The sequence below is a fragment of the Curtobacterium phoenicis genome (assembly GCF_047238015.1).
Lineage (GTDB): Bacteria > Actinomycetota > Actinomycetes > Actinomycetales > Microbacteriaceae > Curtobacterium.
This window is the reverse complement of the sequence record NZ_JBDFLZ010000002.1, coordinates 3,530,560-3,587,426: the sequence shown is the minus strand read 5'-3', so window position 1 is coordinate 3,587,426 and position 56,867 is coordinate 3,530,560. Positions and strand designations below refer to the sequence as shown.

The following is a 56,867-nucleotide window of genomic DNA, read 5'->3' as shown; positions in this document are numbered from 1 at the left end:
GAGGGGTGTCGGGGCGCGGCGGGGACAGCGGCCGGCGGATGCCGTCGCTGTGGTGGGTGCCTCCGGCCGGGAGGCTCGTGGTGCGTTACCGGGTGGGTTCCGGCAGGGCTGCGGTCACCTTGCGCAGGAGCTCGTGCAGGGTGGCGCGTTCATCGGGGGTCAGTGGTGCGAGGATCTCGTCGTCGAGGGCGTACATGGCGTCCTCGAACCCGGCGATGAGGGCGGCGCCCGCCTCGGTGGCGTGGACCCGTTTGGTGCGGGCGTTGTCGGCGTCCGGGCGACGTTCGACGAGCCCGCGCCGTTCGAGCCCCTGCAGGAGACTCGAGACGCTGGCGGCGCTCGTCCGGGTGGCCTCGGCGAGCTCACGCTGGATTGCGCCGGGGGACCGCTGCAGGTACCCGAGCACGAACGACTGCTCCTGGGTGAGGTCGCGGTCGCGCACCCACTCCTCGGCGGCCTTGCGCTGCGCCCACCCGATCCAGCGCATGAGCTGGAGCGGGGTGTCGAACTGCGGAGCCTGCTGCGTCATGATCAGGACTCTAACTGTTCGACATCTAACTGTCAACGCACGCGTGGCAGCCCCCGAACGGGGGTATCGCCATGACGCGGGCGGCGCCTTGTAGGTTGTACAGGGAACGCGGACCAACCACCCGCGCTCAGTCCTCAGCACGACGGCGATGCCGTGCACACCCGAGGGGGATCAGGGATGAACCGGAACGACTCCGCGACCGCGTACACCGAGCGGTCCTGCGTGAGCGCCGGCATCCCACCCCTCACCCACGGGGGTGACGCGATCCGCTGAAGCCCGTCCGCGCGCAGCTCGACGCGCACACGTGACTCCGGGGCCGCCCCACCAGCGGTCTCGTCGGATTCCCGGACCAACCACCCGGGGATGGATCAGCGGCGGAGGGATCCGCCGGAGGAAGAGGCACCATGCCATCCACAGCAACACGCTTCGCGCTGCGCGCGGGCGCCACGGCCACCGTGGCCGCGGTCATCATCGGCGGTGCGGCGCTCCCCGCGAACGCGGCCGCCACCGACGTCACCCAGGCGGAGGGTCGCCTGCTCGCGGGCAGCGGCACCGTCGACCTCGACACGATCGCGGCGCTCGCCGGGTCGTACGGCGCGACCGCTCCCGGCGGCGCGGCCGACGGCGGGTCGAACCCCCTCGACCTCAGCGTCCTGGACTCCATCGGCGTGAACGCGCCGAACGGCATCCGGCTCCTCGGGACCAACGGCCTCGTCGACGTGGGCGTCGCGGGGCAGTACTCGTCGACCTCCACGACCTCGGCCGTCGCTGCGGCCGGAGCGGTCACGGGCGACGGGGCGATCCAGGTTGGCGCGCCCGGCAGCGACGGCGCGAGCATCGACCTGACGCCGCTGCTCGACGGACTCGACGTCGACGGCCTCATCAGCGAGGCATCCGTCGACCTCGGGGCACTCTCCGCCCGGGCCGAGGCGACTCGTACCTTCGCCGGCTCGGACGTCAGCACCGACTACCAGGTGGCCAGCGCGGACGTGTCCGTCGTGAGCCCGGCGGTCGCCGACCTCGCGGGCGCCCTCACCACGAGCCTCGACACCGCGAGCGACACCGTGAACACCGCCCTCGGCGCCGGCGGCATCAGCGAGACCCTCTCGGACTCGGTGCTGACACCCGTCACCGACGTGCTCAACGGCGATGACAACCCGATCGACCTCGGGGGAGTGGCCTCGGTGACCGCGGACCCCGCCACCGTGACCGTTGACGTCGACCTCGCCCAGGCGGTCGCCGCCGTCACCGACGCGCCGATCACCTCCGGAGCGGTCACGATCGACCTCTCCTCCGGCACGATCACGATCGACCTCGACGACCTCTACACGCTCAACGACCAGCAGCCGAACACCCGCCTGCTCGCGAGCGCGACCATCAACGAGCAGATCGAGGCGGACATCGCCGACATCCTGCGGGTCCGGGTCCCGGCCCTCCTCGGTGCGGCGATCACCGACGCGCTCGACGCCACCGCCGTGGGGGTCGACGTCGACGCTGCGGTGAGCGTGCTCACCGTGCCGGTCGCCGGACTCGACATCAGCGTCGACACCACCCTCGGCCAGCTGCTCGGCGACACGGCCGGCACGCCGGACGTAAACGTCGCCGGGTCGGGGGCGCTCGCCGTCCTCGGCGCCGCACTCGAGACCACACTCGAGACGACGGTGAGTGCGGCGATCGTCCCCGCGCTGACGACCGCGGTCGGCGGCATCGTGACCGACGAGTTCCTCGCAGACACCACGACCGCCCTCGTCGACACGCTCGAGGGGGTCGTCACGGCGCTCGACCCGCTGCTCGACACGGTGAACCAGCTCGTGTCGATCACCGTCAACTCGCAGACCGCCCCGGCCTTCAGCGACCCGGACGGCGACGCCACCGGTGCCACCACGGTCCGCGCCGTCCGCATCGAGCTGCTCCCCGCGGTCGACGCGGCGACGGTGGACATCGCGACGGCGACCGTGCAGGCCGACGCCTTCGCCGGCATCGCCATCACCGACCCGGAGGACGGCACCGAGGTGACCGTGCCGACCGAGGACGACACCACGGACGTGCCGGTCAGCGGCACCGCGGAGCCCGGTTCGGACGTCGACGTCACGCTCGACGGTGACGAGGACGGCACGCAGTCCACGGTCACCGACGAGGACGGTACCTGGACCGTGACGTTCCCGGACGTCGCCGTCGGTGACCACGAGGCCGTCGCGGTCGAGACCATCGGCACGCTCGTGAGCGACCCCGACTCGGTGACCTTCGCGGTGGCCGCGGCGCCGGTCGACCCGACCGACCCGACCGACCCGGGCACCCCGGGCACCCCGGGCACCCCGGGCACCCCGGGCACCCCGGGCACCCCGGGTGGCCCCGGCGGTGACGGAACCGGCGCCGGCCCGGGTGCCGGCGGTGGTGGGGGCTCGCTCGCCTACACCGGCGCCGAGCTCCTGCCGATCATGCTGATCGCCGGTCTGCTCCTCGCCGCGGGCGGCGGCACGCTCCTCGCACGACGCCTCCGCCGCACGGCCTAGGCGCGACCCGCGCGGGTGCCGGTCAGGGGTGACCGGCACCCGCGCCCTCCCGGGAGGCGGCGCGTTCGGGTCGCGGCCTCCCACGCCGGTGCGGTGGTGATCGGTCACCGCCGCACCGGCGTCACCCGTCCGACGGGCACTGCGCCCCGGTGCCACCGCACCGCGGCGGTCGCCCCGCGCGCCGCCGGCCCACCGATGAGGAGCACCGTGCACGACCACGACACCCACCCGCTCGACCGACACGTCGGGCCGCCCCACGTCGAACGCTTCCGGCTGACCCACGCGCCGTCCGAGACCCTCGCGGTCGTCTGCACGTGCGCGATCGGCGCCGACCACGACAACACCATCCGTCCGGACCGGACGACACCTGTCCGTTGAGGCCCGTGCGGGGGGATACTGGCACCGTGCGTGAACTCCAAGCCCAGATCGCGGCGGACCTCGACGTCCAGCCCACCATCGACCCGCAGCAGGAGATCGACCGCCGGGTCGGGTTCCTGCGCGACTACCTGCTGACCACCGGCGCGAAGGGGTACCTCCTCGCGATCAGCGGCGGACAGGACTCCACCCTCGCCGGCAAGCTCACGCAGCTCGCCGTCGAGTCCCTCCGCGCCGACGGCCACGACGCGTCCTTCACCACCGTGCGCATGCCGTACCGCGTGCAGGCCGACGAAGAGGACGCGCAGCTCGCGCTGCAGTTCATCGGTGCCGACCCCGGCATCACGGTGAACATCGAGCACGGCGTCGACGGGGTCGTCCAGGACACCCTGGCCTCCGGTGTCGAGCTGAGCGACTTCGTCAAGGGCAACGTGAAGGCCCGCATGCGCATGGTCGCCCAGTACGCCGTCGCCGGGCAGCGCGGACTCCTCGTCGTCGGGACCGACCACGCGGCCGAGGCCGTGACCGGGTTCTTCACGAAGTACGGTGACGGCGGCGTGGACCTCACCCCGCTGACCGGTCTGACGAAGAGCCAGGGACGGCAGGTCCTCGAGTTCCTCGGCGCCCCTGCGCGTCTGTACGAGAAGGCACCCACCGCGGACCTGCTCGACGACCTCCCGGGGCAGACCGACGAGGCGAACCTCGGGCTCACCTACGCGGAGATCGACGCGTACCTGCAGGGGCACGACGTCCCGGACGAGGTCGCCGAGGCAATCGAGGCGCGCTACCGCGCGACCGCGCACAAGCGCGCCGTCCCGGCGACGCCGTTCGACGACTGGTGGCGCGCGACCGTCGACGTGCGGTAGCCGCGACCACCTGACGGCCTGGCGCGCCCCGCTCAGCGGCAACGCGAAGCGTTGCGCGGGGCGCGCCGACCGAGCCTGCGAGGGAGGTCGGTGCGGGTCCGCACCGTGCCTCCGGTCAGTGGGCGGTGTGCGACGCGACCGACGGACCGGGCTGCAGCACCTCGTTCACGATCGCCTGGATGGCGAACTCGCTCGCCGCCGCGAGGTCCACCGCCTCCGGATCCAAGAGCCACTGCAGCTGCAGACCGTCCATCACGGCGAGGATCGCCGCCGCGGCGCGGTCCACCGCCACCGGGTCCTCCACGCCCTCGTCCGCGCAGAGTGCGCGGAACGCGCCCTCGACGTCGGCCCGCAGCGTGCGGTACCGGTGCTCGAAGTACGCGCGGGCCGGGTGGCCGTCCGTCACGGCCTCCGCCGACAGCACCGTGAAGACCTGGACGATCCCCGGGCGCTCGCTGTTCCGCAGCGCCGTCCCGACGAGGTGCATGAACAGCCCCGGGCCGGTCGGCATCTGCTGGTCGTCGAGGTGCGCGACGTCGTCCCGGTCGCGGAACCGGAGCACCTCGAGCAGCAGGTTCTGCTTCGAGCCGAAGTGGTGCAGCACACCGGCGTGCGTCATGCCCACCTGCTCGGCGATGTCGGCGAGGGTGCCGTTCGTCGAGCCCTTCGCGCCGAACGTCTCCGCTGCCGCGCGCAGGATGTCGCGGCGCTTCTGCTCGGTACCGGGGCGCGCACCGGTGCTGTTCGCAGCTGTCGTCATGGCGCCACTCTCTCGCTCGGTGCCTGGGACGGGAGCGTAACACCGGTGTGAATCGTTACTTGCTTTCTGGTCAGTAAGCGGGTTAGGTTCAGCCGCAGTCGCCTGGACGCCAGGCCACGGAAACAACGTCGTTCCCGGAGGAAGAAGCAATGAAGCTGACCAAACACCTGATCACGGCCACGGCCGTCGTGGCGCTCGGCGCCCTGGCGCTGACCGGCTGTGCGAGCAACGGGCAGGGCGGCGGGTCCGGCGGCTCGGCCGGCTCGTCGTTGACGATCGCGAAGCCGGACGGTTCCGCCGTCCTCGCGACGCAGATCAACAACCCCTTCATCAGCACCGGCTCGGGCATGTCGCTCGGGTACGACCGGATGATCTTCGAACCCCTCGCCATGGTGAACCCGGTGGGGAAGAACGAGACGACGCCGTGGCTCGCCTCGAAGGTCGAGTGGAACAAGGCCTACACCGAGCTCACGGTCACCCCGCGGTCCGGCGTGCGGTGGAGCGACGGCAAGCCCTTCACGGCCGACGACATCGTGTACACGTACAACCTCATCAAGGACAACCCCGCGCTCGACCTCGCCGGCATGAAGCTCACGAGCGTCGCGAAGGACGGCGGGAACGTCGTCCTGAAGTTCAGCGAGTCGAAGTTCGTCAAGCAGGGCGACGTCCTCCAGGTGAGCATCGTCCCCGAGCACGTGTGGAAGGACATCAAGGACCCGACGAAGGACGCCGTGAAGGACGCCGTCGGCACCGGTCCGTACACGATCTCGACCTTCTCGTCGCAGGGTGTCGTGCTCAAGGCCCGCTCCGACTACTGGGGCGGCAAGGTCCCCGTCGCCCAGCTCAAGTACCTCGAGTACAACGACAACACGGGCCTGCTCCGCGGCTTGCAGAACGGCGAGACCGACTGGGCGCAGATCTTCATCACCGACTTCCAGAAGAACTACGTCGACAAGGACCCGAAGCACAACGTGTTCTGGGGCGCCAACATCCTCAGCCCGGACATGATCACGGTGAACACCACGAAGGCGCCGTTCAACAACGTCGCGTTCCGCAAGGCCGTCAACATGGTCGTCGACCGCAAGGCACACGCGGAGAAGGCCCGCAGCAACGCCGGCCCCGAGCTCAAGAACGTCACGGGCATCCCGCAGCCGACCGGTGACCAGTACATCGCGGACCAGTACAAGGACAAGGAGTTCTCGATCGACGTCGACGGCGCGAAGAAGGTGCTGACCGACGCCGGCTACACCTGGAAGAGCGGCGCGTTGATGGACCCGTCCGGCAAGGCCGTGTCCTTCACGCTGCAGAACCCGCAGGGGTGGAACGACTACGTCACCGGCATCCAGCTCATCGCGACCCAGGTGAAGAAGACCCTCGGAGCCGACGTCAAGGTCTCGACCCCGGACGCCGACACGTGGACCTCGAACATCGCGACCGGCAACTTCGACGCCGCGCTGCACTGGACGGGCTCCGGGTCGAACCCGTGGCACATCTACGACGACACGATGAACGGCTCGTACCTCGAGCAGGAGAACAACGGCCAGGTCGCCGACAACTTCGGCCGCTACGACAACCCGGAGGCGACGAAGCTCCTCAAGGAGTACGCGAACGCCAGCGACGACGCGACCCGCACGAAGCTGCTCGACCAGATCCAGACGATCTTCGTCGACGAGGTGCCCGCGATCCCGATCGGGACGCACCCGCAGCTGGGTGAGTACAACACCCGCGAGTTCACGGGCTGGCCGAGCGAGGACGACCCGTACGCGACGGCCGACCCGACGACGCCGCAGGCGGTGCAGGTGCTCATGAACCTGAAGCCGGTCACGAAGTAGTCCATCCGAAGAACCCGGGGCGGCGCCGAGGCAGCGGTGCCGCCCCGCCTCCGAGAGGCAGCGGCGCCCCGCTCCGCCCTGTCCCGTTTCCGGCGAGGCAGCGCCGCCCCGCCCCGCCTCCGGCGAACACGAAAGCGACAAGCACATGTCAGGAACCCTCCTGTCCGTGCGCGACTTCTCCGTCGTGTACGACGTGGACCCACCCGTCCGGGCCGTCAAGAACGTCGACCTCGAGATCGGCCGCGGCGAGATCGTCGGGCTCGCCGGCGAGAGCGGCTGCGGCAAGACCACGCTGGCGTACGGCGTCCAACGGCTCCTCCGTCCGCCGGCCGTCATCACGAGCGGCTCCGTCACGTTCCACGACGCGGACGGCACCGACGTCGACCTCAACGCCCTCGACGCGGAAGCCATGCGCCGGTTCCGCTGGGACAAGATCTCGATGGTGTTCCAGGGCGCGATGAACGCCCTGAACCCGGTCGCGACGATCGGCTCGCAGCTCGAGGACGTCTTCGAGGTGCACCGACCGGACCTCAGCCGGACCGAGCGTCGGCGCGCCGTGGTCGAGCTGCTCGAGATCGTCAAGGTCGGAGGAGCACGACGGCGCTCCTACCCGCACGAACTCTCCGGCGGCATGCGCCAGCGCGTGATGATCGCGATGGCGCTCGCCCTCCGGCCGCAGCTCATGGTCATGGACGAACCGACGACCGCGCTCGACGTCCTCGTGCAGCGCGAGATCCTCGGGCAGATCTCGCAGCTCCGGCACGAGTTCGGCTTCTCGGTCGTGTTCATCACCCACGACCTGCCGCTCCTGCTCGAGATCAGCGACCGCATCGCGATCATGCGCGAGGGCGAGATCGTCGAGCTGGCGACGGCAGAACGCATCTGGAACGACCCACAGCACCCCTACACCCAGCGACTCCTCGCGTCGTTCCCGCGCCTCACCGGCGAGAAAGGGGTGGTCGCGCGATGACGACCCTCGAGTTCCGCTCTGTCACGAAGACCTACAACGTCCGTGGGGCCGGTCAGCTCCGGGCGCTCGACGCGGTGAGCTTCACGCTGTCGTCCGGCCAGACGCTCGGCCTCGTCGGGCAGTCCGGCAGCGGCAAGTCCACGATCGCCAAGATCCTGACGCAGCTCGAACGGCCGACGAGCGGCACCGTGCTCCTGGACGGTCAGCCCGTCCCGACGTTCGGGAAGGGCCTCCGGAAGTACCGGCAGCAGCTGCGGATGGTGTTCCAGGACCCCTTCGCCTCGCTGAACCCGTACCACTCCATCCGGCACCACGTGGAGCGCCCGCTCCGACTCGACCACGTCGTCCCGTCGCGCGAGGTGGACGCCGAGGTCCGACGGCTCCTCGAACGGGTCCGGCTCGACGCGGACGCCGTGATCGACCGCCGTCCGCACGAGCTCTCCGGCGGCCAGCGGCAGCGCGTCGCGATCGCCCGGGCACTGGCGTCCCGACCGTCGCTCCTCGTCGCCGACGAACCGGTCTCGATGCTCGACGTGTCCATCCGGCTCGGCGTGCTCGGCCTGCTCGCGGAACTGCAGCGCGAGGAGGGCCTCGGCGTGCTCTACATCACGCACGACCTGGCGACCGCGCGGCACTTCAGCGACGAGATCATGGTGCTCAACCAGGGTCGGGTCGTCGAGCAGGGCCCGGCCGACGACGTCATCCTCGACCCGAAGGACCCCTACACGCGCGAGCTGCGCGCTGCGTCCCCGGACCCCGAACTCCACTTCCGCAGGCTCGCGGAGCAGCACGCAGGAGGTGCGCGATGAGCACGACGGCCCAGCACACGACCGACCAGGACCCCGCGGGCCGAGCACCGGTCGACCCGACGCTCGTCGGCACCACCGCAGCGGCGACCGACGGGCAGGGGCGTCGCATCCCGTGGCGGTTCATCGGCGGCCGCGTGCTCTTCTACCTCTTCACGCTCTGGGCGGCCATCACGCTGAACTTCTTCCTGCCGCGCATGCTCAAGGGCGACGCGGTGCAGGCGTTCATGGCGAGGAGCCAGGGACAGATCACACCAGACGCCGAGAAGGCACTGCGGGCACTGTTCGGGCTCGACAAGACCGTGCCGCTCTGGCAGCAGTACGTGAACTACTGGGACATGCTCCTGCACGGCAACCTCGGCATCTCGATCTCGACCGGGCTCGCACCCGTCGGCGAGGCCATCGCCTCCGCACTGCCGTGGACGCTCGGCCTGGTCGGCGTCGCGACGATCATCTCGTTCCTCACCGGGACGGCCGTCGGCGCGGTCATCGGGTGGCGCCGCGGCAGCCGTCTCGACGCGCTCGTCCCGGTGACGACCTTCCTCGGGACCGTCCCGTACTTCTGGCTCGGCCTGATCTTCATCGCGGTGTTCTCGACCGCGCTCGGGTGGTTCCCCGCCGGTCACGCGTACGAGATCGGGGTGGAGCCCGGCTGGAACGGCGCGTTCATCGGCGAGGTGGTGTCGCACGCGGTCCTCCCGGTCGTCACGATCGTCATCGTCTCGCTCGGCGGGTGGGTCCTCGGGATGCGGAACATGATGCTGACCGTCCTCGACGAGGACTACATCACCGTCGCGCAGGCGAAGGGCATGCCGAACCGTCGCGTCCTCTGGGGGTACGCCGCGCGGAACGCCGTGCTCCCGCAGATCCAGAGCTTCGCGCTCGCGATCGGCTTCATCGTCGGCGGCACGCTCGTCATGGAGATGGTGTTCTCCTACCCGGGCATCGGACTGCTGCTGCTCAACGCCACGAACGCCAAGGACTACGCGCTCATGCAGGGGATCTTCCTCGTGCTGGTGCTCGCCGTCCTCGTCGCGAACGTCATCGCCGACGTCGCGTACGCCGTCCTCGATCCCCGCACCCGCCAGACGGAGTCCTGACCATGACCACCGAGAAGACGCCGATCCTGATCAACCCGGTCGGAGCCGGGGCACCGGAGACCGCTGCGGTCGTCACCGACGAGCCCTCCGGACGCACCGCGCGCGGAGGCGACCGTACCTTCTGGTCGCAACTCCGCGCCTCCATGGCGATGTTCAGCAACCCGAAGTCGGCCACCGGCCTCGTCATCCTCGGAGTGTTCGCGGTCGTCGCACTGTTCGCGCCGCTCATCGCGCCGGACGACCCGAACGCGCAGAACCTCGATGCGACCCTCCAGCCGCCGTCGTTCCAGCACCTGCTCGGGACCACGCACATCGGCCAGGACGTCTTCAGCCAGCTCGTCTACGGCACCCGCGGCGTGCTCGTCGTCGGGTTCCTCGCGACCGTCATGGCGACGGTGGTGGCGATCGCGGTCGGTGTCACCGCGGGCTACCTCCGCGGGTGGAAGAGCGAGTCGCTGTCGGCGCTGTCCAACGTGTTCCTCGTCATCCCCGGGCTGCCGCTGATGATCATCGTCGCGTCGCAGTTCCAGGACCCGCCGCTCTGGGTGGTCGCCGCGGTGCTCGGGTTCACCGGGTGGGCGTGGGGAGCCCGTGTGCTCCGCGCGCAGACGATGTCGCTCCGCAACCGCGACTTCATCCAGGCCGCACGGGCGAACGGCGAGCCGCTGCACCGCATCATCCTCGTCGAGATGCTGCCGAACCTCATGGCGATCATCGCGTCCAGCTTCGTCGGCACGATGACCGCGGCCGTCCTCGGGCTGACCACGCTCGCGTTCATCGGTGTCATCCCGGTGTCGAACCTCAACTGGGGCACGATCCTGTTCTGGGCGCAGCAGAACAACGCGTTCCCCGACTACTGGTGGTGGTACGTCCCGGCCGGGCTCTGCATCGCGCTCCTCGGCGTGGCGCTGTCGCTCATCAACTTCGGCATCGACGAGTACGTCAATCCGCGACTCCGCTCGGCGGGCGAGCGAGCGCGTGCGATGAAGAAGCGGGGGATGAACCCGACGGCTGCGGTCACGCAGGTGCGCACGGGTCCGAGCGCCCCGGACGACGCGGACGGATCGTGACGTCGGCGCGCTGACGCGGACCCGGCCGGGAGGCGCGGTGCAGGTCCGACCCGCACCGCGCCTCCCACCGTCGGTGCGGCCCGGTAGGGTGGAGTGAACAGAACAACACATGCGGAATCCCGGTTCGGCACCCGCCGGACGGCGGTTACCGTGAGGGGGAGACATGGAAGTCCTGTTCGCACTCGGCGCCGTTCCGCTGATCATCGTGGGCGTGGTCGTCCTCGCGGTGATCGTGCTCGTCTACGCCAAGCTCGTCTACCGCAACGCCGGCGCGGACGAAGCGCTCATCATCACCGGCAAGCGGTCGCGCAAGGTGAAGAACGCCGACGGCACCGAGACCGTCGAGTCCGGCATCAAGGTCGTCCTCGGTGCCGGCGTGCTCGTCCGACCGTTCTTCGAGCGCGTCGCGAAGCTGTCGCTGAGCTCGCGCGCGATCGACATCAACGTCAACGCGCAGGACTCTCGCGGCGTCACGATCGACGTCGAGGCGGTGGCGCTCGTCAAGGTCGGCGAGGCCGACGCGTCCATCCGGGCCGCCGCGCAGCGCTTCCTCGGCCAGGAGAAGAAGATCGACGACTTCGCGCGCGAGGTCCTGTCGGGTTCGCTCCGCGCCTCGATCGGCGCGACCGACGTGTCGACGATCATCCGCAACCGTGACCAGCTGACGGTGGCGGTCCTCGACGTCGCGAAGGACGCGCTGCACAGCCAGGGCCTCGACGTCGACTCGTTCGAGATCAAGGGCATCTCGGACCGCAACGAGTACATCAGCGACCTCGGCCGTGCCGAGCGCGCCCGTGTCCGGCTCGAGGCCGAGAACGCCGAGGCGCAGGCCGACCGCGAAGCACGTGAGGCCCGTGCCCGTGCGGACCAGGCGATCGCCGAGGCCGAGAACGCGCTCGCGATCCGCCGAGCCGCACTCCAGCTCGACTCCGACCGGGCGTCGGCCGAGGCTGCTGCCGCTGGTCCGCTCGCCCACGCCCGCGCCGCGCAGGGCGTCGTGGAGCAGGAGCAGCTGACGGCGCAGAAGCGTGCCGAACTCCGTCGCGCCGAGCTCGAGTCCGAGGTCACCGCCGTGGCCGAGGCGAACGCCCGCAAGACCCGGCTCGAGGCCGAAGCCGCTGCCGGCGCCCAGGTCGAGACGGCCCGCGCGCAGGCCGAGGCCCGACGCATCTCCGCCGAGGCCGTCGCGGCCGAGGCCCAGGCCGAGGCCGAGGCCCGCAAGCTCGCCGCCGACGCCTCGCGCGCCGAGGGTGAGGCAGCGGCCGACGCGATCCGCGCCAAGGGTCAGGCGGAGGCCGACGCCACGAAGGCGCAGGCCGACGCGCTCGCGCAGCACTCCGAGGCGGTCCTCCGCGTGAAGGCGATCGAGACGCTGCCGAGCATCGCGCGCGAACTCGCGGCACCCATGGGCAACATCGACAAGCTGACGGTGGTGTCGTCGGACGGAGCCGGGTCGCTCTCGAAGAGCGTCGTGAGCCAGTTCAGCGAGGTCGACGCACTCCTCGGGACGACCGCCGGCTTCACGCTGAGCGACATCGTGAAGAGCACGACGACCGGGCAGGCCGCTGCACGCGCCGTCGCCCGCGAGCAGGATTCGGTGGACGCCGACTAGCGGCGGCCGTCCGACGAGCGGGCGCGGTGGGGGTCAGCCCTCGCCGCGCCCGTCGTCCTCGTGGCGCTCGGTCTGCTGACGACCGGCGTCCTCACGCTCCTGCGACAGGCGCTGCTGCCACACGACGCTCCGTGCGGCACCGCCGAGGACGTCGTCGACGCTGCGGTCGGTCGAGGCCGCGAGCGCGCCGCTCAGCCCCGCGGTCAGGGTGCCACCTGCCGAGGCGAGCCGTTCGACGACCTCCTCCTGTCGCTCGGTGAGGGGCTCGTCCACGAGGTCGTCGACGGTGTCGCGGATGTTCTGTTCGCTGGCGTCGAGTGATGCATCGTCCCCCGCGTGCAGGGCGGCGGCCTCGCCGACGACGACGAGCCCGAGGCGCGCGGCGTCGTCCTCGGGACGGTGGTGTGCGTGCTCTTCGGTCATGGCATGGACGGTACGCTCCGCGGTCCGCCGAGCCTGGACGCCCCGTCCCCCTCGTGCTGGTCCTCCGTCGCCCGGAGCCGCGGCGGACTCGACGACCCGGCGGATGTGGTCGATGCTGCCGCTCCAGGGCGGTGGCCGCGCGTCAGTGCGTGCTCGCGGCCCAGCGGCGGAGCACCCAGCGCGCAGCGGCGACGCCCTCGCTCCGCTGGAAGTCGCGGATCGTCGGCATCGCTGGTGGCGCCGGCTGCGCGGCCTTCTCGAGGAACAGCCCCGCGAGCGCCGCGAGCACGGCGTCGACCGTCGACCCGACGAGTCCGGCGAAGACGGGGTGCGTGGCGAGGTGTCGATCGACGTCGTCGTGCTCACCGCGGACCAGGGTGTCGAGGAGGTACGTGAGCGGGTCGAGCCAGTGCGCCCCGACGGACGCCCAGGGCCAGTCGACGACCCAGACCCGGCCGTCGGCGTCCACCAGGAGGTTGTCGGCCCGGCAGTCGGCGTGCACGAGGTGGTCGCCGTCGACGAGCAGGTGCGCCCCGCGCGCCGCTGCAGCGAACCGGCCCGCTGCTGCCCTGACGTCGTCCGGGACCTCCTGGGCCAGCCCGTCGACGAGCATCCGGTCCCACGCGGCGAACTCGTCGCGGAGCTCGTCGGCCATCCGTGGGAGCGTGGCGAGCGTGCCGGTCGCACGGGGCAGGGTGTCGAGCGCGTCGAGGACCGCTGTGGTGTCGTGTCCGCGTCCGTCGGCCCCCGGGTGCCGGCCGTCGACGTCGTCGAGCACGAGCGCGATCCAGTCGTCGCCGTCGTGCGCCTCGTCGAACGCGGCGATCAGTCGCGGTGCCCGCACCTCGGTCGGGATCGCCGCCATGACCCGTGCCTCGCGCCGGTGCATGTCCGCGCTGTCGCCGTTGCGGGACCGGGCGACGCTCTTCACGAACGCGCGTCGGCCGTCCGCCGTGACGACTCGGTCGGCGCTCCCGGGCGACCATCCCGAGGACTGCGACCGCGCCTGGACGACCGGGCCACCGAGTGCCGCCTCGATCCGTGTCCGCAGCGTCGTCGGTACCTCGGTCCAGCTCGTCCGCCCCATCGGGCCACGGTACCTGAGAAGCCGTTCACCGAGCGTGCACGATGGCAAACATGCATTGCAAGCAAAGGTGCCGCTGATGTAAAGTTGCGCGGTCTGCAAGTTTGAGAGTTGGGAACCAGATGTCCACTGCCACCGCACCGGTCGAGGTGCAGCGCGGGCGATCATCGGCTCCGGCGGTCACGCCGGCGAAGCCGATCATGTCGCACCGGCAGATCCTCCTCGTCATCTACGGCCTGATGGCCGGCGTGTTCCTGTCGTCGCTCGACCAGACGATCGTCGGGACGGCGATCCGCACGATCGGTGACGACCTGCACGGCCTCGACCAGCAGGCCTGGGTCACGACCGCGTACCTCATCACGTCGACGATCACGACGCCGATCTACGGCAAGCTCTCCGACGTGTTCGGTCGCCGACCGCTCTACATCTTCGGCATCGCGGTGTTCATCCTCGGCTCGCTGCTCTCGACGCTCTCGACGTCGATGATCATGCTCGCGGCGTTCCGCGCGTTCCAGGGCATCGGTGCCGGTGCGCTCATGTCGCTGCCGCTCGCGATCATGGGCGACATCCTCGCGCCGCGCGAGCGCGCCAAGTACCAGGGGTACTTCCTCGCGGTCTTCGGCATCTCGTCCGTCATCGGCCCGCTCATCGGCGGCCTCTTCTCCGGCGCGGACGAGATCCTCTGGATCACCGGCTGGCGCTGGGTGTTCCTGGTCAACGTCCCGATCGGCGTCGGCGCGCTCATCATGGTGATCGCGTTCCTGCACCTCCCGAAGTTCGGTGACGCCAAGGCCAAGCCGCGCATCGACTGGTGGGGCGCCACCTCCGTCATCGTGACGCTCGTCCCGCTGCTCCTCGTCGCCGAGCAGGGCCGCACCTGGGGCTGGGGCTCCGCAGCCGCCATCGCCTGCTACGTGATCGGTGCGCTCGGGCTCGTGGCGTTCCTCGTGATCGAGTCGCTCATGCAGGACGACGCGATCATCCCGCTCAAGCTCTTCCGCTCCGGTGTCTTCTCGATGGCGACCGGTCTCGGGTTCCTCGTCGGGTTCGCGATGTTCGGCGCGATGCTGACCATCCCGCTCTACCTGCAGATCGTGACCGGCCTCACCCCGACCGAGTCCGGGTTCGCCACCCTCCCGATGATCGGCGGCCTGATGATCGCGTCGATCGCCTCCGGGCAGATCGTCGCCCGAACCGGCCGCTACCGGATCTTCCCGGTGATCGGCACCGCGCTCGTGTCCGTCGGGTACGTCGTGCTGACCTTCATGACGATCGACAAGCCGCTCTGGTTCCTCATGATCGGCATGTTCCTCATCGGGCTCGGCCTCGGCCAGCTCATGCAGAGCATCACCCTGGCGTCCCAGAACTCCGTGCAGCCGCGGGACATGGGAGTCGCGACCTCGTCGGCGACGTTCTTCCGGCAGATCGGTGGCACGCTCGGCACCGCGGTCCTGCTCTCCGTGCTGTTCTCGATCATGCCGACGAACATCCTCCACGCCACGGCGGACCGGTCGAACCTGTCCTCCGCGCTCGACGCCGCGTTGAACCCGACCGTCGCCTCCGCGAAGGCCAACCAGGGCGTGATGGACCAGATCTGGGACCCGATCGTCGAACCGGTGCAGAAGAACGTGCAGCAGCAGCTCGACAGCGCGGCGGCCGAGGCCAAGGGCGCCGCGGACGCGGCGGTCACGAAGCAGGTGACGGCCGCCGTGCAGCAGCAGGTCGCCGCCGGCGCCGTCCCCGCAGCCGCCGCGCAGCAGGTCATCGACCAGCAGGTCGCCGCCGCCACCCCCGCCGCCGAGCAGCAGGCCCTCGCCACCGTCGCCGATAAGGCGCACGCCAGCGTGCAGGACGGCACCGTCTCCGTCGACTGGTCGGACGCCGCACAGCGCTCCTCCTGGGTCGGCCAGCTCACCCCGAAGCTGTCGAGCACGATCGAGGACAAGGCGTCATCGAGCAGCTCGAGCAGCAGCTCGGAGACGAGCGACACGTCGTACCTCAACGGAGCCGACGAGGCCCTGACGCGTCCCTTCATGACCGGGTTCAACGCCTCGGCCGTGACCGTGTACTGGGTCGGCTTCGCGGTGATCCTGCTCGCGTTCGTCCTGAGCTGGTTCTTCAAGGCGCCGCCGCTCCGGAAGAGCTCGGCGCTCCAGGAACAGGCCGACGGCGAGCAGGCCGACGGCGAGCAGGCCGGCACGGCCGGCACGGCGGACGACCTCGAGGTCCAGGCCGTCCGTGCAGCCGACGCCATGGGTTCGCCCACGGCACCGACCACCGGGTCGATCAGTGTCCACCGCGACCGTTCGGACGCCTGACCCGACCGGAGCCGTCCGCACGACCGCGGACGGCTCCGGGCCGGACGCCGGCTCCTGCGGCCTCCGGGAGCGGAAGAAGCAGCAGACCCGCGCCGCGATCCACGGCGCCGCACTCGAGCTCGTGACCGAGCACGGGCTCGCAGGGGTCACCGTCGAGGAGATCTGTGCAGCGGCGGGGGTCTCGAGCCGCACGTTCTTCAACTACTTCTCGTCGAAGGGCGACGCCGCCCTCGGACTCGGACCGTCGACGGTCCCCGAGGACGCCCGTGCGGCGTTCCTCGTCGGGTCGGGCTCGCTCGTGGCGGACTGCTGCGACCTCGTCGCCCGGACGGTCACGCTCCCCGAGGACCGTCGCCGCATGAAGCAACTGGTGCAGGACCGCCCGGAGATGGTCCCGACGATGCTCCAGTGGATGTCCGACACCCGCGCCCGGGTCGTCGAGGTGGCTGCCGAACGAGCGGACGCGGACACCGCCCGGACGGCGGTCACGCTCGTCATGGCCGCGGTGATCGAGGCGACGCACCGCTACGCGGTGTCGTCGCGGACGGACCTCGCGGCGCGGCTGCGCGACGTGGTGGCGGAGATGGGGCGGCTCGCCGCGGACTGACCAGCGGCAGACGGACGGGAGGCACGGTGCGCGTCGGACGCGCACCGTGCCTCCCGTCTGCTGCCCGCGTCAGCGGGTGCGCGCTCCGCGGCCGGCGAAGCGGGTGTAGATGAACAGCACGATGATGGCGCCGATGATCGACCCGATGATGCCGGCGGGCTGGAAGAAGCCGTCCATCGGGTCGTGCTGGAAGATCAGGAAGCCGAGGAACCCGCCGACGAACGAGCCGACGATCCCGAGGACGATCGTCATGAGGATGCCGATGTTCTGCTTGCCGGGGATGACCAGGCGCGCGATCGCGCCGGCGATGAGTCCGATGATGATCAGGCTGACGATGAGACCGAGCACGGTGTGCCTCCTTGTGTGGGGGTCGGTCCGCCCGGCGGGCACCGGGTGCGACCAGCCCCAGAGACAACACCCCGTCCGCTCGGTGTCCTCCCAGGAAGCCGTCGAGCGGTCGGTCAGACCAGCCCGGAGGCCTCCAGCTCGCCCCGGAGCTCGGCGTCGGACGGCTCCACGAAGTGCTTGCCGTCCGGGAGCACCACGACCGGGATGTTCTTCCGGCCGCTGATCGCCTCGGCGCGGTCGGCGGCGGTCAGGTCGGCCTCGACGTCGACGTAGTCGTAGTCGATCCCGAGTCCGTCGAGCAGCGCCTTGGAGCGCCGGCAGTCGCGGCACCAGTCCGCGCCGAACATGGTCACCTTGTCGAAGGTCGTCTCAGCCATGCGGGGTACGACACCCGACGGCCGCCGTACATTCCCCGCGCACACCGGGACGCGCTGGGGTGGACGGGAGCACGATCGGTGCATGAGCCTCCCCGTCACCGCGGTCCACCCGCACCACCGCCACGGCTGGTGGTGGAAGACCCTGCTCGCCGGCTTCCTGCTGTGGGTCGTCACGATCGTCGTCACGGTCCTGACGCGGAACACGAACCTCGTGCCGACGATCATCCTGCTCGGCAGCTTCCTCGTCCCGTTCACGGTCGTGCTCTTCGTCATCGAGCGGGTCACCGGGACGATCAGCACCATGCAGCTCGTCACGGCGTTCTTCGTCGGCGGGATCCTCGGCGTGCTCGGCGCCTCCCTCCTCGAGGCGAACCTGCGGCAGGACGCGCTCCTGTACATCGCGGTCGGGTTCGTCGAGGAGTTCGTCAAGGGCGTGCTGCTCGTGGTCGTCGCCTGGCGGGTCCGGCCGAAGACCGCGCGGCAGGGTGCCCTCCTCGGCGCCACGGTGGGGGCGGGCTTCGCGGCGTTCGAGTCCGCCGGGTACGCCTTCAACGCCGCGATCACCGCGCGCGGCATCGACCTCGTGTCGCTGCTGCAGACCGAGGTCGTCCGGGCGATCCTGTCGCCCGTCGGGCACGTGCTCTGGACCGCGATCCTCGGCGCCGTGCTCTTCGGGGCGGCCCGCGGGGGCGTCCGGCTCCGCTGGTCGTGGTCGCTCCTGGTGGCGTACGTCGGGGTGTCGCTCCTGCACGGGCTGTGGGACAGCAACTCGACCATCGCGACGCTCCTCGCCTTCGTGTTCACCGGCACGCCGTTCTCCGCAGCGCGCGGGCCGTACGTGCCGGCCGACGTGGCGACGCTCTCGACCACGCTGTACATCGCGGGGCTCGCCGTCGTCACCGCGATCGGGGTGGCGGTCCTCGTGACCGTCCTCGTCCGGCACCGGCGGCTGGACCGAGCGCTGACCGCCGCGCTGACGGGCCGGGGCGACGTCGCCGGACCGGACCGTGCCGACGCAGCGCCGGCATGGCTGTCCGGAGCGGCGGCTGCCGGCACGACCGACTGGGACCAGATCCCGCCGCCGCACGCGCACTGACGCGCAGGCGCCCCGCCTGCGGACCGCCCGTCCTGACGGACGCCCGAGCGGCCCGGCCCGCCTGGCGCCCGTCCGGTCCGTGCTCCGCCCTGCCGTGGACACCGCCGCGATGCCCGCGCGCCCTACGATGTCCCCATGCCGCAGCGACCCGACCCCGCGCGGGCCGCCTGGGCCTCCGCAGCCGTCCGCCGGTTCGCATCCGCCACGAACCTCCTCGTCGCGGCGCGCCGGTTCCGGGTCGTCGGTGGCGACCCCGCCGACGTCGCGGCCCTCACCGCACTTTTGACCGGACTCGGCGCCCGGCCCGCCGGTGACCGGGAACCCGTCGACCAGCTCTGGTGCCTCGGCGACCCCGCCGAGACGACGCCCGCGATCGAACGCGAGGCCGACCGGCCCCGGGGCGCCGCCCTCGTCGTGGTCGACGCCGGCCGGCACCTCCCGGCGGTCGACGAGGACGCCTTCGGCCCGGTCGCACCCGTCCGTCCCGGCGTGCTCGGCGTCCCGGCACTGTCCGACGACGTCTTCCTCGTCTCGACCGGCCGCGACCCCGAGCCCGACCCCGCCGCCGAGGCCCGCGTCCGGTGGGCCCGCCGCTGGATGCCGGTGTCCCGGTCGACGGCGCGCGAGCTCGCGGACGGTGGACTGCTGCGCGGCACCCGGGTCGCCGTCGCCATGGTGCTCGAACCGAAGACCGCGGTCCTCGCGCTGCTCCTCCGCGACGCCGGCGCCGAGGTCGTCGTGTACGCCCACGCCGACGAGACCGACGACGCCGTGGCCGCGGTCCTCCGCGCCGCTGGGCTGCCCGTCTTCGCACACGCCGACGTGTCGCTCGCCGAGCAGAAGACGCTCGCGCTCGCGATGCTCGACACGGCACCACACATCGTCCTCGACGACGGCTCGCACGTCATCCGCCTGCTCCACCAGGAGCGACCGGACCTGCTCCCCGTGATGCTCGGCGCGGCCGAGGAGACCACGAGCGGGCTCCGCCCCCTGCGCACCATGGCCGAGCGCGGCACCCTGGGCATCCCCGTCGTCGCCGTCAACGACGCCCGGACCAAGACCTTCTTCGACAACCGCCACGGCACCGGGCAGTCGACGGTCTTCGCCACGCTGGACCTGGTCGACCGGCTCCCCGCGGACACGCACCGGGTCCGGCCCGGAGGCACGGCCGTCGTCGCCGGGTTCGGTCCCGTCGGCGAGGGGGTCGCGATGGTGCTCCGCGCGCTCGGCTTCGTCGTCGTGGTCGCCGAGACCGACCCGGTCCGAGCCCTGCAGGCCGCCTTCGCCGGGCACGTCGTCGCCCCGCTCGTCGACGCCGTCCGGGACGCCGACCTCGTCGTCAGCGCCACCGGTGTGCGCGATACGCTCTCGCTCGAGGTCCTCCGGGCGACGGCGGCGGGCGCGGTCGTCGCGGTCGCAGGCGGGGTGGAGCAGGAGGTCGCCGTCGAGGACGCCCTCGCGGCCGGCGCCGTCGCCACGACCGAGGCGGCCGACGCCGAACGGTTCGCGTTCCCGGACGGACACCACGTCGTCGTGCTCGACCGAGGCGGGTGCATCAACGTCACCGCCGCCGAGGGCAACCCCGTCGAGATCATGGACCTCTCCTTCGCCGCCCAGCTCGGTGCGGTCCGGATGCTCCTCGAACGCGGGGACGAGCTCGACCGCTCCGTGGTGCCCATCGACCCCGCGGTCGACGAGGCGACCGCCCGCGCGGCGCTCGCCGCGTTCGGGGCGCGACTCGAGCCTCCCGGCCGGATCGGCGAGCACCCGGCGGACCGCGAGCCCGACGTCCGGACGCACCGCTTCGGGGACCCGTCGTGAGCGTCGTCGTCCACTCCGCGCGGGTGGTCGTCCCGATGACCGCGCCGCCGATCGCGGACGGGGCGGTCGCCGTCCAGGGCGACCGGATCCTGCACGTCGGCGACCGCTCGTGGGTCGTCGACCAACTCACCGCGAGCGGCGCGCCGTTCACCGAGCGTCGGTGGCGGGGCGCCCTCCTGCCCGGCCTCGTCAACGCCCACACCCACCTGCAGTACACCGGCATGGCGGGTGTCGGCCGCGGTCAGTACGACGGGTTCGAGGACTGGGCGGCCGCGTTCAACGTCGAGTACGCGGAGCCGCACGACTGGCGGGACGAGGCCGCCGACGGTGCGCGCGCATCGCTCCTCGCCGGGGTCACGAGCGTCGCGGACGTGGTCACCGACATCGAGGCAGCGACCGCCCTCGAGGACGCTGGGCTCGGTGGCATCGCCTTCTGGGAGGTGATGGACTGGGAGAACGCGGCGTGGCAGGAGCACGGTCGCGACCAGGTGCTCGCCGAACTCGCCCGGATCCCCACCACCCCGGGCGCCGGTCTGTCGCCGCACGCGCCCTACTCGCTCGACGTCGGCCCGCTGCTCGAGCTCCCCGACATCGTCCGGCAGCGCGGACTCCGCCTGCACCTGCACCTCGGCGAGGCAGCGTTCGAGGGTGAGCGGACCGCGATCGAACCGGTCCCGGGGCTCGACGGCGTCGTCGGCGTCGGACACGGCGCGGACTGGCACCTCGCGAACGTGCCGTCCTTCCGTGCGATGCGGGCCCTCGGGTTCGGCGCGAGCGCGACCTCGTTCGTCGACCGGCTCGGCGTGCTCGGTCCGGACTGCCACGTCGCGCACGGGGTCTACATGACCACCGCCGACCGGGCGCTGCTCCGGGCACGGGGCACGGCCGTCGCGCTCTGTCCCCGGTCGAACGCGGTCATCGGGCTCGACCCGCCGCCCGTCGCCGACTACCTGCGCGAGGGCAGTCCGATCGCGATCGGCACCGACTCGCTGTCCTCGTCGCCGTCCCTCGACCCGATGGCCGACGTCACCGCGCTGCACCGGATCGCCCGCGCCCAGGGGTACCGCGGGCACGACCTGCACGAGCGGCTGCTCGCCGCGGCGACCCTCGGCGGCGCACACGCGATGGGGCTCGCCGTCGGCCCGGACCGGATCGGGCACCTCGCCGTCGGCGCCCGAGCGGACCTCGCGGTGTTCGACGTCGACGCCCGCACCGTGCCGGACGCGCTCGCCGAGCTCGTGGAGGACGGCGCCGGCCGTGCCGTCGCCACGGTGATACGGGGTGTGGTGCGTGCGGTCGACGGCGCACTCGTCGGGCACGCCGCTCCGCCGGCCAGCTCGTCGCCCACCCGCCCGTCACCGCGTGACCCGTCGCCCACCCACCAGGAGGAACCCGCATGACCGAGACCGCACCCCGCCCCGGCACGGCCGCCCGCCGCACCGTCTCGGGCGAGCTCATCGAGTGGCTCGACGTCCCGAAGCGCGCCGTCGCCCTCGGCATGGAGCCCCACCCGGAGGGCGGTTGGTACGTCCGGACGTGGACCTCGCCCGCGACCGTCGAGACCCCGGCGGGGGAACGCCCGGCAGCGACGCTCATCCACTTCCTGCTCCCGCCCGGAGAGGCCTCGGCGTGGCACCGCGTCGCGAACGACGAGATCTGGATGTGGCACGGCCCGGACACCGTGGACCTGCAGCTCGGCGGCGACGGCGACGAACCGGTGCCCGGTGCGACGATCACCCTCGGGCCCGACGCCGGGCGCGACCGGGTGAACGACGCACAGGCCTTCGTCCGCGGCGGTGTGTGGCAGCGGACGCTCCCGCAGGACGGCGAGGTGCTGCTGAGCTGTCTCGTGTCGCCGGGCTTCTCGTTCGACGACTTCAGCCTGGCCGAGGAGCAGTAGGCCGCGCCCGCGGCCAGCATTGCCGGTGGCGGGCACCGGACGCCGTTGTCCGCCACCCGCCACCGGAGCAACGTGCTGCGGGACCGATCATGCACGAAGGATGCGCCGGAATTGTCGTCGTGATCATTTCGTGAACATCGATTGCGGCTTTCGCGCCGATCGCTGTTCCGTGTCCTCGGGACTGGACTGCATCGTTCGAGCGGCTGACCGTGACGGCGAGCAACGCTCCGGGTCGCGTTGGTGTACCAGTTCCGCGTACCATCTGATCGCCCCCACCCCACCGAGCGAAGGCCCGCCCGTGACCCGTTCCCTCCGCCTCACCCTCGCCGTCGCGACCGCTGCCGTCGCCGCCCTCGCACTGAGCGCGTGCTCGGCCGGCAGCAGCAACGCCGCGGGCACCGTCACGGACGGCAAGCTCACGATCGCGACCGGGCAGCCGGCGTACTCGCCGTGGGTCGAGGACAACAAGCCGAGCTCGGGGAAGGGCTTCGAGGCCGCGGTCGCCTACGCCGTCGCGAAGGAGATGGGCTACGCGAAGTCCGACGTCGTCTGGAAGCGCAGCACCTTCGACAGCGCGATCGCTCCGGGCCCGAAGGACTGGGACCTCAACATCCAGCAGTTCTCGATCGACGCCAAGCGCAAGAAGGCCGTCGACATGTCCACCGCCTACTACACGACGACCCAGGCGGTCGTGACGACGAAGTCCTCGAAGGCCGCGGGTGACACCACGATCAGCGCGCTGAAGCGGGACGCGATCGGTGTCGCGACCGGGTCGACGAGCATCCAGAGCGTGAAGGACGTCCTCGGCGTCACCCCGCAGGTGTTCAACTCGAACGACGACGCGGTGCTCGCGCTGAAGTCCGGTCAGATCGACGCGATCGTCACGGACCTGCCGACGGCGTTCTACATGGCCGGCGCGCAGCTCGACGGCAAGGGCACGGTCTCGGCACAGTTCCCCGACGACGGCGCCGGCGACCAGTTCGGCTTCGTCCTGCCGAAGGGGTCCGAGCTCACGAGCAAGGTCGACAAGGCCCTCGCCGCGCTCGAGGAGGACGGCACGCTGCAGAGCCTGCAGACGAAGTGGCTCTCCTCGGAGACCGGCACCCCGGTCCTGAAGTAGCGCGCGTGACCGTGCCAGCAGGCGCCGGCACCCCGGTCGCCGCCCCCGCGCCGAGCCAGGTGGAGCTCGAGCGTCGGTTGTACCGTCGGCAGCGCGGACGCCGGTCGATCGCGGTGTCCGTCGTGTCGACCCTCGTGGTCGTCGCGGTCGTGTACTTCGGCGTCGTGAACACCCCCGGGTGGGCCGCCGTCCAGCAGTCGTTCTTCGACCTGCAGACAGCCGTCGACTCCTTCCCCGCGATCCTCGCCGGCCTCTGGCTGAACATCCGGATCCTGTTCTTCAGCGCGATCGGCGTCGCGGTGTTCGGCACGCTGCTCGCCGTCGTGCGGGGCCTCCGCAGCCCGGTGTTCTTCCCGCTGCGGATGCTCGCCACCGGGTACACCGACCTGTTCCGTGGGCTGCCCCTCATCATCGTGCTCTACCTCGTCGGGTACGGGATCCCGGGGCTCGGGGTCTTCCCGCGCCTGCCCGCCGAGTTCTGGGGCACGATCGCGATCGTCCTCACGTACTCGTCCTACATCGCCGAGGTCCTCCGCGCCGGCATGGAGGCGGTGCACCCCTCACAGCGCCTCGCCGCCCGGTCGCTCGGCCTCTCGCACGCGAAGACGCTCCGGCTCGTCGTGCTGCCGCAGGCGATCCGCAAGGTCACCCCGGCGCTCATGAACGACTTCGTGTCGATGCAGAAGGACGTCGGCCTGGTGTCGATCCTCGGCGCCGTCGACGCGGTGCGCTCGGCGCAGATCGCGCAGGCGGAGAGCTACAACTTCACGCCGTACTTCGTCGCCGGCCTGCTGTTCGTGGTGATCAGCCTGCCGCTGATCCGCGTCACCGACGCGATCGCCCGACGGCAGCAGCAGCGCGAGCAGATCGGGGGCACGGTGTGAACGCGACCAACGAGGCGGACGCGGGTCGTGCCTCCCGTCCGGTCGACGGCCAGGAGGCACGGCGCGAGCCGCCGACGTCGGGTCCCGTCCTGGAACTGCGCGGCCTGCGCAAGTCCTTCGGCGAGCACGAGGTCCTGCGCGGCATCGACCTGACCGTGCACCGCCACGAGGTGATCTGCGTCATCGGGGCCTCCGGCTCCGGGAAGTCGACGCTGCTCAAGACGGTGAACCTGCTCGAGGGCATCGACGACGGCGAGATCCTGCTGCAGGGCACCGACATCGCCGACCCGCGGATCGACGTCGACGCCACGCGTGCGCGGATCGGCGTCGTGTTCCAGCAGTTCAACCTGTTCCCGCACATGAGCGTGCTCGACAACGTGACGCTGGCCTCGCGCCGGGTGCACGGCGTCACCCGAGCGTCAGCGGAGGAGACCGCGCGGCGGCTGCTCGAGCGGATCGGCCTCGGGGCGTTCGCCGGCGCCTACCCGGACCGGCTCTCCGGCGGACAGCAGCAGCGCGTCGCGATCGTGCGGGCCATCGCGACGGACCCCGAGCTGCTCCTGCTCGACGAGGTCACGAGTGCGCTCGACCCGATGCTCGTCGGCGAGGTGCTCGACCTCGTCACCGAGCTCAAGCGGCAGGGGTCGACGATCCTGATGACCACGCACGAGATGTCCTTCGCCCGGAAGGTCGCCGACCGGATCGTGTTCCTGCACCGCGGCGAGGTCGTCGAGCAGGGGTCGCCGGCCGACGTGCTCGACCGCCCGGAGCACCCGGCGCTCGTGGAGTTCCTCGCCCGCGTCCACGCCTGACACGCTCGGCGGGCCGCGGCAGCTCTCCGCGCGGGCGTGGCGCAGGTCCGGACCCGGCGCCGACGGACGCTGCACGACCGGAGTCGTCTCGAACCACGGGAATGCGTGGTTCGGCACGACTCCGGTTGTGCGAGGCGCGGCCCGGGCGCGACGTGCGCCCCGCGCTACGGCGTCAGCAGGACCTTCCCGATGAGCTCGCCGTCGGCCATCCGGCGGTGCGCCTCTCCGGCCTCGGCGAGTGGCAGCACCGAGTCGACCACCGGGCGCACGCTCCCGTCCTCCACGAACGGCCAGACGTGCTCGCGGACGGCGGCGACGATCGCGGCCTTCTCGTCGAGTGGACGCGCACGCAGGGTCGTCGCGCTGATCGTCGCGCGCTTCGCCATCATCGCGCCGAGGTCGAGTTCGCCGCGGGGGCCGCTCGTCGTCGAGATGACGGCGATGTGTCCGTTCGGGGCGAGCGCCGCGAGGTTCTTCCCGAGGTGGTCGGCCCCGACCACGTCGAGCACGACGTCCACGCCACGTCCGTCGGTGAAGTCGTGGACGGCCGCGACGAAGTCCTCGGACCGGTGGTCGATCGCGAGGTCGGCACCGAGCTCCCGGGACGCCTGCACCTTCCGGTCGCCCCCGCTCGTGGTGATCACCGTCGCGCCGAGGGCCTTCGCCCACACGACGGCGTGCGACCCCATGCCGCCGGTACCCCCGTGGACGAGCAGCGTCTGCCCCGGTCGGAGTCCGGCGAGCATCCCGACGTTCGAGTACACCGTGCAGGCGGCCTCGGGGAGCGCGGCCGCCGACACGAGGTCGAGCGTGTCCGGCACCGGCAGCACCTGCGTCGCGGGGACGGCCACGAGTGACGCGTACCCGCCGCCGGCGAGCAGCGCGCACACACGGTCCCCGACCGACCACCCGGCGACGTCCGCACCGAGTGCCCTGACGACACCCGAGACCTCGAGCCCGAGGACCGGCGAGGCTCCAGGTGGCGGCGGGTAGTTCCCCGCGACCTGCTGCCGGTCCGCGTTGTTGACGCCGGCTGCGGCCACCTCGACGAGGACCTCACCGGGACCGGGCTCGGGGTCGGGCAGGTCGCGCAGGGTCAGGGTGCCGTCGTCGTGGCTGATCGCTCGCATGCCCTCGACGGTACGCCCCGCTCAGGGACATGACCTCATGGCATGTGATATTCTCATATCCACACCGCGTGGAAGCGAGCACCCATGACGACTCCGATCAACGCCTTCTGGTGGTCCCCCCGTCAGGACCTCCGGACACTCGCGCACGAACTCCGGGATCACGCCCCTGCGTGGTCCCGGCTCGCTGTCTGGAGGGGGCGACCGTTCACCAACCACGGGGACGAGCTCTCCGCCCTGGTCCTCCGCGAGGTCCTCGGCCGCCCGGTGCGGTGGGCGCCCCTCGGTCACGAGGACGTCGTCGCGATCGGCAGCGCGATGGTGCCCTACCTCAGCAGGAACGGACGGGGACGCATCTGGGGCACGGGACTCCACACGCCCGATGTGATCGTCGACGAAGCCAGCACGTTTCGCGATCGCGTCCTCGCGATCCGTGGTCCCCTGGCCCGCGACGCGCTCGGACTCGACCCCTCGACACCGATCGGCGACCCGGGACTCATCGCGCGGATCCTGCGCCCGGGACGACCCCGGGCCCGGCGATCCGGCACCGTCCTGGTCACACACTTCACCTCGCACGGCCGGCGGACGGACCGGTCGGCGATCAACGCGCTCCGGTCCGTCGGCCTGCGGGTCCTCCCCCCGACCTTGCATCCTGACGAGATGCTCCGCGAGATCGGTGCCGCCGAACACGTCGTGAGTGCTGGGATGCACGGAGTGATCCTCGCGCACGCGCTCCGGACACCGGCGACGCTCGTGTCGCTCGGCGCTGTGGATCCGCAGCCGGCGTCGTTCAAGTACCACGACTACCACCGCTCAGTCGGGCTCGAGGCTCGGACGACCCATTGGTCGACGCTGGTGTCGCCCGCGGGGCTCAGCGCGTCGCATGAGGCGGGGGAGGCGGACCTCGTGCGCGCGGACGGCACGATCGACACCCTGGTGACGGGACTGCTGGCCGCTGCTGCCCCGTTGCGATCCGTCTGACCGGAACAGTCCGCGGCGGCGCCGCACATCGTGGGATCGGTACGCTCGGACCGGGCCGCACCCACGGGGGCGTGCGGCGATCGAAGGGGGACGCACCACCATGCGCAAGCAGTACCTGACCATCACCACGGCGGTCCTGGCCGTCACGCTCCTCGCCGGCTGCTCGGGCGGCGGCACGGCGGCAGACGGCTCGGGCGACACGAAGGCGTCCGGCGGGGCGAGCACCGGGACGGACTCGCGATCCGAGCAGGCAGCGCCGGCGCAGACCAAGCAGGAGGCCTGCACGCTGCTCGAGGACGAACTGAAGTCGTTCATCGCGGACCAGATGTCGTCGTCCGCGCCGGCAGACCCGAAGGCCCGCGCCGAGGTCGTCGACGGCTTCACCGACCGGCTCGAACAAGCTCTGCCGAAGGTGGGGAACGAGCAGGTGAAGTCCGACTTCACGACGTTCACGAAGGCGGCCGAGGACTACGCGGACGCACTGGAGCGTTCGGGCAGTGCGACGTCGGACGCCGCGCAGCAGGCCGAGACGAAGGTGCAGGACAGCCTCGCCGCGATCTCCGCGGACTGCCCCGCGAGCTGACCCGGGCGGCCGACGGCGGGAGGACCGCCGTCGGCCGGTGCCCGTCAGGCCGCGGGCTGCGCGGCGTCGAGCCGCGCCACCTCCTCGGGCCGGAGCTTCACCGAGACGGCCGTCACCGAGTCGAGGATCGACTGGGGCCGTGACGCCCCGGGGATCGGGATGACGACGTCGCTCTTCGCCAGCTCCCACGCGAGCGCCACGACCTGCGGGGTCACCCCTCTGTCCCGCGCGATGTACGCGAAGTCCTCGTACGCGTTCCCGAGGTCGGCCGCGTTCGTGATGCCGCCGAGCGGGCTCCACGGCAGGAACGCGATCCCGAGCTCGTCGCAGAGCTCGAGTTCCGGCTCGCTCGACCGGAACCGCGGCGAGTACTGGTTCTGCACCGAGGCCAGTCGCCCGCCGAGGACCTCGTTCGCCGTGCGGATCTGGTCGGGATCGGCGTTCGAGATGCCCGCCATCCGGATGACGCCCTCGTCGAGGAGCTCCGCGAGCGCACCCACCGACTCGGCGTAGGGCACGGCGGGGTCCGGGCGGTGGAACTGGTAGAGCCCGATCGCCTCGACACCGAGGCGCTTCGCGGACGCCTTCGCCGCCTCCTTGAGGTACTCCGGGTGGCCGTTCTGCGCCCACGCGCCGGGTTCCGGACGGAGGTGTCCGCCCTTCGTCGCGATGAGCACCTCGTCGGTCGCGCCGGAGAACTCCCGGACGGCCCTGGCGATGAGGGACTCGTTGTGCCCGACCTCGTCGTGGGCGGCCAGGTGGTAGGCGTCGGCGGTGTCGATGAGCGTGACGCCGGCCTCGAGCGCGGCGTGGATGGTGGCGATCGAGCGCCGTTCGTCCGGTCGGCCCTCGATGGACATCGGCATGCCGCCGAGGCCGATCGCGCTGACGGACACTTCTCCGATGACTCGTTGCTTCATCGGCCCAGCATGCTCCGCGACGACCGCCCCGCGCCCAGCGTCCACCGCACGTCGACACCGCTTACGGCAACCACAGGCGGGACATCGGGTCCGTGCATGCTGCGTCCGCACCCTGGTCGCATGACCACTCGATCACCGTCCGCGTCCACGGTCGCGCTCCCCGGCCAGGCGGTCCGGGCCGGCCTCCTCCGACTCGTCCGAGGACGAACGGAGACCGCGACGTGGGAACGTCCCGCGTTCCTCGGACTCCTGCTCGCGACGGGCGTCCTCTACGTGGTGAACCTCGGTGTCAACGGGTGGGCGAACGCGTTCTACTCGGCGGCGGTGCAGGCGGGGAGCCAGAGTTGGGAGGCGTTCTTCTACGGTTCTTCCGACGCTGCGAACGCGATCACGGTCGACAAACCCCCGGCGTTCCTCTGGGTGATCGGCATCTCGGTGCGACTGTTCGGCCTGAACTCGTGGTCGATCCTCGTGCCGCAGGCGCTGATGGGGGTCGCCTCGGTCGCGATCCTGTACCGGGTCGTCCGCCGACGGTTCTCCGCCGGAGCGGCGCTCGTGGCCGGTGCGGTCCTCGCGACGACCCCCGTCGCGACCCTGATGTTCCGCTACGACAACCCGGACGCGCTGCTCGTGCTCCTCACGCTGGGGGCGATCGCGCTGACGCTCCGCGGCGTCGAGTCCGGGCGGATGCGGTGGGTCGTGTGGGCCGGGGTGCTGGTCGGGCTGGCGTTCCTGACGAAGCAGCTGCAGGCCTTCCTCGTCCTGCCCCCGCTGGTCGGGGTCTACCTCGTCGCGTCGCAGCGTCCGCTGCTGCGGCGCATCGGGCACCTGCTCGCCGCGGCCGTCGCGGTCGTGGTGTCGGCGGGGTGGTGGGTCGCCATCGTGGAGCTCGTCCCGGCCTCGTCGCGCCCGTACGTCGGCGGCTCCCAGACGAACAGCTTCCTCGAGCTCACCTTCGGCTACAACGGGCTGGGACGCGTCACCGGTGACGAGACCGGCAGCGTGGTGCCGGGAGGGACGACGGGCGCCGGCTCCTGGGGCTCCACGGGCCTGACCCGCCTGTTCGGTTCGGAGTTCGCGACCCAGGTCACCTGGCTCCTGCCGACCGCGCTCGCCCTGCTCGTCGTGGCCCTCGTGGCGGTGGGGCTGCGCCGCCGCACCGACCCGCGGCTCGCGACCGTCCTCGTGCTCGGCGGCTCGCTGCTGGTCACGGGTCTGGTGTTCAGCTTCATGGGCGGGATCTTCCATCCGTACTACACGGTGGCCCTCGCCCCGTACGTCGCGGGCCTCGTCGGCATCGGCGCAGGGATCCTCTGGCAGCGCCGGGGGGCCGTCGCCTGGCGGATCGTGAGCGCCGCGGTCGTGGTGCTCTCCGGTGTCTGGGCGTTCGTGCTCCTCGCCGAGGCCTCGTCGTGGCAGCCCTGGATCCGGTGGGTGGTCCTCGCCGCCACGATCGCCGGCGCGGTCCTCGTGCTCCTGCCTCCGCGTGGTCGGGCCCTGTCCGGCGCGACCGTCGCCGCCGTGCTCGTCGCGGCGCTGCTCGGTCCGACGGCCTTCTCGGTGCAGACGACGACGGTCGGTCACACCGGTGCGCTGCCGTCGGCGGGCCCACAGGTCACCGGGTCGGGCCAGGGCGGCCCCGGCGGCCAGGGCGGTCCCGGGGGCCAGGGCGGACCCGGCGGCGCCGAGGGCCAGCCGAGTGCCGCAGGAGGCACCGGTGGCCAGTCGAACGGCGGCACGGCGGGCGGCACCGGCGGCCAGTCGAACGGCGGTGCGGCAGGCGGCACCGGTGGGCAGGTCGGCCCGACGGACGGCGGGACGTCGGCGCAGGCCGGCCAGGCGCCGAACGGGACCGACGGTCCGACCGGTGGCCCCGGTGGCGGAGGCGGATCGTCGCTCAACGGCGGGTCGACCGACGTGTCCGACGAGCTCGTCGCAGCGCTCTCCGCGGACGCCGACGACTTCACCTGGGCCGCCGCGACCGTCGGCTCGAACAGCGCGGCGACCTACCAGCTCGCGACCGGCGACCCGGTGATGGCGATCGGCGGGTACAACGGGACCGACCCCGCCCCGACCCTGGCACGGTTCGAGTCGCTCGTCGCGGCGGGCAAGGTGCACTGGTTCATCGCCGGTTCCGGTGGCGGCGGCAGCAGCAGTTCCGGCAGCGACGCCGCCGAGCAGATCACCTCGTGGGTCACCTCGCACTTCGGGTCGACGACCGTCGACGGGGTCACGCTCTACGACCTGACGAGTGCGTCGTGACCGCGAGGGACCCCGGGTGGCGACGCCCCGAGCAGCCGGTACCCGGACGCTCCGGCGCACGGCCGGAGCCGGACACGACGACCACGACGTCGGCGATCGTGGTCCTCGGCTACGACTGACCGCGCGCAGCAGGGCGCGTGCCCCGCGTCCCGCCCCACGGCTCCCACCGCGCTACCGGCCCCGCAGCTACCGCCGCGCCCACTCCGGCGCGTGCTCCGGCAGCGGGCCGAACGCCACTCCGCGTGCGTAGAGCCCCCGCGCCGGCGGCACGTACCGGGCGAGGAACACCGGCAGCAGTGGCGGCCCGTCCTCCAGGCGCCCGGCGAACGCCCGCTCGAACACCACCCGGTGCAGCACCGCCTGCGCGGCCTGCACGACCACAGCGGGCGGCGTCCGCCGTCGCTGCACCCGCGCGAGCTCCCGGTCGAGGCCGGCGCCGGCGCGGCCCGCCGCGAGTGCGGGCGCCAGCACGGTCGCCGCGGCCACGGCGTCCTGCACCGCGAGGTTGATGCCGACCCCGCCCGCTGGCGACATCGCGTGCGCGGCGTCGCCGATGCAGAGCAGGCCCGACCGCCACCACCGCCGCAGCCGGTCCATCCGGACGTCGAGCACGTGCACCTCGTCCATCGAGTCGATCGCCCCGAGCCGGTCCGCGAAGTCCGGCCGGAGCCGTGCGACCCGCGCCCGGAACGCCTCGACGCCCTCGGCCCGCAGCCTGGCGTCCGACCCCTTCGGCGCGAAGTAGGCGACCTGGTGGTAGTCCAGCCGGGGGAACGAGAGCAGGACGTCCCCGTCGGAGAACGCCGGCACGAGGGCGCTCGCCGTGTCGCCGTCCTTCCGTGGGAGCCGAAACCACCACGTGTCGAACGGCACGGGGTAGGCAACCGGTCGGAACCCCGCGGCGTCCCGCACCGTCGACCCCCGGCCGTCGCACGCGACCACCAGGTCCGCCCGGAGCTCGGCGCGCTCGCCGTGGCCGCTGCGGGGCGCGAGGTGGACCCCGGTGACGACGCCGTTCTCCACGATCAGCCCCGTCGCGGCGGTGCCCATGGTGATCGTGAAGGACGGCTCCGTGCGGGCAGCGGTGACGAGCATGTCGAGGAGGTCCCACTGCGGCACCATCGCGACGTGGTCGTACGGCGGGGTGAGCCGCGAGAAGTCGCCGAGCAGCAGCCGGGAGCCGTCGGGCATCGGCAGCGAGAAGTCGTCGAGCCGCGACTGCGGCAGGGCCCGGAACGCGTCACCGAGGCCGAGCTCGTCGAGCAGCCGGATCGTCGACGCGTGCACGGTGTCACCGCGGAAGTCGCGGTTGAAGTCGTCGTGCCGCTCGATCACCTCGACGGCGACGCCTGCCCGTGCCAGGAGCAGCCCGAGGACGACGCCGGCCGGGCCGCCACCGACCACCGCCACCGTGGTCCGCCGTGTGGTCACCATGGTGCGGACGGTACGCCCGTCCCGCGGGCGACGGCCTGGAGGCCCGGTGCGGGTCCGGTCCGTCGGTCCGGTCCGTCAGGCGGTCCCGGCCGACGATGACGACGACGTGCCGTGGTCGGCGGCCTGGGCGAACACGACGCCGCCCCACGTGATGCACGCCACGGCGAGGACGAAGCCCACGGCCGCGATCCACCACGAGGTCCGGCGACGCAGCCACGCACCGATCGCGAGGACGACGGTCACGACGCCGATGACGAAGGCCCCGCCCACCGCGATCGCGGTGCCGCCCAGGTACCCGCCGGGGGAGCACCCCGTGGCGGCGTCGCAGGACGCGGTGGCCGAGACCACCGCGATGACCCCGACGACCGCCGTGACGACGGTCATCACCGCGCCGAACGCGAGGAGGAGGACCGTCGAGACGCGATCGGCGACCCGGCCGGCCGGGAACAGCGTCGTGCCGCCGCGCTCCCACGCCGCGGCACGCTGCTCGTCGCCGGAGGGAGGGGCTGGCTGCCCGCCGGGCACGTTCGACCAGGTCATGGCACAGTCCTACCGTGCCTCCACGCCGAACGCCTGGGCGAGCTTCTGGATCTTCTGCGCACGGCCGAGGCGCGGCAGGTCGGATCCGTCGCGGATGACGCGGCCGCGGGCCTCGAAGTCGTCGAGGAAGTCCTGCGCCCACGCGACGTCCGTCGGCGTCGGCGAGATGACCTCGTTGATGACGGGCAGCTGCTCGGTGTCCAGGCAGAGCTTGCCGGTGAGGCCGAGCGACACCGCGATCTGCGACTGCTCGCGGAGGATGGCGTGCGCCGAACCCACCGTGGGACCGTCGATCGGCCCGGGGAGCCCGCCGACGCGCGACGCCACGACGAGCCGGGACCGCGGGTACGCCATCGCGAGCGTGTCGGCGCTCGTCCCGGTGTCGCGCCGGTAGTCGCCCGACCCGAACGCGAGGCGGAACGCACCCTGCGCACGGGCGATCGACGTCGCCTCCTCGATGCCGAGCGCCGACTCGACGAGCGCGATCACCGGGGTCTGGCCGCCGAGCCGGTGCCACGTGTCGGTGACCTGCGCCGGTGACTCGGTCTTCGCGAGCATGACGCCCTGCAGCCCGGGCAGGCCCCGGAGCTCCTCGACGTCGTCGGCCCAGAAGTCGGTGGTGACGTCGTTGATCCGGACCCAGGCCTCGCCGCCCCCCGCCAACCAGGCAGCCACGGTCGAGCGGGCGGCGGGCTTCGCGGCGGGGTCGACGGCGTCCTCGATGTCGAGGATGATCTGGTCCGCGCGGGACCGCTGCGCCCGGTCGAACCGGTCGGCGTGGTTGCCGGAGACGAGGAGCCACGACCGCGAGATGTCCGGCGCCACCGCCCGTCGACGGGACGGGTGCGGAGCGGGTGGAGCGGTTCGGTCGTCGATGGCCATGTCCACGTTGGTACCACACCGTGACCTCCGCCCCGCGTGTCACGGGCGACGAATCCGGAAACCTCCGGTTCATTGCAGGAGCACGGGTCCGGTTCCGCCTACAGTGTCCGATGTGTGGCGAGCGGACAGGGTGACCGACGGTGAGGACGACGTGAACGACGACGTCCCCGTCGAGGGTGCCGACGCGCGCCCCCGGAACGGACAGCAGGAGCAGGAACGGGCGACCGGCACGAGCGCGGCGACGGCACCGGTCGACCGGCAGCCGGCCAGCGCGGCCGGCCCCGGCCAGGACGCGCCCGACGAGACGGACCGCACCCTGCGGCCCGAGCTGCAGCTCACGAGTCCGCAGGCGATCAGCCTGGGCGACCCGCGCCTCCAGGCCGGCAACGCGGCGGAGCCCGCGTGGGACGCGTGGCGGAAGCAGCTCACCGGTGTCGGTGGCACGAGCCCCCTCACCCGCTTCTCCGACCACCCACGTGCCCGCATCGAGCTCTCCACGACCCACCCGGGCGGCCTCGCACAGTTCATCACCGGCAAGACGACGCTGCTGTCGAGCCTCATCCGTGACGAGGTCGCACTCCGTGCAGCCCGCATCGCGGCGGCACACGTCGAGGCGAAGGGCACCGAGCTCGCGACGGTGCGCGGCATCGACGCCGTGAAGCTCGGCATCGGCATGGCGGACTGGACGCACGGCGACGAGCACTTCCGCGGGCCGGTGCTGCTGCGCCCGCTCGCGATCCGACGCCACGGTCGTGACTTCGAGGTGCGCCTGCTCGGCGAGCCCGTGCTCAACCCCGGCCTCGCCGACGCCCTGCACGAGCAGTACGGCGTCATCCTCGACGCGCAGTCCTTCGTGGCGCTCGCACAGCAGGACGGCTCGTTCACGCCGAACCCCGTCATCGACCGGCTCCGCGGACTCACCGCGCACATCCCCGGCTTCTCGGTGCACGCACGCCTCGTGGTGTCGACGTTCGCGGAGGTCGCGACCGGGATGGTCGAGGACACCGGCGACCTCTCGCACCCCGTGCTCGACGCGCTCGCCGGCAACCCGAGCGCGAAGTGGCAGGTCGAGCAGTCCTACCGTCCGGTCGAGCAGACGCCGTCCGACGAGCGCAGCCCGGAGACCGACACGCTGCTCCTCGACGCCGACGACGAGCAGGAGAACGTGATCGCGCAGATCACGGCCGGCAACTCGATCGTGGTGAAGACCCTCCCCGGCACCGGTGGCACGCAGACGATCGTGAACGCCCTCGGCGGGCTCGTCGCGGCGAACAAGCGCGTCCTCGTGGTGAGCCCCCGGCGTGCGACCCTCCGCGGGATCGCCGCCCGCTTCGGCGAGGTGCACCTCCCCGGGGTCGCGGTCACGCCGTCGACGCTCCGCCGCGACGTCGTGCGCGCGATCGCCCGCAACGAGAAGGCCAAGCGACCGAACCTCCGCGAGGTCGACGACGCGCTCGTGCGGCTCCGCAAGGTGCTCATCGACTACCGCGGTGCGCTCACCCGCGTGGACCCGTCGTTCGGCGTCTCCGTGCTCGACTGCCTCGTCGAGCTCTCCCGGCTCTCGCTGCTGCCCGTCCCGCCGTCGACGACCGCCCGGCTGTCGCAGTCGTCCGTGGCGTCCATGGTCGAGGGGCGCTCCCGCGTCGCAGAGACCATGGTCAGCGCGGCGAACCTCGGCGAGTTCCGCTACGGCCCGGACGACTCGCCCTGGTACGGCGCGAAGTTCTCGACGAGCGACGGCGCGCAGCGGGCGCACAAGACCGCGAAGGACCTCGACGCCGACGGGCTGCCCACGCTGCTCCGCCGTGCGCACGACCTCGTCGCGACCACCCACATGCGGCAGTTCACGACGATCAACGAGCTCGGGATCTACCTCCGTCTGCTCACCGAGATCCGGGACACGCTCGACCGCTTCCTGCCCGTCGTGTTCGACCGGTCGGTGTCGGAGCTCGTCGCCGCGACCGCCCCGCGCGGCGAGGGTGCCCCGATGTCGTCGACGAACCGTCGCCGGCTCAAGAAGCTCGCCCGCGAGTACGTCCGCCCCGGCGTGCACGTGTCCGACCTGCACGAGGCACTGACCCGCGTGCAGCAGCAGCGCGTCCTCTGGCAGCGGTACGTCGCCGCCGGTGTGAACCCCGAGGTCCCCACGGGCATCGCCGACGTCCAGGTGCTCTTCTCGAACGTGGTCGAGGACCTCGCGCGCCTCGACGAGCCACTCGGTCGCACCGCACGCGAGGACCAGCTCGCGAACCTGCCCGTCGACCAGCTCGTCCCGACGATCGCCCGGCTCGCCGAGGACTCCGACGTCCTGCACAACCTGCAGGAGCGCACGGAGCTCATGCAGACCCTCCGCGACCTGCAGCTCGAGCCGCTCATCACCGACCTCGCGAACCGGCACGTCCCGGACACGCAGGTCCCCGCGGAGCTCGAACTCGCCTGGTGGCAGTCCGCCCTCGAGTCGATGCTCGAGTCCGACCGGGCCCTGCTCGGCGCGAACACGGACATGCTCGACCGGGTGGAGGCCGACTTCCGGCTCGTCGACGACGCGCACGCGGCCGGGGTGTCCCAGGGTCTCGCGTGGCAGCTCGCCGAGAACTGGAAGGTCGGGCTCGTCGACTGGCCGGACGAGGCCACCGCGCTGAAGACGCAGCTCAAGGAGGGCGCGATCACGTCGCGTCTGCTGCAGGACTCCGCACCGCACCTGTCCCGGTCGATCGCACCCGTGTGGCTCGCGAGCCCGTACGAGGTGTCCGAGATCGCGGACACGATGCCGTTCGACACCGTGATCCTCGTCGACGCCGGTGCGGTCACGATCGCGGAGACCGTCGGCGCTGTCCGCCGCGCCCGCCAGACGGTCGTGTTCGGCGACCCCGTCACGCAGACGCCGTCGCCGTTCCGGATCGCCGTCGACCCCGACCACCGCGCCCTGCAGGTCGACGAGCAGACGCTCGACGCCTTCCACGCCGACTCCGCGCTCGCGAAGCTGTCGACGCTCCTGCCGACCCTCTCGCTCACCCGCTCGTACCGGGCCGGCGGCGAGGACCTCGCCGAACTCGTCAACCGGCGCTTCTACGGCGGCCGGATCGAGTCGCTGCCGTGGGCGGGTTCGTTCCTCGGGCACGGGTCGATCGCGCTCGACTACGTCAGCGACGGCAAGGCCGTGCCGGACCCCGACTCCGGAGCGGTCGAGAGCGTCGACGCCGAGGTGGACCGCGTGGTGCGGCTCGTCATGGAGCACGCCCGCACCCGCCCGACCAAGTCCCTCATGGTCATCACCGCGTCCGCGAAGCACGCGGTGCGCGTCGAGCAGGCCGTGCTCACCGCGGCGCAGGGACACAAGGACCTCACCGAGTTCGTCATCGGCGACCGCGCCGAGCCGTTCATCGTCGCCACGCTCGAGCAGTCCGTCGCGCAGAGCCGCGACCGCGTCATCTTCTCGATCGGGTACGGCCGGACGCCGCACGGCCGGGTCCTCCGCGACTTCGGTCCGCTCGGCAAGCCCGGCGGGGAGCGGCTGCTCGCGGTCGCGATGACCCGGGCACGCCGCTCGATGGTCATCGTCACGTGCTTCCAGCCGTCGGACATCGAGGCCGAGCGGATGGGCCACGGCACCGTCGCGCTCGCCGAGATCCTCGCCGAGGTCCGCGCCCGCACGAGCGCCGAGTACGTGCCGGACGACTCCGACCCGCTGCTCGTCGACCTCGCCCGTCGACTCGAGATGCGTGGCATCCCGGTCGCGCTCGGGCACCGCGGCAAGCTCGGGCTCGTCGCCGCGCACGGCGGCGTGTGCGTCACGATCGAGACCGACGCGTCGCTCGTGAAGGGGTCTCTCCGCGAGTCCCTGCGACTCCGCCCCGAGGTGCTCCGCCGGCTCGGGTGGCACTACGTGCGCGTGCACGCGTTCCAGCTGTTCTCCGACCCGGACCGCGTCGCGAACACCGTGGCATCGGTGCTCGGCGTCGACCGCGGGGCCACACAGGAGATCTCCATCCCACCGATCCCCGCCCGCCGGTGAGCCGGTCCCGGCGCGCGTCCCGCGCCGCCGGTCCGGTGACGCCGGGGACGGACCAGCTGGTGGGGTCGTGGACGCGAGCGGACGACGCATCGGCAGCCGAGCCTCCCGTCCGCTCCGATGCCCACGCGGTGGAGGCGACGGACGAGCAGCCGGGAGGCACGGTGCGCCGCCGCAGGCGCGTCACCACCCAGCCGGTGCCGGGCTACGACCCGGCCGCCCCGCCGGAGCCGGCGCGGCACCGCGACGGGGAGAACGACGACCAGCTCCGGCGCGACGTGCCGCCGCACTGGTGAGGCCGGGTAGCCTTGCAGGCGATGACTGAGACCGCGCGATCGCGCCCCGACTGGCAGACGTGGCCGAACCTCATCACGCTGTTCCGGCTCCTGCTGATCCCGGTGTTCGTGGGGCTCGTCGTCGCCCGGCACCCTGGGTGGGCGCTCGTCTCGCTCGTGGTGATCGGCGTGAGCGACTGGGCCGACGGCTTCATCGCGCGTCGGTTCGACCAGGGCTCGAAGCTCGGCAAGGCGATCGATCCCGTGGCCGACCGGCTCGCGATCATCGCGATCGTGCTCTCGCTCGTGCTGGTCGGGCTGCTGCCGCTGTTCGTCGTGATCGTCGTCGTCGCGGTCGACCTGGTGCTCGCGGTCCTCTCGAGCGTGCTGTTCCACGGCAACCCGGACCTCGACGTCACCTGGACGGGCAAGGTCCGCTCGGCCCTGCTGTTCGTCGGGCTGCCCGTGTTGCTCTTCTCAGCGGTGCACACCGTGGACGAGAACGCGCCGTGGGTCCGGATCGTCGCCCTCGTGTTCGTGTACCTCGGCACCGCCGGACACGTGCTCGCGGGCGTGCAGTACGCCGTGGCGATGGTCCGCAAGCGCCGCGCGGTGGCCGCCACGGCCTGAGCGCCCGGGGGGGGGGGGCATCCGCCTGCCCGCGACGCGAGGGCTTCGAACCACGAAGCCGACATCGAACCGGGCTCGGAGGCTGGTTCGATGTCGGTTTCGTGGTTCGTAGCCGGAGTTGCGGCGCGGCTAGAGCTTCGTCGTGCCGCCGATGCCGGGGCCCTCGGGCGCATTCGACGGCGCGACGTGGGCACCGCCGCCCGCCGGCATCGCGGAGCCGTTCTGGGAACGGAGCAGGTCGCGGATCTCGAGCAGCACCTCGACGTCCGTCGGGGGGACGTCCTGCGGGGTCTGCTCCTCGTTCTTCTTGACCCGCTCGAACGCGACCTTCTTGAGGTGGTTCACCGGCAGGACGAGCGCGAAGTACACGACCGCCGCGACGATGACGAAGTTCAGCGCCGCACCGATCACGGCGCCGAAGTACATCGTCGCGTGACCGTTGGAGACCGTCGGGATCACGACGGGAAGCGCCTTGTCGAGGCTCTTCGCGTTGAACACCGCGCCGATCGCGGGGTTGATCACAGCGTTCACGATGGCGTTGACGATCGCGGTGAACGCCGCACCGATGACGACCGCCACGGCCAGGTCGATCACGTTGCCACGGAGCAGGAACTCCTTGAAGCCCTTCACGCGGGCCTCCTTCCGGTCGGGAGGCCCCCACCGTACCGAGACTGCCGCCCGGAGGTCAGGAGGCGCTGGGCGCGGCCGGCTTCCCCGACTCGGCCTTCGTCGGCGCGCTCGACGACGAGCCGCCGCCCGCTGACGAACCGCCGTCGGACGACGGGCCGCTGCCCGACGACGAACCGCTGCCCGCCGGCTTCGCCCGCGAGTCCGTCCGGTAGAAGCCACCGCCGTTGAACGTCACACCCACGGGGGAGAAGACCTTGCGGAGTGCGCCGCCGCAGACGGGGCACTCCGTGAGGGCGGCGTCCGAGAAGGACTGCTTGACGTCGAAGGCGTTGTCGCACTCGGTGCACCGGTACGAGTAGGTGGGCACGCTAGCTCCGGAAGGTGATGATGCGCGACGGCGTGATGATGCCGTCGACGGGTTCGTCGTGGGCCTCGCGCGGGACCTCGTCGAGGTACTCCGCGTCGAAGATCACAGCATAGACGGGCGGGCGGTTCGCCATGGACCCGAGGGTCTTGTCGTAGTAGCCGCGGCCCCAGCCCATCCGGACCCCGTCGTGCCCGACCGCGGCGGCCGGGGCGAGGATCGCGTCGACGTCGCCGAGCGCGAGCGGGGAGAGGACCTCGCCGACGACCTCCGGCATCCCGAAGAGCCCCTCGCGCTCCGACTCGCCGTCGCCGACCGCCCAGTCGAGCAGGCCGTCCTCCCGGGTGATCGGCAGCAGGACCCGGATGCCCTGCGCGTGCGCCCAGTCGAGGAACGGACGGACGTCGGGCTCGTCGGGCGCGGACAGGTACAGCGCGAGCGACTCGACCTGGCGCTCCTCGACGAACCGCTGCAGGGTCTCGGTCAGGGCTGCCGCGTCCGCTTCACGTTCGGTGGTGGTCCTGGTGCGCCGCCGCTGCCGGAGCTCGGCCCGCAACGCACGCTTCTCGACACCTCGGTCGGGGATCATGCCCGGGAGTCTACCGACGGGGGCGTTGCGGCTTCCCGCCGTGGGCCGCGCGAAGCCGTGTCCTCCACAGCGACGACATGTCCCGTGCAGGGGGCATCCGATACCGTCACCTGCATGGGCTTCCAGATTTCGAAAGCCGTGATCCCCGCCGCCGGCCTGGGCACGCGCTTCCTCCCTGCCACCAAGGCGATGCCGAAGGAGATGCTCCCGGTCGTCGACAAGCCGGCCATCCAGTACGTGGTGGAGGAGGCCGTCGACGCCGGGCTCACCGACGTCCTGATGATCACGGGCCGCAACAAGAACGCGCTCGAGAACCACTTCGACCACGTCGCCGAGCTCGAGGAGACCCTCAAGAAGAAGGGCGACCACGAGAAGCTGCAGAAGGTCAACCAGTCCACGGACCTCGCGGACATGCACTACGTGCGCCAGGGCGACCCGCTCGGCCTCGGCCACGCGGTGCTCCGCGCGAAGATGCACGTCGGCCGCGAGCCCTTCGCGGTGCTCCTGGGCGACGACATCATCGACGCCCGCGACCCGCTGCTCAAGCGCATGATCGAGGTCCAGGGCCAGAAGAACGCCACGATCGTCGCCCTCCTCGAGGTCCCCGAGTCGCAGACGCACATGTACGGCATCGCGACGGTCGAGCCGACCGACACCGACGACGTCGTGAAGATCACCGGCCTGGTCGAGAAGCCCGCACAGGGCGAAGCCCCCTCGAACCTCGCGATCATCGGCCGCTACGTCATCCGCCCCGAGGTCTTCGACGTCCTCGAGAAGCAGGAGCCGGGCAAGGGCGGCGAGATCCAGCTCACCGACGCCCTCATGAAGATGGCCGGCGCCGAGGAATGGACGGGTGGCGTGTACGGCGTCGTGTTCCGTGGACGTCGGTACGACACCGGTGACAAACTCGACTACATCAAGGCGATCGTGCAGCTCGCCTCGGACCGCGAAGACCTCGGGCCGGACCTCAAGTCCTGGCTCAAGGAGTTCAACGCGGGCGAATAGCCGACCCGTCGTCGAACGGGTCCGGGGGTGTTCCCCCGGGCCCGTTCGGCGCATCCGGAGGAACCACAGCGATGACGACGATCCCGACCCTGTCCCACGGGCGGGTCACCATCCGGCCGCTCCGGCTCCGGGACACCCGTGACCTCGACGTCGCCCTCGCCTCCAACCGCGGCTGGCTGCGGACCTGGGAGGCCACCAACCCCTCCGGCCACGTCTCGACCGACGTCCGCGGCAGCATCCGGGCGCTGCAGGCCAACGCCCGCGCGGGGCTCGGGCTGCCGTTCGCGATGGAGCTCGACGGCCGGTTCGTCGGTCAGCTCAACGTCTCGGGGATCACCTACGGCTCGCTCGCGAGCGCTTCGATCGGTTACTGGGTCGTCGAGGACGCCGCCGGCCACAACGTCACCCCGATCTCGGTCGCACTCGCCGTCGACCACTGCTTCCGCTCGGTCGGTGTGCACCGCATCGAGATCTGCATCCGGCCCGAGAACGCGCCGAGCCTCCGCGTGGTCGAGAAGCTCGGCTTCCGGTACGAGGGACTCCGCCGTCGGTACATCCACATCAACGGGGACTGGCGCGACCACTTCTGCTTCGCCCTCGTCGCGGAGGAGGTCCGCGAGGGCGTCCTCGAACGCTGGGTCCAGGGCAGGGTGCCGCCCGGCGTCGGCAGCGTGCCGCTGTCCGCGCGTGACGAGGCGGCGTTGCCGATCCACACGACGCCCCGTCTCTGACGGAGCCTGCCTGGAGGCGCGGCTCGGCTCCGACGGATTCCGTCACGACACGCGCAACACGCGTCCGGCAATCACGGATCGTGCTTCCGTGCGCCCCTACCGTTGGCGCATGGCAGGTATCGGCTCCTGGGGCGGCGGCATCGTGCTGCTCCTGGCCGCCGTCCTCTGGATCGTCTACCTCGTGCCGTCGTGGGCCGCTCGGCGCCAGTACCTCGCCACCGAGCGGAACGCGATCCGGCTCCAGCAGACCCTGCGGATCCTCGCGCAGACAGCCGAGCTGCCGGAGGAGGTCCGCGTCGAGATGAACGCGAAGTCCCTCGCGGAGGCGCAGCGCGTCGCACGGTCGGAAGAGGCCAAGCGCACCGCGATCGTCCGGGCGCACGAGGCTGCTCGCCAGCGGGAGATCACCCGCCGGCTCGCGGAGCAGGCACCCGTGCTCGAGCGCGCCGCGAACGTTCCGGCACTGACGGCCATGCGGATGCGTCGCTCCCGTCTCGGCGCGACCCTGTTCGGCACGATCGGTCTGGTCGTCGCGGTCGTGGTGCTCGTCGCGGCGCCGGCGCTCTGGCTGATCGCCGTCGCCGGCCTCGTGGCCGCGGGTGGCTCGGTCGCGGTCCTCGCCCAGCTGCACCAGGTCGCGCAGGCTCGGAGGGCGCGTGCCGCGGCCGCCGCGTCGGACGCGACCCGTGCCTCCCGGCCGACCACCGCGTGGACGGACCCGGCGCCGCCCCTGCCGACGGAAGCACCCGCCGAGCCCGCGCGCGACCGCAGCTGGACCCCGAACCGGGTCCCGAAGCCGCTGTACGTGGAGCGTCCCGCCGCCCCGAAGCCCTCGCCGGAGTCGTCGGCCGAACTCGCAGCGCGCCTCAAGGAGCGAGTCGCCGCGGCGAAGGCCGAGGCCGAAGCCGAGGCTGCGGCGATCCGGGCCGGGGACGCCGACCCGGCGCTCGCGACCGTGTCGCGCATGCGACCCGACGTCGAGGAGGCGGCCGCCTCGCTGTCCTCGCACGACCAGGGGCGGCTCGCCGAGCGACTCGGCCTCCGGGCACCCGCGCCCGTCGCGTCGGCAACGGCGTCGTCGACGGCTCCGGCGTCGGCGTCCGAGTCGGCCGGTCCCGTCGCGGAGCCGCCCGTCGAGCCGGCACCGCCGAGCCGGTGGGCCGGCATGGGCGTCATCGACGAGGACGTCTACCAGCAGGCCGACATCGACGCGATCATGCGTCGCCGCCGCGCGGTCTGACCGACTCCGCGGCGCGCCCGGAGCCGAGGCGTCGATTTCTGTTCCCGCGCGCCGTGGTGCTAGGGTTGACGAGTCCTTGGGGCTATGGCGCAGTTGGTAGCGCGTCTCGTTCGCAATGAGAAGGTCAGGGGTTCGAATCCCCTTAGCTCCACCAGACACGAAGGGCCACCCGATCGGGTGGCCCTTCGTCGTTGCCTGAGGTTCTCCACGGATGGGCTGTGTCGGTGGTCCCGGTGACCCTAGACTCGCGAGGCGCACTGCAGCGCTGAGGGGGGAACATGCACATCAAGAACGTCGTCGTCGCGATCGGGGCGGTCGCGGCCGTCGTCGCCGGGCTCGTGGTCGGCGGACCGGCACCGACCGCATCCGCCGACGCACCGGTCGATGGTCGGTTCACACCGGTCACCTCCGCCCGCGCCTGGTCCGGCAAGGTCGGGACCTCGCCGACCACGGTGGCGCTCGGCGGCCGGAACGGCATCCCGTCCACGGCGACCGCGGTGGTCCTCACCGCGACCGTCAGCGGGCCGACCGCGTCCGGGTACGTGAGCGTCGCGCCCGGCGGCAGCGGGGCGAGCCCGTCGATCCAGAACTTCGCGCCGAAGCAGTCGATCTCGGGCACCACCACCGTCGGGCTCGTCGGCGGGAAGGCCCAGGTGAAGGTGTCGTCCGGCACCGCGACGGTGGCCCTCGACGTGGCCGGGTGGTACGGCTCGAGCAGCTCCGGCTCGACCTACACGCCGCTCGCGCCCACGAACGTCCTCACGGGCACCGTGGGTACGGGTGCGACCCGCATCGCCATCGCCGGAAGGGCCGGTGTGCCGTCGAACGCCACAGCCGTCGTGCTCCAGGCGGACGTGTCGCGTCCGGCCGCCGCGGGCACCCTGCGCATCACACCCGCGGGCAGCTCCGCCGGCATCGCGTCGGTGACCTACCAGAAGGGCGTCACCGTGGCGAACACCGTCACGGTGGGGCTCTCCGGCGGTGCCGTGCAGGCTCGGGTGTCGGCGGGGAGTGCGCGTGCCCTCGCGGACGTCGTCGGGTACTACGCGCCGTCGACCTCCGGATCGGTGTTCGTGCCCTCGGCGCCCGTCCGCGCCGCCACCGTCGCGGCGGGCACGACCGCGAAGAACGTCACGATCGCGGGAACCGCGGGCGTCCCACGGAACGCGGTCGCCGCGGTCATCAACGCCAAGGTCGGCAAGGGCAGCGTCGGCGGCTCGCTCCGGGTCGTCGGAGCCGGACTCGCCTCGAGCGTGCCGACGCAGGTGTACGCGAAGGGGCAGACCATCGGCAACGCGCTCATCGCGCCGCTGGCGTCCGGCGGTCGGGTTTCGGCGAAGGTCTCGGCCGGGACGGCCACCGCGTACGTCGACGTCGTCGGCTACTTCATCGACGGGAGCACGGGGTCCGGGACCGGCGTCGACGTGTCGTGGCCGCAGTGCGGGAAGACCGTGCCGACGGACCAGTCGTTCGGCATCGTCGGCGTCAACGCTGACCTCGCGAACACGACGAACCCCTGCTTGCAGCAGCAGCTCGCGTGGGCGAACGCATCGGCCGGCGGGACGTCCCAGCCGAAGGTGCAGGTCTACTCGCTGTTCACGAACCCGGGAGCGACGAAGGCCTCCGTCTGGCCGTCGTCGAACACGGTGCCCGGCGGCCCGACGGTGGCCGTGCCGAGCCAGTACGCGAACGGGAAGTGCACGGCCCAGAGCGGCGCGCAGTCGACGTGGAAGACGACCACAGCGTGCTCCTACGTCTACGGGTACACCCGAGCGTACGAGGCGGCGACGAAGCGCGGCCTCGCGAACCCCGGTCAGTACCGATGGTGGCTCGACGTCGAGACGAACCTGTCCTACGTCACGAGCGACACCTCGCAGAACCGCGCCGCGATCGAGGGCATGCTCGCCGCGCTCCGTGCCGCCGGCGTGACGAACGTCGGCGTGTACTCGACCACCTACCAGTTCGGCCTCATCATGGGTTCCGTCCCGTCGACGAGCCCGCTGCGCACCACCGCGTTGCCGAGCTGGATCCCGATCGGCGACGGCACGCTCGCCCAGGCGCAGGCGGCCTGTTCGGGCAAGCCGCTCCTCGGCGGCCCGATCGCGATGACGCAGTACAAGACGCCGTACGGCTCGGCCGAGATCGACCGCGACTGGTCGTGCCGCTGACCTGCTGACGGACGGGAGGCACGGCGCGGACCTGCGCCGTGCCTCCCGTCCGTCAGTCGTCAGCCCGGGCACTCTGCTGGCCCGGAGCCCGCCCTGGTCGACGTCGTCGACGGAGGCGTGGCTCTCGGACGGGTGGAGGGATCCGCTCGTTCGGGGCACCGAGGCGATCCCGCCCGTCGGCTGCTCGTCGCGCGAGGCTCCCCGCGCTCGGTCGGGGGTGTCGCCTACCCTGGTCGTGTCATGACTGCCTCGTACACGCGCCGCACCCTGTTCTCGCTCGCCGGTGTCGCCGGCATCGGTCTCGCCGTCGCCGCGTGCTCGTCGGACGGCGGGGCAAAGACCTCGGCGACGAAGCAGCCAGGGGCGGGATCCGGGTCGGCGGACGCCTCGTCCGGCGTGAAGCCCGCCGCCTCGAAGCTCGAGCCCGCCGAGGTCCCGCTCGCGGGCGGGGTGACGGTCACCGTCCACGGGACCGGTCTCGGCGTCGTCAAGGGCGTGACGGTGGGCGGCGTCGCCGCTCGCGACGTCCGGGCGACGGCGACGAAGGTCACCTTCACGGCCCCGCACCAGGCGATGTACACCGCCGGGGACGCCGACGTCGCACTCTTCGCTGAGGCGATCGAGCCGTCGCCGTCGGCGAACCAGTCGTCCGACGGCAACGGCAGCAGCGCCAACGACGGCCAGTCCGGCGCGACGCAGGACTCCGCGACCGCCACGCCGACGCCGACCACCGCTCCGACTCCGGACGCATCGAGCGCCGTCGCGACGACCTCACTGGCGTACGCCGCGCTCACGGCGGTCGATCGGCAGCTCGCCTACGCGATGCGGTACTGGAAGGACTACAACCTCGCCGAGTACGGCACGATGAACCCGATCGGCGGGGACTGCGCGAACTACGTCAGCCAGACCCTGGTCGCTCGCGGGTGGGAGCAGCGCGATGACTGGTACAGCCGGGACGCCGGCGCCGCGCACTCGGCCACGTGGACGTACTGCCCGGCGATGGACCCGTGGCTCAGTGAGCACGCGGCCGAGTTCGGGCTGACGAAACGGTCGATCGACGAGCGGGACAAGGTCAAGGTCGGCGACATCGTGTTCTTCGACTGGAACGACAACGACTCGCCCGACCACACCACGATCGTGTCCGAGGTGTTCACCGAGCCCGACGGCACGGTCCGGATCAAGTCTGCGAGCCACAACCAGGACGGCCCCTACCGCGACCTCGACGAGATGATCACGGTGCAGCACCCCGGCGGCAAGGCCTGGTTCCACACCTTCGACGCGTAGCCGCAGGCGCGGTGCCGCAGGCGGGCGCGCTGGCGCAGGCGCGGTGCCGCAGACGCGGTGGCGCGTTCTGCGTTCGCACAACCAAGATCGATCCGCGCCGCGGACGGCCGTGGTTCGGTGTGACTTCGGTTGTGCGCACGCAGCCAGGACCGGCAGCCGGCAGCCGGCAGCCAGCACCGGCGCCGGTACCACGCGTCGCCGCGCCTACGGGTACCCGAGGAACCACAGCAGCACGACGGCCACGGGTTGCAGGCACATCCCGACCACGAGCCACGCCACAGCACCGCGCCGCGTGCCCACGAACACGTCCGACCCGAGCAACGGCGCCGTCGGCATGAGCAGCCGGGGGAGGGACTGCTGCGGCAGGAACACCGCGACGAGGTACAGCACGTACGCGGCCGTGAACGACCACACGTCGACACCCACAGCTCGGACGTCCCGCCGGCACCAGAACCACACGGCGCCGACGAGCACGGCCACCACGAGGACGATCCCGGCCGGCCCGAGCCACGTCCCCGCCATCGTGAACCACGGGGTGAGCGGCGCGAAGTGCTGCCGCCCGACGAACCCGACCCACCACGACAGCTCGGTGTCGAGGTACGCGTCCGGTCGGCCGGTCACCGCGGAGGCGATCACCGGCCACGCCAGCCCCGCGGCCGCGACGAGCAGCCCGGAGACGACCACCACCACGCGGTCCCGCCACCGGAACCCCCGCCCGTCCTGCACCCACCGCACGACGAGGTGCACCGCGAGTGCCACGGCGAGCGCGAGCACGCCCGGCTTCGTGAACGCGGCGACGACCCCGAGGGGCGCGATCCACCAGTACCATCGGCGCACGAGCGCGAGGAGCGCCCCGAACAGCAGGAGCAGGAACAGGCTCTCCGCGTAGGCCACCTGGAGCAGGAACCCGGTCGGACCGAAGGCGAAGAGGGCGGTCGCCCACCGCGCGGCCCGGTCGCCGCGGACCGCCCGCACCAGGCGGTACAGCACCACGCAGGCACCGGCGCCCGCCAGGGTCGCGACGAGGACCCCGGCGACCCAGAACGACCCGCCGACGACGGGCGCCACCGTGCGCGCGACCCACGGGAACACCGGCAGGAACGCCCACGCGTTCGACAGCACGTGCCCGGCATCGTCCACCGGAATCGCCGTCGGGTACCCCCGCTCGGCGATGATCCGGTAGAAGGACGCGTCCCACGACCCGGAGAACGTGAAGAACGACGGGTCGCGTCGGTACGACGCGAACGGCCACCCGGCCGCGGTCGCGACCCAGTAGATCGAGCCGAGCAGCAGCGTGCTGAACGCCCGTGAGGCCAGCCACAGGACCAGGGGAGCGGACCACCCGCTGTGGCGCGCCTCCAGGACGGAACCCAGCCGGGAGGCACGGGTCGTCTCCGCCACGTCGGTCACCGCACGATCCTCGCACGGCGCTGGGCGGCGCCCGCCCCGGAGTGCCGGCCACAGGACCCGACGGCCGGACGGCCGGACGGACAGTCCGGCAGGCGTGCGTGGTCCGCCCGCCTGCCGGCGCGCGTCAGCGTCCGGTGACGGCGCGGCGGATCTGCTCGATGGGCACCTTCGGCGTCCGGTCAGCGTTCAGCAGCCCGTTCGTCTCCTGCATCGTGTCGGTGAGCTGCGTGTAGCAGGAGCCGGCCAGGAACGTGCTCGCCCGGATCGCGTCGTAGAGCCCCGTGATGCGCGCGATCCAGTCGTCGCCGTCGGACGCCGAGGTGTAGCCCCACCCGTCCTCGCGCTGGACGTCCGGTTGGTAGTTCACGCCACCGAACTCGGTGAGCATCACGGGCTGCCCCTCGTCGACGGCCCCGCCGACGAGGATCCGCCGGTCGGCCGGGCCCATCCCGCGCAGGAGGGCCGTGCGGGCCGTGTCGTCGGCGTAGGTCCTGGCCAGCACGGCGCCGTCGCCCTCGTAGTCGTGGACGGAGAGGATGTCCGACGCGGGGTGTTCCCAGCCGTCGTTCGAGATCACCGGTCGGGTCGGGTCGAGGGCCCTGGCGACGTCGGCGAGCGCACGCGCGTACGCCTGCTGCGCGGGGTCGTCGGCGATGTGCTGCACACCCCAGCTCTCGTTCGCGGGGACCCAGGTGACGATCGACGGGTGCGAGGCGTCCCGCTCGACGGCGTCCATCCACTCCCGCACCAACCGCTGTACGGCGGTCGGGGAGAACGCGTACGCGCCGGGCATCTCGCCCCAGACGAGCAGTCCGAGCTTGTCCGCCCACCAGAGGAAGCGCGGGTCCTCGACCTTCTGGTGGTTGCGCGCGGCGTTGAAGCCGAGTTCCTTGATGAGCTCGACCTCGCGGCGGAGGGCCTCGCGGGACGGGGCGGCGATGTGCGAGTCCGGCCAGTAGCCCTGGTTGAGGACGCTGCGGACGTCGTACGAGTGCCCGTTGAGCAGGAACGCGCCCTGGCCGACCGCGGTGGTGCGGACGCCGAAGTAGCTCGCGACCGCGTCGGTCGCCGTGCCGTCCGCGTCGAGGAGGGTGACGGTCGCGTCGACGAGCCGCGGCGTCTCGGGCGTCCACACGAGCTCGTCCTCGGCCTGGCCGTTCGTCTGTCGGGCGATCGGCACGACGACGTCGAACTCGGTGTCGATCGCGCTCGACCGTGCGACGTCGCCGAGGGTCGACTCGACCGTCGCGAGGTGCTCGTCGGCCCACCACGCCTCGACGCGGAGGCGCTCGCCGCCGGGCCGGGTGCCGGCGAGCCGGACGGAGAGCCGGACCGTGGCGTGGTCGACGTTCGTCCAGCGCAGGGCCGCGATCGACACGGTCGGCACGGCCTCGAGCCACACGGTCTGCCAGATGCCCGTCGTCCGGCGGTACCAGATGGCGTGCGGCTCCTCGTGCCAGTCCTGCTTGCCGCGCGGCTGGGTGAGGTCGAGCGGGTCGTCCTCGGCCCGGACGACGAGGGTGTGCGCGGCGTCCGGATCGGCCGTCAGCACCTCGGTGACGTCGAACGCGAACGGGGTGTGGCCGCCCTCGTGCTCGCCGACGAACTGCCCGTCGACCCAGACGCGCGCCCGGTGGTCGACGGCGCCGAAGTGCAGCACGAGGCGCGGCTGGGACGGGGAGTACCCGGCGGCGGCGAGGTCGGCGCCGGTGAGCTGCCGGGAGTACCAGACCACGGGGTGGAAGCCGGGTTCGTCGATCCCGGACGCGACCGACTCCGGCGGGAACGGCACGGTGATGTCCCGGGCGTCCGGGAAGCCCGAGCGCCATGCGGGGTCGTCGCCGTCGTTCCGGAAGGACCACGTGCCGTCGAGGTCGGCCCAGGCGGGGCGGAGGAGCTGGGGCCGAGGGTACGTGCCGTCCTGCTCGGTCGCGACGGGGAGGGCGGTGGGGGCGGCGTCGTTGCCGGCGAGCGTGCTCATGCGTCCATGCTGGACCGCTTCGTACATCGTTGTAAAGGGGTGCGGCGATGGATCGCCGACGTGCCGGCGTCAGGAGATCGCGGCGTCCCGCGTCAGCACCATGACGTCCATCCGCCCCTGCTGGACGACCTCGCCGTGCTGGTTCCGGAGCGACACCGCGCGCTCGACGATGCCCGTCGTCCCGCTGCTTGTCGGACGCGTCGAGAGGATCTCCACCGTGCACGTCACCGTGTCGCCGATGAACACCGGGGCGGTGAAGCGCCACTGGTCGATGCCGAGCAGTGCCACCGCCGAGCCCTCGAACACCCCCGTGCGGGCGATCAGCCCGAGGCAGAGCGAGGTCCCGAGCAGGCCGTGGACGACGCGCTGGCCGTACCGCGTGCGGGCGGCGAACTCGACGTCCGTGTGCACCTGGTTGTTGTCGTTCGTCCACGAGGCGAACGACACGACGTCGGCCTCCGTGATCGTGCGGCCGGGGGTGGAGAAGGTCTGTCCGGCGGCGAGGTCCTCGAGGTAGTGCGGCACGGCCCCATCCTCGCACCGCGTCCCCCACCTCCCGGTGGGGTCCGCGGTGCGTCCCCCACCTCCCGGTGCCGCACGCACCGCGGACCGCGTCCCCCACCTCCCCAGCGCCGGGCGCGTAGCCTCCGCGGCATGAGCGACGCTCCCTCCGACCACGACCTCGCCCCGTGGATCGCCGCACAGCGCTGGTACGCCGCCAAGGGAGGCGCCGGCCCGACGCTCCGCACGCTGTCGACCGACGACGACACCCGGTTGGTCCTCGACGACGCCGCGACCGGTGCGGTCCTGTACCAGGCGCCCGTCGTGCTCCGCGACGGCATCCTGACCGACGCAACGGCCGACCTCGAGTGGGTCCGTGGCCTCACCGCCCGCATCGACGCCGGCCCCGAGTCGCTCCGACCGATCGGCCCCGTGACCGCGGCGCGGGTGCTCTCCGGCGAGCAGTCGAACACCTCCGTGATCTGCGACACCGCGTCGGGCGAGCAGGTCATCGTCAAGGTGTTCCGCGTGCTCCACCACGGCGACAACCCCGACGTCACCACGCAGCTCGCGCTGTCGGCGGCCGGCAGTACCCGGGTGCCGGCGGTCTACGGCGCGCTCCGCGGCAGCTGGCCGGACTCCGGTCGGCCTGACGGCACCGCCACCGGGCACCTCGCCGTCGCCCAGGAGTTCCTCCCCGGCACCCGGGACGCCTGGCGGGTGGCCCTCGCCGACGCCCGTGCGGGAACGCCCTTCGCGGACGACGCGCGGCGGCTCGGTGCGGCGCTCGCCGAGGTGCACCGCACGCTCGCCGCCGTCCTGCCGACCACACCCGCGACGGACGACCGCCGCCGGGACGCCCTCGCCACGATGCATGCCCGCCTCGCTGCGGCCGAACGTGAGGCACCAGCGGTCGCCGAGCACGCCGACGCCGTCCGTGCCGTGTACGCACGGGCAGCCGAGGCCTCCTGGCCGGACCTGCAGCGCGTCCACGGGGACCTGCACCTCGGCCAGGTGCTCGCGGTGCCGGGCGAGCGCGGCTGGGTGTTCCTCGACTTCGAGGGTGAACCGCTCCGACCGCTCGCCGAGCGCTCCGTGCCCGACGTCCCGCTGCGCGACGTGGCGGGCATGCTGCGGTCGTTCGACTACGTGGCGGGCGCGCTCGCCCGGGACACGGACCCGGTGGACACCGGCGACTGGGCGCACGAGGCCCGGAACGCGTTCCTCACCGGCTACGAGCAGGCGATCGGCGGTGACCTCCACGCGCACCGCGAGGTCCTCGACGCCTTCGAGCTCGACAAGGCCGTCTACGAGGTCGTCTACGAGAGCCGTAACCGGCCGGACTGGGTGGACATCCCCCTGGCGGCCGTCGCGCGGCTCGCCGCGCGCAGCGCTGGCTGACAGTCCTGCCGCGCGCAGCGCTGGCTGACGGTCCTGCCGCGCGCAGCGCTCGCTGAGGCGACCCCGGACGGCCTGGAGGCCCGTGGCGACGCCGCCACGGGCCTCCAGGACGTCGTCCGGTCGAGTCAGTTGACCGGGCCGGTGTACTTCTCGCCAGGGCCCTTGCCCGGGGCGTCCGGGATCGAGGACGCCTCGCGGAACGCCAGCTGCACCGACCGCAGCCCGTCGCGCAGCGGTCGGGCGTGGTGGTCGCCGATCTCGGTCGCCGCGGCGGTGACCAGGCCGGCGAGTGCGGTGATGAGCTTCCGGGCCTCGTCGAGGTCGGTCTGCTCCTGCGGGTCGTCGGCCAGGCCGACCTTGACGGCGGCGGCGCTGAGCAGGTGCACCGCGACGGTGTTGATGAGCTCGACCGCCGGCACCTCCGCGATGTCACGCGCCTCGTCGGCTCCGGTGGGCTCGTTCGGCGGGGTGTCGGTCACGGTGCTCCTCTGCTAGACTCTGTCGCGGCAGATGCTGTCCGTGCGCCCTCGGGGGCTCGAACGGCGTCTTGCGAAAGAGGAGTCTCTCCCACCCGCGGCTGTGCACCACCAGGCTACCGGGTCCCCATCGCTCCGCCGGGCTCACGCAACTCGAGACCGGCAGGTCCTCCCGCAAGGGTCGACGTCGGGCGGGTGCAACGGGTTCCGATCCGTGCGTCAGACCTCCTCTCTCGTGCCGGCGTCCAGGGCAGCAGCCCCGGACGGCCAACCACCTGATTGAAGGAGCTCCGCATTCCCGATCCCCGTACCAACGACCGAATCCGCGTCCCCGAGGTCCGACTCGTCGGCCCCCAGGGCGAGCAGGTCGGCGTTGTCCCCATCGCCGTCGCACTGCGCCTCGCGCAGGAAGCCGAGCTGGATCTGGTCGAGGTCGCCCCGAACTCGAAGCCGCCCGTGGCCAAGATCATGGACTACGGCAAGTTCAAGTACGAGGCTGCGCAGAAGGCCAAGGAGGCTCGTCGCAACCAGGTGAACACGGACCTGAAGGAGGTCCGGTTCCGCCTGAAGATCGACAAGCACGACTACGAGACCAAGCGCAAGCGCGCCGAGGGCTTCCTCCTCGGTGGCGACAAGGTGAAGGCGATGATCCTCTTCCGCGGCCGCGAGCAGTCGCGTCCGGAGCAGGGTGTCCGACTCCTCCAGCGCTTCGCGGAGGAGATCGCCGAGTTCGGCGTCGTCGAGTCGCGTCCGACCCAGGACGGTCGCAACATGACGATGATCATCGCTCCGCTGAAGAACAAGTCCGACGTCAAGGGCGAGCAGAACGCCAAGCGTGCTGCGCAGAAGGCCGAACGTCGCGCGTCGGAGCACGCTGCCAAGACCGGCGAGGACTCCTCCGCCGCGTCGAGCTCGACGCAGCAGGCCGCCCCGGCCGAGTAGGTCCCACGACCGATCCCGCAACGCTGCGGCCCCCAACCCCATCCCACGGAAAGGCACCTCCATGCCCAAGCAGAAGACCCACTCCGGGTCGAAGAAGCGCTTCAAGGTCACCGGCAGCGGCAAGATCATGAAGCAGCAGGCCGGTATGCGTCACAACCTCGAGGTCAAGAGCGCGAAGCGCAAGGCCCGCCTCAACGAGGACCAGGTCCTCGCGAAGGCCGACGCGAAGAACGTCAAGAAGCTTCTCGGCCACTGAGCCGGCGGAACGTAAAGGAATAGATCAATGGCACGAGTAAAGAGGGCGGTCAACGCCGCCAAGAAGCGCCGCGTCGTTCTCGAGCGCGCCGAGGGCTACCGCGGTCAGCGTTCGCGTCTGTACCGCAAGGCCAAGGAGCAGGTCACCCACTCCCTCGTCTACGCGTACCGCGACCGTCACGCCAAGAAGGGCGAGTTCCGTCGCCTCTGGATCCAGCGCATCAACGCTGCGTCGCGCGCGAACGGCCTGACCTACAACCGCCTCATCCAGGGTCTGAACCTGGCCGGCGTCGAGGTCGACCGTCGCATCCTCGCGGACCTCGCGGTGAACAACCCCGACACGTTCGCGGCGCTCGTCGAGACCGCCAAGAAGGCCCTGCCGGCCGACACCTCGGCCCCGAAGGCCGCGTAGTCACGCCAGCTGCACCACGAAGCCCCCGTTCCGTCCGCGGAGCGGGGGCTTCGTGCGTTCCTAGACTGGTGCCCGTGAGCGATCTCCTCGAGAACCCGAAGGCCGGCCGTGTCCGCGCCGTGGCCGCCCTCGCCAAGAAGGACGTCCGCGCCGACACCGGACTGTTCCTGCTCGAGGGGCCGCAGGCTGTCCGGGAGGCGCTCGAGTACCGCCCGGAGCTCCTCCGCGAGCTCTACGTGACACCGACCGCGGCCGCGCGCTACGCGCTCGACGACGCGCCGGTGGACACCTGGTTCGTGACCGAGCAGGTGCTCGACACCATGGCGGACACGGTCACGCCGCAGGGGGTCGTCGCGGTCTGTCAGCAGTTCCCCACGTCGGTCCGGTCGGTCTTCCCGGACCCCGGTTCCGTCGACGCGGCTCCCGTCGACGCGGGTTCCTTCGACCCGGCGTCCGCCGACCCGTCGGGCGGCCTGGAGGCGCGTGGCGGCTCCGCCTCGGAGGGTTCGCTGCCGGGGCTGGTCGCGATCCTGGAGCAGGTGCGCGATCCCGGGAACGCCGGCACGATCATCCGCGCGGCCGACGCCGCCGGGGCGGACGCGGTGGTCCTGACCGGGCGCTCGGTGGACCCGTACAACCCGAAGGTCGTCCGCTCGACCACGGGCTCGCTGTTCCACGTGCCGGTCTCGGTGGGCGTGACGCTCGCCGACGCGGTCGCACGGGCGAAGGCGCTCGGCTACACGGTGCTCGCGGCGGACGTGTCGGGCGACGACCTCCCGGAGGTCCGGGCCGACGGCATGCTCGACGGGCCGACGGCATGGGTCTTCGGCAACGAGGCCCGCGGGCTGACCGACGAGGACCTCGCGCTCGTCGACCGAGCGGTCAAGGTGCCGATCTACGGGCAGGCGGAGTCGATGAACCTCGCCACCGCCGCCTCGGTGTGCCTGTACGAGAGCGCGTTCGCGCAGCGGGCGGCGGCTGCTTCCTCCACGGACGGCTGACCCCGGGGCCTCCTCCACCGTCCACCAGGTACAGGACGGCGGTATCCCATCGGCCGGTAGGCTTGGGCCTCGTGTCAGAACACCTCGAGATCAGCGAACCGGCCGTCGCCGCCGCCGTGGACGCCGCCCTCGCGGCCGTCCGGGCCACGACGACCGTCGCCGAGCTGAAGCAGGCCAGGGCCGAGCACACCGGCGAGCAGTCGCCGTTGGCACGGATGAACGCGTCGATGCGCAGCGTGCCGCCGGAGCAGAAGGCCGCGGCCGGCAAGCTCGTCGGGCAGGCCCGCGGCCGGGTGAACCAGGCGATCGCCGAGCAGGAGTCCGTCCTGGCCGAGGCCGAGGAGCGTGCGCGGCTCGAGTCCGAACGGGTCGACGTCACCGCGCTGCCGTCCCGCCGGGCGCCCGGGTCCCGGCACCCGCTGTCCCTCCTGAACGACGCCGTCGCGGACATCTTCGTGGGCATGGGGTGGGAGGTCGCGGAGGGCCCCGAGCTCGAGCACGAGTGGTTCAACTTCGACGCCCTCAACTTTGACCAGGACCACCCGGCACGCGCCATGGCCGACACCGTCTTCGTCGAGCCGGTCGAGCGTCACCTGCTCATGCGCACGCACACCTCGCCCGTGCAGGTCCGGTCGCTGCTCTCGCGCGACCTGCCCCTCTACGTCATCGCCCCCGGGCGTGTGTACCGGGCCGACGAGCTCGACGCCACGCACCTGCCGGTCTTCACCCAGGTCGAGGGCATCGCGATCGACAAGGGCCTGACGATGGCGCACCTGCGCGGCACGCTCGAGCACTTCGCGCGGCAGATGTTCGGTGCCGAGGCGCAGATCCGCCTCCGTCCGAACTACTTCCCGTTCACCGAGCCGAGCGCCGAGATGGACGTCTGGCAGCCGAACGCCAAGGGTGGCGCGCGGTGGGTCGAGTGGGGCGGCTGCGGCATGGTCAACCCGAACGTCCTGCGCGCCGCCGGCATCGACCCGGACGAGTACCAGGGCTTCGCGTTCGGCATGGGCATCGAGCGGACGCTGCAGTTCCGCAACGGCCTGAACGACATGCGTGACTTCCTCGAGGGCGACATCCGCTTCTCGCAGCAGTTCGGAACGGTGGTCTGATGCGCGTCCCACTCCGTTGGCTCGGTGAGTCGGTCGACCTCCCCGAAGACGCCACCCTCGAGCACGTCCACGCGGCGCTCGTGTCGGTGGGCTTCGAGGAAGAGGACGTCCACACCTACGACCTGACCGGCCCGATCGTGGTCGGCCGAGTGTTGTCGCTCGAGCCGGAGCCGCAGAAGAACGGCAAGACGATCAACTGGTGCCAGGTCGACGTCGGCGAGCCGGAGCCCCGCGGCATCGTCTGCGGCGCGCACAACTTCGTCGCCGGTGACCTCGTCGTCGTGACGCTCCCCGGCGCCGTGCTGCCCGGCCCGTTCCCGATCGCCGCCCGGAAGACGTACGGCCACGTGTCCGACGGCATGATCGCCTCGGCGCGCGAGCTCGGCCTCGGCGACGAGCACGACGGGATCCTCCGCTTCGCGGACCTCGGCATGGAGCCCGAGGTCGGCGCGGACGCCATCTCGCTGCTCGGCCTCGACGACGCCGCGGTCGAGAT

General features: G+C 71.9%; 54 protein-coding genes and 1 tRNA gene (1 of these 55 running past the window's edge). 37 read left to right on the top strand and 18 right to left on the bottom strand.

Annotated elements, in window-relative coordinates; translation table 11 throughout:
• Window positions 1–85 precede the first annotated feature (85 nt).
• Window positions 86–529 (bottom strand): MarR family winged helix-turn-helix transcriptional regulator, encoded by a 444-nt coding sequence (locus ABC270_RS17215; protein WP_412881933.1) that lies wholly within the window; start codon window positions 527–529, stop codon window positions 86–88.
• Window positions 530–933: 404 nt separating this feature from the next.
• On the opposite strand from ABC270_RS17215, the gene ABC270_RS17210 reads away from it, so the two are divergent.
• The 3 genes from ABC270_RS17210 (at window position 934) to nadE (ending at window position 4,283) form a co-directional block, all read left to right on the top strand.
• Window positions 934–3,042 carry a choice-of-anchor G family protein gene (locus ABC270_RS17210; RefSeq protein WP_412881932.1) on the top strand — a complete coding sequence of 703 codons (2,109 nt, stop codon included), beginning with the start codon at window positions 934–936 and terminating at the stop codon, window positions 3,040–3,042.
• Between the two features lie 207 nt (window positions 3,043–3,249).
• Window positions 3,250–3,420 (top strand): hypothetical protein, encoded by a 171-nt coding sequence (locus ABC270_RS17205; protein WP_412881931.1) that lies wholly within the window; start codon window positions 3,250–3,252, stop codon window positions 3,418–3,420.
• 26 nt (window positions 3,421–3,446) lie between these two features.
• The gene (gene nadE / locus ABC270_RS17200; RefSeq protein WP_412881930.1) at window positions 3,447–4,283 is read left to right on the top strand and encodes an NAD(+) synthase; all 837 of its coding nucleotides are present in this window, start codon (window positions 3,447–3,449) and stop codon (window positions 4,281–4,283) included.
• Window positions 4,284–4,398: 115 nt separating this feature from the next.
• Here the strand turns inward: nadE and ABC270_RS17195 are convergent, their stop codons facing one another.
• On the bottom strand, window positions 4,399–5,043 hold the full coding sequence (locus ABC270_RS17195) for a TetR/AcrR family transcriptional regulator (protein WP_412881929.1): 645 nt from the start codon (window positions 5,041–5,043) through the stop codon (window positions 4,399–4,401).
• A 149-nt stretch (window positions 5,044–5,192) separates the two neighbouring features.
• Here ABC270_RS17195 and ABC270_RS17190 point away from each other — a divergent pair, with 149 nt between their 5' ends.
• The 6 genes from ABC270_RS17190 (at window position 5,193) to ABC270_RS17165 (ending at window position 12,433) form a co-directional block, all read left to right on the top strand.
• Window positions 5,193–6,875 carry an ABC transporter substrate-binding protein gene (locus ABC270_RS17190; RefSeq protein WP_412881928.1) on the top strand — a complete coding sequence of 561 codons (1,683 nt, stop codon included), beginning with the start codon at window positions 5,193–5,195 and terminating at the stop codon, window positions 6,873–6,875.
• A 145-nt stretch (window positions 6,876–7,020) separates the two neighbouring features.
• Window positions 7,021–7,845 (top strand): ABC transporter ATP-binding protein, encoded by an 825-nt coding sequence (locus ABC270_RS17185; RefSeq protein ID WP_412881927.1) that lies wholly within the window; start codon window positions 7,021–7,023, stop codon window positions 7,843–7,845.
• On the top strand, window positions 7,842–8,654 hold the full coding sequence (locus ABC270_RS17180) for an ABC transporter ATP-binding protein (protein ID WP_412881926.1): 813 nt from the start codon (window positions 7,842–7,844) through the stop codon (window positions 8,652–8,654). The genes ABC270_RS17185 and ABC270_RS17180 overlap by 4 nt, the downstream gene beginning before the upstream one ends.
• The gene (locus ABC270_RS17175; RefSeq protein ID WP_412881925.1) at window positions 8,651–9,751 is read left to right on the top strand and encodes an ABC transporter permease; all 1,101 of its coding nucleotides are present in this window, start codon (window positions 8,651–8,653) and stop codon (window positions 9,749–9,751) included. Before ABC270_RS17180 ends, ABC270_RS17175 begins: the two co-directional genes overlap by 4 nt.
• Window positions 9,752–9,753: 2 nt before the next feature.
• The gene (locus ABC270_RS17170; RefSeq protein ID WP_412881924.1) at window positions 9,754–10,821 is read left to right on the top strand and encodes an ABC transporter permease; all 1,068 of its coding nucleotides are present in this window, start codon (window positions 9,754–9,756) and stop codon (window positions 10,819–10,821) included.
• A 163-nt stretch (window positions 10,822–10,984) separates the two neighbouring features.
• Complete coding sequence (locus ABC270_RS17165) at window positions 10,985–12,433, top strand: SPFH domain-containing protein (protein ID WP_412881923.1); 1,449 nt, start codon at window positions 10,985–10,987, stop codon at window positions 12,431–12,433.
• Between the two features lie 33 nt (window positions 12,434–12,466).
• Here ABC270_RS17165 and ABC270_RS17160 read toward each other — a convergent pair whose 3' ends face one another.
• Entirely contained in the window at window positions 12,467–12,856 is a 390-nt protein-coding gene (locus tag ABC270_RS17160) for a hypothetical protein (RefSeq protein WP_412881922.1), read from the bottom strand.
• A 142-nt stretch (window positions 12,857–12,998) separates the two neighbouring features.
• A complete protein-coding gene (locus ABC270_RS17155; RefSeq protein ID WP_412881921.1) occupies window positions 12,999–13,943 on the bottom strand; it encodes a phosphotransferase in 945 nt (314 codons plus the stop codon).
• A 119-nt stretch (window positions 13,944–14,062) separates the two neighbouring features.
• Here ABC270_RS17155 and ABC270_RS17150 point away from each other — a divergent pair, with 119 nt between their 5' ends.
• Together ABC270_RS17150 and ABC270_RS17145 are read left to right on the top strand one after the other, a co-directional pair.
• Window positions 14,063–16,258, top strand: a complete 2,196-nt coding sequence (locus ABC270_RS17150) for an MDR family MFS transporter (protein ID WP_412881920.1) — start codon at window positions 14,063–14,065, stop codon at window positions 16,256–16,258.
• Complete coding sequence (locus tag ABC270_RS17145; RefSeq protein ID WP_412881919.1) at window positions 16,230–16,865, top strand: TetR/AcrR family transcriptional regulator; 636 nt, start codon at window positions 16,230–16,232, stop codon at window positions 16,863–16,865. Before ABC270_RS17150 ends, ABC270_RS17145 begins: the two co-directional genes overlap by 29 nt.
• Window positions 16,866–16,934: 69 nt before the next feature.
• On the opposite strand, the gene ABC270_RS17140 is transcribed toward ABC270_RS17145, so the two are convergent.
• Both ABC270_RS17140 and ABC270_RS17135 read right to left on the bottom strand, forming a co-directional pair.
• The gene (locus tag ABC270_RS17140; protein ID WP_412881918.1) at window positions 16,935–17,213 is read right to left on the bottom strand and encodes a GlsB/YeaQ/YmgE family stress response membrane protein; all 279 of its coding nucleotides are present in this window, start codon (window positions 17,211–17,213) and stop codon (window positions 16,935–16,937) included.
• A gap of 113 nt (window positions 17,214–17,326) precedes the next feature.
• Window positions 17,327–17,590, bottom strand: coding sequence for a glutaredoxin family protein (locus ABC270_RS17135; protein WP_412881917.1), 264 nt, complete (start codon window positions 17,588–17,590; stop codon window positions 17,327–17,329).
• Window positions 17,591–17,672: 82 nt separating this feature from the next.
• On the opposite strand from ABC270_RS17135, the gene ABC270_RS17130 reads away from it, so the two are divergent.
• The 7 genes from ABC270_RS17130 to ABC270_RS17100 all read left to right on the top strand — a co-directional run bounded on the left by ABC270_RS17130 (window position 17,673) and on the right by ABC270_RS17100 (window position 25,223).
• Complete coding sequence (locus ABC270_RS17130) at window positions 17,673–18,686, top strand: PrsW family intramembrane metalloprotease (protein ID WP_412881916.1); 1,014 nt, start codon at window positions 17,673–17,675, stop codon at window positions 18,684–18,686.
• Between the two features lie 135 nt (window positions 18,687–18,821).
• The gene (locus tag ABC270_RS17125) at window positions 18,822–20,507 is read left to right on the top strand and encodes an adenosylhomocysteinase (RefSeq protein ID WP_412881915.1); all 1,686 of its coding nucleotides are present in this window, start codon (window positions 18,822–18,824) and stop codon (window positions 20,505–20,507) included.
• The gene (locus ABC270_RS17120; RefSeq protein ID WP_412881914.1) at window positions 20,504–21,907 is read left to right on the top strand and encodes an amidohydrolase family protein; all 1,404 of its coding nucleotides are present in this window, start codon (window positions 20,504–20,506) and stop codon (window positions 21,905–21,907) included. The genes ABC270_RS17125 and ABC270_RS17120 overlap by 4 nt, the downstream gene beginning before the upstream one ends.
• Window positions 21,904–22,407 (top strand): cupin domain-containing protein, encoded by a 504-nt coding sequence (locus ABC270_RS17115; RefSeq protein WP_412881913.1) that lies wholly within the window; start codon window positions 21,904–21,906, stop codon window positions 22,405–22,407. The genes ABC270_RS17120 and ABC270_RS17115 overlap by 4 nt, the downstream gene beginning before the upstream one ends.
• Window positions 22,408–22,705: 298 nt before the next feature.
• Window positions 22,706–23,527: an ABC transporter substrate-binding protein gene (locus ABC270_RS17110; protein WP_412881912.1), complete on the top strand. Its 822-nt coding sequence runs from the start codon at window positions 22,706–22,708 to the stop codon at window positions 23,525–23,527.
• 5 nt (window positions 23,528–23,532) lie between these two features.
• Window positions 23,533–24,411, top strand: a complete 879-nt coding sequence (locus ABC270_RS17105; RefSeq protein WP_412881911.1) for an amino acid ABC transporter permease — start codon at window positions 23,533–23,535, stop codon at window positions 24,409–24,411.
• Window positions 24,412–24,500: 89 nt separating this feature from the next.
• A complete protein-coding gene (locus ABC270_RS17100) occupies window positions 24,501–25,223 on the top strand; it encodes an amino acid ABC transporter ATP-binding protein (protein ID WP_412882116.1) in 723 nt (240 codons plus the stop codon).
• A 164-nt stretch (window positions 25,224–25,387) separates the two neighbouring features.
• Here ABC270_RS17100 and ABC270_RS17095 read toward each other — a convergent pair whose 3' ends face one another.
• Window positions 25,388–26,353, bottom strand: a complete 966-nt coding sequence (locus ABC270_RS17095; protein WP_412881910.1) for an NAD(P)H-quinone oxidoreductase — start codon at window positions 26,351–26,353, stop codon at window positions 25,388–25,390.
• A gap of 84 nt (window positions 26,354–26,437) precedes the next feature.
• Here ABC270_RS17095 and ABC270_RS17090 point away from each other — a divergent pair, with 84 nt between their 5' ends.
• The gene (locus ABC270_RS17090; protein WP_412881909.1) at window positions 26,438–27,331 is read left to right on the top strand and encodes a polysaccharide pyruvyl transferase family protein; all 894 of its coding nucleotides are present in this window, start codon (window positions 26,438–26,440) and stop codon (window positions 27,329–27,331) included.
• A gap of 100 nt (window positions 27,332–27,431) precedes the next feature.
• Window positions 27,432–27,914 carry a hypothetical protein gene (locus tag ABC270_RS17085; RefSeq protein ID WP_412881908.1) on the top strand — a complete coding sequence of 161 codons (483 nt, stop codon included), beginning with the start codon at window positions 27,432–27,434 and terminating at the stop codon, window positions 27,912–27,914.
• Window positions 27,915–27,958: 44 nt separating this feature from the next.
• Here ABC270_RS17085 and ABC270_RS17080 read toward each other — a convergent pair whose 3' ends face one another.
• Window positions 27,959–28,834, bottom strand: a complete 876-nt coding sequence (locus ABC270_RS17080) for an aldo/keto reductase (protein ID WP_412881907.1) — start codon at window positions 28,832–28,834, stop codon at window positions 27,959–27,961.
• A 120-nt stretch (window positions 28,835–28,954) separates the two neighbouring features.
• Between ABC270_RS17080 and ABC270_RS17075 the strand changes: the two genes are divergently transcribed.
• Window positions 28,955–31,096, top strand: coding sequence for an ArnT family glycosyltransferase (locus ABC270_RS17075; RefSeq protein ID WP_412881906.1), 2,142 nt, complete (start codon window positions 28,955–28,957; stop codon window positions 31,094–31,096).
• The gene (locus ABC270_RS17070) at window positions 31,093–31,215 is read left to right on the top strand and encodes a hypothetical protein (RefSeq protein ID WP_412881905.1); all 123 of its coding nucleotides are present in this window, start codon (window positions 31,093–31,095) and stop codon (window positions 31,213–31,215) included. Before ABC270_RS17075 ends, ABC270_RS17070 begins: the two co-directional genes overlap by 4 nt.
• Window positions 31,216–31,282: 67 nt before the next feature.
• Here the strand turns inward: ABC270_RS17070 and ABC270_RS17065 are convergent, their stop codons facing one another.
• The 3 genes from ABC270_RS17065 to ABC270_RS17055 all read right to left on the bottom strand — a co-directional run bounded on the left by ABC270_RS17065 (window position 31,283) and on the right by ABC270_RS17055 (window position 33,952).
• The gene (locus ABC270_RS17065) at window positions 31,283–32,530 is read right to left on the bottom strand and encodes an FAD-dependent oxidoreductase (protein WP_412881904.1); all 1,248 of its coding nucleotides are present in this window, start codon (window positions 32,528–32,530) and stop codon (window positions 31,283–31,285) included.
• 75 nt (window positions 32,531–32,605) lie between these two features.
• On the bottom strand, window positions 32,606–33,070 hold the full coding sequence (locus ABC270_RS17060; protein ID WP_412881903.1) for a DUF6264 family protein: 465 nt from the start codon (window positions 33,068–33,070) through the stop codon (window positions 32,606–32,608).
• A gap of 9 nt (window positions 33,071–33,079) precedes the next feature.
• Window positions 33,080–33,952, bottom strand: a complete 873-nt coding sequence (locus ABC270_RS17055) for an HpcH/HpaI aldolase/citrate lyase family protein (RefSeq protein ID WP_412881902.1) — start codon at window positions 33,950–33,952, stop codon at window positions 33,080–33,082.
• A 316-nt stretch (window positions 33,953–34,268) separates the two neighbouring features.
• Between ABC270_RS17055 and ABC270_RS17050 the strand changes: the two genes are divergently transcribed.
• Together ABC270_RS17050 and ABC270_RS17045 are read left to right on the top strand one after the other, a co-directional pair.
• Complete coding sequence (locus ABC270_RS17050) at window positions 34,269–37,967, top strand: AAA family ATPase (RefSeq protein ID WP_412882115.1); 3,699 nt, start codon at window positions 34,269–34,271, stop codon at window positions 37,965–37,967.
• Window positions 37,968–38,281: 314 nt separating this feature from the next.
• Window positions 38,282–38,869 (top strand): CDP-alcohol phosphatidyltransferase family protein, encoded by a 588-nt coding sequence (locus tag ABC270_RS17045; RefSeq protein WP_412881901.1) that lies wholly within the window; start codon window positions 38,282–38,284, stop codon window positions 38,867–38,869.
• Window positions 38,870–38,998: 129 nt separating this feature from the next.
• Here ABC270_RS17045 and mscL read toward each other — a convergent pair whose 3' ends face one another.
• The 3 genes from mscL to ABC270_RS17030 are packed head-to-tail and all read right to left on the bottom strand — an operon-like array spanning window position 38,999 to window position 40,452.
• Window positions 38,999–39,499, bottom strand: a complete 501-nt coding sequence (gene mscL, locus ABC270_RS17040; protein ID WP_412881900.1) for a large conductance mechanosensitive channel protein MscL — start codon at window positions 39,497–39,499, stop codon at window positions 38,999–39,001.
• Between the two features lie 55 nt (window positions 39,500–39,554).
• Complete coding sequence (locus ABC270_RS17035) at window positions 39,555–39,866, bottom strand: FmdB family zinc ribbon protein (RefSeq protein ID WP_412881899.1); 312 nt, start codon at window positions 39,864–39,866, stop codon at window positions 39,555–39,557.
• A 1-nt stretch (window position 39,867) separates the two neighbouring features.
• Window positions 39,868–40,452 (bottom strand): 5-formyltetrahydrofolate cyclo-ligase, encoded by a 585-nt coding sequence (locus ABC270_RS17030; protein ID WP_412881898.1) that lies wholly within the window; start codon window positions 40,450–40,452, stop codon window positions 39,868–39,870.
• Between the two features lie 114 nt (window positions 40,453–40,566).
• On the opposite strand from ABC270_RS17030, the gene galU reads away from it, so the two are divergent.
• From galU to ABC270_RS17000, 6 genes are all read left to right on the top strand, one after another.
• A complete protein-coding gene (gene galU, locus ABC270_RS17025) occupies window positions 40,567–41,457 on the top strand; it encodes a UTP--glucose-1-phosphate uridylyltransferase GalU (RefSeq protein ID WP_412881897.1) in 891 nt (296 codons plus the stop codon).
• Between the two features lie 71 nt (window positions 41,458–41,528).
• A complete protein-coding gene (locus ABC270_RS17020) occupies window positions 41,529–42,188 on the top strand; it encodes a GNAT family N-acetyltransferase (protein WP_412881896.1) in 660 nt (219 codons plus the stop codon).
• Between the two features lie 109 nt (window positions 42,189–42,297).
• Window positions 42,298–43,428: a hypothetical protein gene (locus tag ABC270_RS17015; protein ID WP_412881895.1), complete on the top strand. Its 1,131-nt coding sequence runs from the start codon at window positions 42,298–42,300 to the stop codon at window positions 43,426–43,428.
• A 78-nt stretch (window positions 43,429–43,506) separates the two neighbouring features.
• A tRNA-Ala gene (locus ABC270_RS17010) sits at window positions 43,507–43,582 on the top strand.
• Between the two features lie 124 nt (window positions 43,583–43,706).
• Entirely contained in the window at window positions 43,707–45,596 is a 1,890-nt protein-coding gene (locus tag ABC270_RS17005; protein WP_412881894.1) for a hypothetical protein, read from the top strand.
• A 240-nt stretch (window positions 45,597–45,836) separates the two neighbouring features.
• Window positions 45,837–46,880, top strand: a complete 1,044-nt coding sequence (locus ABC270_RS17000) for an amidase domain-containing protein (protein WP_412881893.1) — start codon at window positions 45,837–45,839, stop codon at window positions 46,878–46,880.
• Window positions 46,881–47,084: 204 nt separating this feature from the next.
• Here ABC270_RS17000 and ABC270_RS16995 read toward each other — a convergent pair whose 3' ends face one another.
• From ABC270_RS16995 to ABC270_RS16985, 3 genes are all read right to left on the bottom strand, one after another.
• Entirely contained in the window at window positions 47,085–48,290 is a 1,206-nt protein-coding gene (locus tag ABC270_RS16995) for a hypothetical protein (protein ID WP_412881892.1), read from the bottom strand.
• A gap of 124 nt (window positions 48,291–48,414) precedes the next feature.
• Window positions 48,415–50,271 carry a glycoside hydrolase family 2 TIM barrel-domain containing protein gene (locus ABC270_RS16990; RefSeq protein WP_412881891.1) on the bottom strand — a complete coding sequence of 619 codons (1,857 nt, stop codon included), beginning with the start codon at window positions 50,269–50,271 and terminating at the stop codon, window positions 48,415–48,417.
• Window positions 50,272–50,340: 69 nt separating this feature from the next.
• A complete protein-coding gene (locus tag ABC270_RS16985) occupies window positions 50,341–50,796 on the bottom strand; it encodes a MaoC/PaaZ C-terminal domain-containing protein (RefSeq protein WP_412881890.1) in 456 nt (151 codons plus the stop codon).
• 129 nt (window positions 50,797–50,925) lie between these two features.
• On the opposite strand from ABC270_RS16985, the gene ABC270_RS16980 reads away from it, so the two are divergent.
• Entirely contained in the window at window positions 50,926–52,173 is a 1,248-nt protein-coding gene (locus tag ABC270_RS16980) for a phosphotransferase (RefSeq protein WP_412881889.1), read from the top strand.
• A 125-nt stretch (window positions 52,174–52,298) separates the two neighbouring features.
• Here the strand turns inward: ABC270_RS16980 and ABC270_RS16975 are convergent, their stop codons facing one another.
• A complete protein-coding gene (locus ABC270_RS16975; RefSeq protein WP_058726113.1) occupies window positions 52,299–52,652 on the bottom strand; it encodes a DUF1844 domain-containing protein in 354 nt (117 codons plus the stop codon).
• Between the two features lie 276 nt (window positions 52,653–52,928).
• On the opposite strand from ABC270_RS16975, the gene infC reads away from it, so the two are divergent.
• From infC to pheT, 6 genes are all read left to right on the top strand, one after another.
• Entirely contained in the window at window positions 52,929–53,591 is a 663-nt protein-coding gene (gene infC / locus ABC270_RS16970) for a translation initiation factor IF-3 (RefSeq protein ID WP_412881888.1), read from the top strand.
• 61 nt (window positions 53,592–53,652) lie between these two features.
• Window positions 53,653–53,847 (top strand): 50S ribosomal protein L35, encoded by a 195-nt coding sequence (gene rpmI / locus ABC270_RS16965; protein ID WP_022903519.1) that lies wholly within the window; start codon window positions 53,653–53,655, stop codon window positions 53,845–53,847.
• 27 nt (window positions 53,848–53,874) lie between these two features.
• Entirely contained in the window at window positions 53,875–54,258 is a 384-nt protein-coding gene (gene rplT / locus ABC270_RS16960; RefSeq protein WP_058726112.1) for a 50S ribosomal protein L20, read from the top strand.
• A 74-nt stretch (window positions 54,259–54,332) separates the two neighbouring features.
• A complete protein-coding gene (locus ABC270_RS16955) occupies window positions 54,333–55,259 on the top strand; it encodes a TrmH family RNA methyltransferase (RefSeq protein WP_412881887.1) in 927 nt (308 codons plus the stop codon).
• 71 nt (window positions 55,260–55,330) lie between these two features.
• Window positions 55,331–56,371, top strand: coding sequence for a phenylalanine--tRNA ligase subunit alpha (gene pheS, locus ABC270_RS16950; RefSeq protein WP_412881886.1), 1,041 nt, complete (start codon window positions 55,331–55,333; stop codon window positions 56,369–56,371).
• Window positions 56,371–56,867: the 5' end (the start) of a phenylalanine--tRNA ligase subunit beta gene (pheT, locus tag ABC270_RS16945; RefSeq protein ID WP_412881885.1), read on the top strand. The gene runs 1,996 nt beyond the window's last position; 497 of the gene's 2,493 nt are visible here — the first part of the coding sequence; the start codon lies at window positions 56,371–56,373; its stop codon lies off the right edge, out of view. Before pheS ends, pheT begins: the two co-directional genes overlap by 1 nt.

Coding starts and splice junctions, on each gene's coding strand:
- ABC270_RS16990 (WP_412881891.1), bottom strand. CDS start 50,271: ATGAGCACGCTCGCCGGCAACGACGCCGCCCCCACCGCCCTCCCCGTC.
- ABC270_RS17195 (WP_412881929.1), bottom strand. CDS start 5,043: ATGACGACAGCTGCGAACAGCACCGGTGCGCGCCCCGGTACCGAGCAG.
- ABC270_RS17020 (WP_412881896.1), top strand. CDS start 41,529: ATGACGACGATCCCGACCCTGTCCCACGGGCGGGTCACCATCCGGCCG.
- ABC270_RS17090 (WP_412881909.1), top strand. CDS start 26,438: ATGACGACTCCGATCAACGCCTTCTGGTGGTCCCCCCGTCAGGACCTC.
- ABC270_RS16980 (WP_412881889.1), top strand. CDS start 50,926: ATGAGCGACGCTCCCTCCGACCACGACCTCGCCCCGTGGATCGCCGCA.
- ABC270_RS17095 (WP_412881910.1), bottom strand. CDS start 26,353: ATGCGAGCGATCAGCCACGACGACGGCACCCTGACCCTGCGCGACCTG.
- ABC270_RS17000 (WP_412881893.1), top strand. CDS start 45,837: ATGACTGCCTCGTACACGCGCCGCACCCTGTTCTCGCTCGCCGGTGTC.
- ABC270_RS17190 (WP_412881928.1), top strand. CDS start 5,193: ATGAAGCTGACCAAACACCTGATCACGGCCACGGCCGTCGTGGCGCTC.
- ABC270_RS17210 (WP_412881932.1), top strand. CDS start 934: ATGCCATCCACAGCAACACGCTTCGCGCTGCGCGCGGGCGCCACGGCC.
- ABC270_RS17165 (WP_412881923.1), top strand. CDS start 10,985: ATGGAAGTCCTGTTCGCACTCGGCGCCGTTCCGCTGATCATCGTGGGC.
- ABC270_RS17060 (WP_412881903.1), bottom strand. CDS start 33,070: ATGACCTGGTCGAACGTGCCCGGCGGGCAGCCAGCCCCTCCCTCCGGC.
- ABC270_RS17155 (WP_412881921.1), bottom strand. CDS start 13,943: ATGGGGCGGACGAGCTGGACCGAGGTACCGACGACGCTGCGGACACGG.
- ABC270_RS17080 (WP_412881907.1), bottom strand. CDS start 28,834: ATGAAGCAACGAGTCATCGGAGAAGTGTCCGTCAGCGCGATCGGCCTC.
- ABC270_RS17125 (WP_412881915.1), top strand. CDS start 18,822: ATGCCGCAGCGACCCGACCCCGCGCGGGCCGCCTGGGCCTCCGCAGCC.
- ABC270_RS17150 (WP_412881920.1), top strand. CDS start 14,063: ATGTCCACTGCCACCGCACCGGTCGAGGTGCAGCGCGGGCGATCATCG.
- ABC270_RS17045 (WP_412881901.1), top strand. CDS start 38,282: ATGACTGAGACCGCGCGATCGCGCCCCGACTGGCAGACGTGGCCGAAC.
- ABC270_RS17115 (WP_412881913.1), top strand. CDS start 21,904: ATGACCGAGACCGCACCCCGCCCCGGCACGGCCGCCCGCCGCACCGTC.
- rplT (WP_058726112.1), top strand. CDS start 53,875: ATGGCACGAGTAAAGAGGGCGGTCAACGCCGCCAAGAAGCGCCGCGTC.
- ABC270_RS17005 (WP_412881894.1), top strand. CDS start 43,707: ATGCACATCAAGAACGTCGTCGTCGCGATCGGGGCGGTCGCGGCCGTC.
- galU (WP_412881897.1), top strand. CDS start 40,567: ATGGGCTTCCAGATTTCGAAAGCCGTGATCCCCGCCGCCGGCCTGGGC.
- ABC270_RS17015 (WP_412881895.1), top strand. CDS start 42,298: ATGGCAGGTATCGGCTCCTGGGGCGGCGGCATCGTGCTGCTCCTGGCC.
- ABC270_RS17215 (WP_412881933.1), bottom strand. CDS start 529: ATGACGCAGCAGGCTCCGCAGTTCGACACCCCGCTCCAGCTCATGCGC.
- ABC270_RS17160 (WP_412881922.1), bottom strand. CDS start 12,856: ATGACCGAAGAGCACGCACACCACCGTCCCGAGGACGACGCCGCGCGC.
- ABC270_RS17135 (WP_412881917.1), bottom strand. CDS start 17,590: ATGGCTGAGACGACCTTCGACAAGGTGACCATGTTCGGCGCGGACTGG.
- ABC270_RS17180 (WP_412881926.1), top strand. CDS start 7,842: ATGACGACCCTCGAGTTCCGCTCTGTCACGAAGACCTACAACGTCCGT.
- ABC270_RS17030 (WP_412881898.1), bottom strand. CDS start 40,452: ATGATCCCCGACCGAGGTGTCGAGAAGCGTGCGTTGCGGGCCGAGCTC.
- ABC270_RS17170 (WP_412881924.1), top strand. CDS start 9,754: ATGACCACCGAGAAGACGCCGATCCTGATCAACCCGGTCGGAGCCGGG.
- ABC270_RS17130 (WP_412881916.1), top strand. CDS start 17,673: ATGAGCCTCCCCGTCACCGCGGTCCACCCGCACCACCGCCACGGCTGG.
- ABC270_RS17055 (WP_412881902.1), bottom strand. CDS start 33,952: ATGGCCATCGACGACCGAACCGCTCCACCCGCTCCGCACCCGTCCCGT.
- ABC270_RS17175 (WP_412881925.1), top strand. CDS start 8,651: ATGAGCACGACGGCCCAGCACACGACCGACCAGGACCCCGCGGGCCGA.
- ABC270_RS17065 (WP_412881904.1), bottom strand. CDS start 32,530: ATGGTGACCACACGGCGGACCACGGTGGCGGTGGTCGGTGGCGGCCCG.
- rpmI (WP_022903519.1), top strand. CDS start 53,653: ATGCCCAAGCAGAAGACCCACTCCGGGTCGAAGAAGCGCTTCAAGGTC.
- ABC270_RS17085 (WP_412881908.1), top strand. CDS start 27,432: ATGCGCAAGCAGTACCTGACCATCACCACGGCGGTCCTGGCCGTCACG.
- ABC270_RS17185 (WP_412881927.1), top strand. CDS start 7,021: ATGTCAGGAACCCTCCTGTCCGTGCGCGACTTCTCCGTCGTGTACGAC.
- ABC270_RS17075 (WP_412881906.1), top strand. CDS start 28,955: ATGACCACTCGATCACCGTCCGCGTCCACGGTCGCGCTCCCCGGCCAG.